Source organism: Brevundimonas kwangchunensis, from assembly GCF_039523815.1.
GTDB classification, from domain to species: Bacteria; Pseudomonadota; Alphaproteobacteria; order Caulobacterales; family Caulobacteraceae; genus Brevundimonas; species Brevundimonas kwangchunensis.
On sequence record NZ_BAAAGA010000001.1, the window covers coordinates 245,517 to 303,187 of the forward strand.

General features: G+C 63.9%; 47 protein-coding genes (2 of these 47 cut by a window edge). 24 read left to right on the plus strand and 23 right to left on the minus strand.

Annotated elements, in window-relative coordinates:
• The 3 genes from metB to ABDZ95_RS01230 all read left to right on the plus strand — a co-directional run.
• A protein-coding gene (gene metB / locus ABDZ95_RS01220; RefSeq protein ID WP_343789124.1) for a cystathionine gamma-synthase crosses the window boundary here: on the plus strand, positions 1 to 126 show its 3' end. The gene continues 1,068 nt to the left of window position 1, outside the view; 126 of the gene's 1,194 nt are visible here — the last part of the coding sequence; the start codon falls outside the window, past its left edge; it ends in the stop codon at positions 124 to 126.
• 11 nt (positions 127 to 137) lie between these two features.
• Positions 138 to 1,400 (plus strand): homoserine dehydrogenase, encoded by a 1,263-nt coding sequence (locus tag ABDZ95_RS01225; protein ID WP_343789127.1) that lies wholly within the window; start codon positions 138 to 140, stop codon positions 1,398 to 1,400.
• Between the two features lie 124 nt (positions 1,401 to 1,524).
• Positions 1,525 to 1,749, plus strand: a complete 225-nt coding sequence (locus tag ABDZ95_RS01230; protein WP_343789130.1) for a hypothetical protein — start codon at positions 1,525 to 1,527, stop codon at positions 1,747 to 1,749.
• A gap of 98 nt (positions 1,750 to 1,847) precedes the next feature.
• Here ABDZ95_RS01230 and ABDZ95_RS01235 read toward each other — a convergent pair whose 3' ends face one another.
• Entirely contained in the window at positions 1,848 to 2,468 is a 621-nt protein-coding gene (locus tag ABDZ95_RS01235; protein WP_343789132.1) for an LbetaH domain-containing protein, read from the minus strand.
• 2 nt (positions 2,469 to 2,470) lie between these two features.
• The gene (locus ABDZ95_RS01240) at positions 2,471 to 3,583 is read right to left on the minus strand and encodes an aromatic ring-hydroxylating oxygenase subunit alpha (protein WP_343789135.1); all 1,113 of its coding nucleotides are present in this window, start codon (positions 3,581 to 3,583) and stop codon (positions 2,471 to 2,473) included.
• 100 nt (positions 3,584 to 3,683) lie between these two features.
• On the opposite strand from ABDZ95_RS01240, the gene ABDZ95_RS01245 reads away from it, so the two are divergent.
• Complete coding sequence (locus tag ABDZ95_RS01245; RefSeq protein WP_343789139.1) at positions 3,684 to 4,337, plus strand: acetyltransferase; 654 nt, start codon at positions 3,684 to 3,686, stop codon at positions 4,335 to 4,337.
• Here ABDZ95_RS01245 and ABDZ95_RS01250 read toward each other — a convergent pair.
• From ABDZ95_RS01250 to ABDZ95_RS01260, 3 genes are read right to left on the minus strand one after another with little or no spacing between them, the layout of a single operon-like run.
• The gene (locus tag ABDZ95_RS01250) at positions 4,322 to 5,074 is read right to left on the minus strand and encodes an SDR family NAD(P)-dependent oxidoreductase (protein ID WP_343789142.1); all 753 of its coding nucleotides are present in this window, start codon (positions 5,072 to 5,074) and stop codon (positions 4,322 to 4,324) included. The two genes, ABDZ95_RS01245 and ABDZ95_RS01250, sit on opposite strands and share 16 nt — an antisense overlap.
• A complete protein-coding gene (locus ABDZ95_RS01255) occupies positions 5,071 to 6,138 on the minus strand; it encodes a 3-oxoacyl-ACP synthase III family protein (RefSeq protein ID WP_343789145.1) in 1,068 nt (355 codons plus the stop codon). Before ABDZ95_RS01255 ends, ABDZ95_RS01250 begins: the two co-directional genes overlap by 4 nt.
• 25 nt (positions 6,139 to 6,163) lie before the next feature.
• On the minus strand, positions 6,164 to 6,550 hold the full coding sequence (locus ABDZ95_RS01260) for a phosphopantetheine-binding protein (protein ID WP_343789146.1): 387 nt from the start codon (positions 6,548 to 6,550) through the stop codon (positions 6,164 to 6,166).
• Between ABDZ95_RS01260 and ABDZ95_RS01265 the strand changes: the two genes are divergently transcribed.
• Positions 6,532 to 7,560: a 3-oxoacyl-ACP synthase III family protein gene (locus ABDZ95_RS01265; RefSeq protein WP_343789149.1), complete on the plus strand. Its 1,029-nt coding sequence runs from the start codon at positions 6,532 to 6,534 to the stop codon at positions 7,558 to 7,560. The two genes, ABDZ95_RS01260 and ABDZ95_RS01265, sit on opposite strands and share 19 nt — an antisense overlap.
• Positions 7,561 to 7,579: 19 nt before the next feature.
• Here ABDZ95_RS01265 and ABDZ95_RS01270 read toward each other — a convergent pair whose 3' ends face one another.
• Genes ABDZ95_RS01270 through ABDZ95_RS01280 form a run of 3 tightly spaced genes read right to left on the minus strand, consistent with a single transcriptional unit; the run spans position 7,580 to position 11,163 of the window.
• On the minus strand, positions 7,580 to 8,746 hold the full coding sequence (locus ABDZ95_RS01270) for a glycosyltransferase family 4 protein (RefSeq protein ID WP_343789152.1): 1,167 nt from the start codon (positions 8,744 to 8,746) through the stop codon (positions 7,580 to 7,582).
• Positions 8,743 to 9,975, minus strand: coding sequence for a hypothetical protein (locus tag ABDZ95_RS01275; protein ID WP_343789155.1), 1,233 nt, complete (start codon positions 9,973 to 9,975; stop codon positions 8,743 to 8,745). Before ABDZ95_RS01275 ends, ABDZ95_RS01270 begins: the two co-directional genes overlap by 4 nt.
• Positions 9,976 to 9,981: 6 nt before the next feature.
• A complete protein-coding gene (locus ABDZ95_RS01280) occupies positions 9,982 to 11,163 on the minus strand; it encodes a hypothetical protein (protein ID WP_343789159.1) in 1,182 nt (393 codons plus the stop codon).
• Between the two features lie 225 nt (positions 11,164 to 11,388).
• Here ABDZ95_RS01280 and ABDZ95_RS01285 point away from each other — a divergent pair, with 225 nt between their 5' ends.
• From ABDZ95_RS01285 to ABDZ95_RS01320, 8 genes are all read left to right on the plus strand, one after another.
• On the plus strand, positions 11,389 to 12,144 hold the full coding sequence (locus ABDZ95_RS01285; RefSeq protein ID WP_343789162.1) for a sugar transferase: 756 nt from the start codon (positions 11,389 to 11,391) through the stop codon (positions 12,142 to 12,144).
• On the plus strand, positions 12,137 to 13,318 hold the full coding sequence (locus ABDZ95_RS01290) for a DegT/DnrJ/EryC1/StrS family aminotransferase (protein WP_343789165.1): 1,182 nt from the start codon (positions 12,137 to 12,139) through the stop codon (positions 13,316 to 13,318). Before ABDZ95_RS01285 ends, ABDZ95_RS01290 begins: the two co-directional genes overlap by 8 nt.
• A 71-nt stretch (positions 13,319 to 13,389) precedes the next feature.
• Positions 13,390 to 15,291 (plus strand): polysaccharide biosynthesis protein, encoded by a 1,902-nt coding sequence (locus ABDZ95_RS01295; protein WP_343789168.1) that lies wholly within the window; start codon positions 13,390 to 13,392, stop codon positions 15,289 to 15,291.
• Between the two features lie 166 nt (positions 15,292 to 15,457).
• On the plus strand, positions 15,458 to 16,144 hold the full coding sequence (locus ABDZ95_RS01300; protein ID WP_343789171.1) for a polysaccharide biosynthesis/export family protein: 687 nt from the start codon (positions 15,458 to 15,460) through the stop codon (positions 16,142 to 16,144).
• Positions 16,145 to 16,315: 171 nt separating this feature from the next.
• Positions 16,316 to 18,550 (plus strand): GumC family protein, encoded by a 2,235-nt coding sequence (locus tag ABDZ95_RS01305; RefSeq protein WP_343789174.1) that lies wholly within the window; start codon positions 16,316 to 16,318, stop codon positions 18,548 to 18,550.
• A gap of 146 nt (positions 18,551 to 18,696) precedes the next feature.
• Entirely contained in the window at positions 18,697 to 19,800 is a 1,104-nt protein-coding gene (locus ABDZ95_RS01310; RefSeq protein WP_343789177.1) for a tetratricopeptide repeat protein, read from the plus strand.
• 21 nt (positions 19,801 to 19,821) lie between these two features.
• The gene (locus tag ABDZ95_RS01315) at positions 19,822 to 21,210 is read left to right on the plus strand and encodes an O-antigen ligase family protein (protein ID WP_343789180.1); all 1,389 of its coding nucleotides are present in this window, start codon (positions 19,822 to 19,824) and stop codon (positions 21,208 to 21,210) included.
• On the plus strand, positions 21,146 to 22,801 hold the full coding sequence (locus ABDZ95_RS01320; RefSeq protein ID WP_343789184.1) for a hypothetical protein: 1,656 nt from the start codon (positions 21,146 to 21,148) through the stop codon (positions 22,799 to 22,801). Before ABDZ95_RS01315 ends, ABDZ95_RS01320 begins: the two co-directional genes overlap by 65 nt.
• Here the strand turns inward: ABDZ95_RS01320 and ABDZ95_RS01325 are convergent.
• The 5 genes from ABDZ95_RS01325 to ABDZ95_RS01345 all read right to left on the minus strand — a co-directional run bounded on the left by ABDZ95_RS01325 (position 22,798) and on the right by ABDZ95_RS01345 (position 28,099).
• The gene (locus ABDZ95_RS01325) at positions 22,798 to 23,640 is read right to left on the minus strand and encodes a metallophosphoesterase family protein (protein WP_343789187.1); all 843 of its coding nucleotides are present in this window, start codon (positions 23,638 to 23,640) and stop codon (positions 22,798 to 22,800) included. The genes ABDZ95_RS01320 and ABDZ95_RS01325 overlap by 4 nt on opposite strands.
• A 110-nt stretch (positions 23,641 to 23,750) precedes the next feature.
• Positions 23,751 to 24,803, minus strand: coding sequence for a nucleotidyltransferase family protein (locus ABDZ95_RS01330; RefSeq protein ID WP_343789190.1), 1,053 nt, complete (start codon positions 24,801 to 24,803; stop codon positions 23,751 to 23,753).
• Positions 24,800 to 25,897, minus strand: coding sequence for an N-acetylneuraminate synthase (gene neuB / locus ABDZ95_RS01335; RefSeq protein WP_343789193.1), 1,098 nt, complete (start codon positions 25,895 to 25,897; stop codon positions 24,800 to 24,802). Before neuB ends, ABDZ95_RS01330 begins: the two co-directional genes overlap by 4 nt.
• A complete protein-coding gene (gene neuC, locus ABDZ95_RS01340) occupies positions 25,890 to 27,056 on the minus strand; it encodes a UDP-N-acetylglucosamine 2-epimerase (RefSeq protein ID WP_343789196.1) in 1,167 nt (388 codons plus the stop codon). The genes neuB and neuC overlap by 8 nt, the downstream gene beginning before the upstream one ends.
• Positions 27,053 to 28,099, minus strand: coding sequence for an NAD-dependent 4,6-dehydratase LegB (locus ABDZ95_RS01345; protein WP_343789199.1), 1,047 nt, complete (start codon positions 28,097 to 28,099; stop codon positions 27,053 to 27,055). Before ABDZ95_RS01345 ends, neuC begins: the two co-directional genes overlap by 4 nt.
• Before the next feature lie 335 nt (positions 28,100 to 28,434).
• Between ABDZ95_RS01345 and ABDZ95_RS01350 the strand changes: the two genes are divergently transcribed.
• On the plus strand, positions 28,435 to 29,454 hold the full coding sequence (locus ABDZ95_RS01350) for a M48 family metalloprotease (protein WP_343789203.1): 1,020 nt from the start codon (positions 28,435 to 28,437) through the stop codon (positions 29,452 to 29,454).
• Here ABDZ95_RS01350 and ABDZ95_RS01355 read toward each other — a convergent pair.
• From ABDZ95_RS01355 to ABDZ95_RS01380, 6 genes are all read right to left on the minus strand, one after another.
• Complete coding sequence (locus ABDZ95_RS01355; protein WP_343789206.1) at positions 29,451 to 30,125, minus strand: acylneuraminate cytidylyltransferase family protein; 675 nt, start codon at positions 30,123 to 30,125, stop codon at positions 29,451 to 29,453. The two genes, ABDZ95_RS01350 and ABDZ95_RS01355, sit on opposite strands and share 4 nt — an antisense overlap.
• Positions 30,125 to 32,308 (minus strand): AGE family epimerase/isomerase, encoded by a 2,184-nt coding sequence (locus ABDZ95_RS01360; RefSeq protein WP_343789209.1) that lies wholly within the window; start codon positions 32,306 to 32,308, stop codon positions 30,125 to 30,127. The genes ABDZ95_RS01355 and ABDZ95_RS01360 overlap by 1 nt, the downstream gene beginning before the upstream one ends.
• A gap of 70 nt (positions 32,309 to 32,378) precedes the next feature.
• Positions 32,379 to 34,442 carry a S8 family peptidase gene (locus ABDZ95_RS01365; RefSeq protein WP_343791203.1) on the minus strand — a complete coding sequence of 688 codons (2,064 nt, stop codon included), beginning with the start codon at positions 34,440 to 34,442 and terminating at the stop codon, positions 32,379 to 32,381.
• A 333-nt stretch (positions 34,443 to 34,775) separates the two neighbouring features.
• Positions 34,776 to 35,372 (minus strand): hypothetical protein, encoded by a 597-nt coding sequence (locus tag ABDZ95_RS01370; protein ID WP_343789213.1) that lies wholly within the window; start codon positions 35,370 to 35,372, stop codon positions 34,776 to 34,778.
• Positions 35,373 to 35,471: 99 nt separating this feature from the next.
• Positions 35,472 to 36,986: an MFS transporter gene (locus ABDZ95_RS01375; RefSeq protein ID WP_343789216.1), complete on the minus strand. Its 1,515-nt coding sequence runs from the start codon at positions 36,984 to 36,986 to the stop codon at positions 35,472 to 35,474.
• 194 nt (positions 36,987 to 37,180) lie between these two features.
• A complete protein-coding gene (locus ABDZ95_RS01380) occupies positions 37,181 to 39,979 on the minus strand; it encodes a TonB-dependent receptor (protein ID WP_343789219.1) in 2,799 nt (932 codons plus the stop codon).
• Positions 39,980 to 40,266: 287 nt separating this feature from the next.
• Here ABDZ95_RS01380 and ABDZ95_RS01385 point away from each other — a divergent pair, with 287 nt between their 5' ends.
• Positions 40,267 to 42,060, plus strand: coding sequence for an alpha-amylase family glycosyl hydrolase (locus tag ABDZ95_RS01385; protein ID WP_343789222.1), 1,794 nt, complete (start codon positions 40,267 to 40,269; stop codon positions 42,058 to 42,060).
• Positions 42,057 to 43,688 (plus strand): alpha-glucosidase, encoded by a 1,632-nt coding sequence (locus ABDZ95_RS01390; RefSeq protein ID WP_343789225.1) that lies wholly within the window; start codon positions 42,057 to 42,059, stop codon positions 43,686 to 43,688. Before ABDZ95_RS01385 ends, ABDZ95_RS01390 begins: the two co-directional genes overlap by 4 nt.
• A 2-nt stretch (positions 43,689 to 43,690) precedes the next feature.
• On the opposite strand, the gene ABDZ95_RS01395 is transcribed toward ABDZ95_RS01390, so the two are convergent.
• Entirely contained in the window at positions 43,691 to 44,701 is a 1,011-nt protein-coding gene (locus ABDZ95_RS01395; protein ID WP_343789228.1) for a LacI family DNA-binding transcriptional regulator, read from the minus strand.
• A 108-nt stretch (positions 44,702 to 44,809) separates the two neighbouring features.
• On the opposite strand from ABDZ95_RS01395, the gene ABDZ95_RS01400 reads away from it, so the two are divergent.
• The 7 genes from ABDZ95_RS01400 to ABDZ95_RS01430 all read left to right on the plus strand — a co-directional run bounded on the left by ABDZ95_RS01400 (position 44,810) and on the right by ABDZ95_RS01430 (position 55,290).
• Entirely contained in the window at positions 44,810 to 46,888 is a 2,079-nt protein-coding gene (locus ABDZ95_RS01400) for a glycoside hydrolase family 97 protein (protein WP_343789231.1), read from the plus strand.
• Complete coding sequence (locus ABDZ95_RS01405; RefSeq protein ID WP_343789234.1) at positions 46,885 to 48,378, plus strand: MFS transporter; 1,494 nt, start codon at positions 46,885 to 46,887, stop codon at positions 48,376 to 48,378. The genes ABDZ95_RS01400 and ABDZ95_RS01405 overlap by 4 nt, the downstream gene beginning before the upstream one ends.
• Positions 48,375 to 50,777 (plus strand): glucan 1,4-alpha-glucosidase, encoded by a 2,403-nt coding sequence (locus ABDZ95_RS01410; RefSeq protein WP_425542926.1) that lies wholly within the window; start codon positions 48,375 to 48,377, stop codon positions 50,775 to 50,777. Before ABDZ95_RS01405 ends, ABDZ95_RS01410 begins: the two co-directional genes overlap by 4 nt.
• A 38-nt stretch (positions 50,778 to 50,815) precedes the next feature.
• The gene (locus tag ABDZ95_RS01415) at positions 50,816 to 51,835 is read left to right on the plus strand and encodes an NAD-dependent epimerase/dehydratase family protein (RefSeq protein ID WP_343789237.1); all 1,020 of its coding nucleotides are present in this window, start codon (positions 50,816 to 50,818) and stop codon (positions 51,833 to 51,835) included.
• 191 nt (positions 51,836 to 52,026) lie between these two features.
• Positions 52,027 to 53,346 (plus strand): ammonium transporter, encoded by a 1,320-nt coding sequence (locus ABDZ95_RS01420; RefSeq protein ID WP_343789240.1) that lies wholly within the window; start codon positions 52,027 to 52,029, stop codon positions 53,344 to 53,346.
• A 61-nt stretch (positions 53,347 to 53,407) separates the two neighbouring features.
• Positions 53,408 to 54,424, plus strand: a complete 1,017-nt coding sequence (locus tag ABDZ95_RS01425; RefSeq protein ID WP_343789242.1) for a UbiA family prenyltransferase — start codon at positions 53,408 to 53,410, stop codon at positions 54,422 to 54,424.
• 11 nt (positions 54,425 to 54,435) lie between these two features.
• Positions 54,436 to 55,290, plus strand: coding sequence for a DUF3298 and DUF4163 domain-containing protein (locus tag ABDZ95_RS01430; protein WP_343789245.1), 855 nt, complete (start codon positions 54,436 to 54,438; stop codon positions 55,288 to 55,290).
• Here the strand turns inward: ABDZ95_RS01430 and ABDZ95_RS01435 are convergent.
• The 3 genes from ABDZ95_RS01435 to ABDZ95_RS01445 are packed head-to-tail and all read right to left on the minus strand — an operon-like array spanning position 55,287 to position 56,881.
• Positions 55,287 to 56,246, minus strand: a complete 960-nt coding sequence (locus ABDZ95_RS01435; RefSeq protein ID WP_343789248.1) for an alpha/beta fold hydrolase — start codon at positions 56,244 to 56,246, stop codon at positions 55,287 to 55,289. The genes ABDZ95_RS01430 and ABDZ95_RS01435 overlap by 4 nt on opposite strands.
• 30 nt (positions 56,247 to 56,276) lie before the next feature.
• The gene (locus tag ABDZ95_RS01440; protein ID WP_343789251.1) at positions 56,277 to 56,474 is read right to left on the minus strand and encodes a helix-turn-helix transcriptional regulator; all 198 of its coding nucleotides are present in this window, start codon (positions 56,472 to 56,474) and stop codon (positions 56,277 to 56,279) included.
• Positions 56,474 to 56,881 carry a hypothetical protein gene (locus ABDZ95_RS01445; RefSeq protein WP_343789254.1) on the minus strand — a complete coding sequence of 136 codons (408 nt, stop codon included), beginning with the start codon at positions 56,879 to 56,881 and terminating at the stop codon, positions 56,474 to 56,476. The genes ABDZ95_RS01440 and ABDZ95_RS01445 overlap by 1 nt, the downstream gene beginning before the upstream one ends.
• 133 nt (positions 56,882 to 57,014) lie before the next feature.
• Between ABDZ95_RS01445 and ABDZ95_RS01450 the strand changes: the two genes are divergently transcribed.
• Positions 57,015 to 57,671, plus strand: the 5' portion of a protein-coding gene (locus ABDZ95_RS01450) for a fatty acid desaturase family protein (RefSeq protein WP_343789257.1). It continues 288 nt past the right edge of the window; the window shows 657 of its 945 coding nt (coding positions 1-657); its start codon is at positions 57,015 to 57,017; its stop codon lies beyond the right edge, outside the window.

Here is a 57,671-nt window from a genome sequence, read left to right on the forward strand (position 1 = left end):
GGCATCACCGACGGCCTGCTGCGCCTGTCGGTCGGGCTGGAGCATCCGGAGGATCTGATCGCAGACCTGACTGTCGCCCTCGACGCCGCGCTGGCGACGGCCGAACCGGCCGCCCAGGCCGCCTGAGGAGAGACGACGTGACCGCCCTCCTTTCCCTTCCCCGCACACCCGCGTCTCTCCCCGAGACCGCCGTCCGCGCCGACGAGCCCGTGGCCCTGCTGCAACTCGACGCGACCGATGCGATCGAGGCCGCCTCGGCGGTCTATCGCGAGGTCCGGCGCGGACGGCGAGTGGTGGCCGTCGCCTCGGGCGACGCCGACGCCCCTGCCCGCCTGATCGCCGCGCTGGACGCCATCGGCGTGGACGCCGTCAGCCCGTCGCAGGGCGAGGCCCTGCTGACCGCGGCCGTCTCGGTTGTTCCTGGCCCGGCCACGGCGCCCCGTGAAACGCCGCGACCGGAGAAGGTCCTGCGCGTCGCGCTCGCCGGCTGCGGCGTGGTCGGCGGCGGCGTGCTGGAGCGCCTGCTCAGGGACGCCCGGTTCGAGGTCGTCGGCGTTCTCGTCCGCAACCCTGATCGCGCGCGCCAGACGGCCATCCCGGCCGGTCTCGCCCTGACCGATCCTGCCGCCCTGCTGGCGCGCGAGCCCGACGTTCTGGTCGAGGCGATCTCGGACGCTTCCACCGGTCTGGCCCTGATCCGCGCCGCCCTGACCCGCGGCGTGGACGTGGTCAGCGCCAACAAGCAGGCCGTCGGCGGCGACCTTCCCGCCCTGACTGCGCTTGCCGCCTCGACCGGCGCTCGCCTGCTGTATTCCGCCAGCGTCGGCGGGGGCGCGCCGCTGATCGAAACCGTGCGCCGTGCCAAAGCGCACGGACCCGTGGTGCGGATCGAGGCGGTGCTGAACGGCACCTGCAACTTCATCCTGAACCGGCTGGCCGACGGCGTCGCGTTCGACGAGGCGCTCAACGCGGCGCAGAAAGCCGGGTTCGCCGAAGAAGATCCCACCGCCGACCTCAGCGGGCAGGACGCCGCCGCCAAGCTGGCCATCCTCGCACACGAGGCGCTGGACGGCGGCCTGTCGCCGGACCGGATCGGGCGAGACATCCTGTCTGCGGTCACAATCCCCGATGGCAAACGGGTGCGGCAGGTGTCCAGTCTGGATGTTCGCTCCGGCCATGTCGGCGTGGCGTTTCTCGACGCCGATGGAGACCCCCTGTTCGCCAATCTCGCCGATGAATGGAATGCCCTCAGGGTTACGACCGAAGACGGACGAAACTTCATCGCCAAAGGACGCGGAGCCGGGCGCCTGCCGACAACAACGAGCGTGTGGGCCGACCTGTCCGAACTCGTCACAATCACGGACTGCGCCGGTGCGGCAAGGCGCCGCACTTCAGCTTGACCGTGAGGATTCAGCGCAACGCCTTAACCTGTTTTTCGCGAACCCGTTGGATCATGGATGGAATTCCAGGGCGCATCATGCAACCTTCGGATTCATTAGCGTTCACACTCGTGAGGAGCATCACATGAAAAAAGCCATTGCCGCAGTCGCCCTGGGCGTCCTGCTCGTCGCGGGTCAAGCCGCCGCCGCCAACAACACCGCCGCTGTCCGCGTCGGCGACCGCGTCGGCGCTGCCGCCGGTGAGTCGAGCGAATTCGCCGCCGTGCCGCTGCCGGTCCTGCTGATCGGCGCCGCCGTTCTGGTCGGCGCCGTTGTTGTCGCCACCGACGACGACAGCGAAAGCGACTGATACGACCTTCGGGATCAATCCCGGAAAACAGAGCCCCCGTCGCGAGAGCGGCGGGGGTTTTTTCCACTCTGCGGCTCAATCTCTGCCACTGCTCGCTCTTACCGGGCTTGGTCGAAGCGCGGCCAGATTGTCTGCCCCGCAGACAAATCTCGCAATGCCAGACACCCCACCCCGACAAGAGTGTCCTCCCCGAGCGTGATTCCCTGCAGCACCTTTGAAAGCGGTCCAATCAGACTGTTTTGGCCAACCGAGACGTTGCCACCCAGAAACGCCCCGGGAGCCACGACGACATTTGAGCCGACTCTTGCATCATGCCCGATCATGCTCCCGGAGTTACATACCGAGAACGCATCGATCCGGCTGTCTACGCCGAGAATCGCGCCATGGGCGACGACCACGCCCGGACCAAGAACAACGCCCTCCGCACAAACCGCAGATGGCGAAACGACCGCCGGGCAAGCGAACCGGTTCTCAAGCAGCCAATCCACCAATCCCCGCCTGATTGAAAGTGACCGGCGATCAGTGGCGCCGATACCGAGCACGACAGCCTCGAACTGATTCCGATCCCGCTGCATCTCGGCGAGATAGCCGCGGTGGAGTGTCTCGAACGCGCCGGCGGCAACCGAATAGCAGGACACCACTTGGTGGCCGTTGAGCCTTGCCAGTTCCGCGACCTCCTTGGCGAAGCCGCCGCTGCCCAGTATCGCGACGTTGGCCACGATCAGGTCCGCCCCGTCTTAAGGGCAGCCTCGGCGCAGAAGACAGCCATCGTTTCCTGGAAATGGCGGATGCGTTGCTCATACTTACCAGTGACCACTCGGCCGCTACCCTCTGCGATGCCGAGTTGCATTAGTTCGCAGACTTCCTTGTCTTCGGAGAAGACTTGCCGGTTAAACGTCGCCGCCGAGTCGCCGAGTACGGCCTTTACCTGCGCCGAGCTCACACCTTCGGTCAGAAACAGCCGGCTTGTGAAACGAGTCCGTGTCGGCGTCAGGGGCGTAAACGCCTGAATGCTGAAAGTTGCACCGAAGGTTGATGCGAACGTCGTGAGCGGAAAGGCGATCACATGCTGATAATTTTCGTTGGCGATCGGCCGATCGCCGATCATGCGGTCAATTTTTCTCCACCGGGCCAAGGCCTCGTCCGTGGCGCGCGTTACAACACCGGAATGCCGTCCGGCATACTCGTACTGGAATCCGGAGCTGAGGAGATTTCGGAAGGTGGTCGGGTGAACGAAGTTTGCGTGATACTCATCGAGTGTATTCTCGATGCAAATCTTCCAATTGGCGTCGAACTCCCAAGTGTCGGACGCCACCTCTTCTCCAATCGCATTTGACATTTGCTCCAGAGGGGCGAAGAAATCCGAAAGATAATCTCTAAGATTTCCCCCTCCATTTCGGCGCTTTGCAAAAACAAAACGCCCGCACAGCTCCACCCTCCATGCATTCAGGGAGAACTGGGAGCGATTATCATCGTTAATACCAAAGCATTCGTCATTGTTAGGGATAGCAATGGGAGCGCCATCAGAACCGAATGTCCAGCTATGATAGGGGCAACGAATAGGACCGCTACCTTTGGGCTCCGAACGTATTCGGCATGCGCGATGCCCGCACACATTGTCGAATACCTTGATGCCGTCAGCAAAATTCTGCACGATCACGGATCGTCTGGCGACACTAACCGTCAGGAAACTATTTCGGGCGGGAAGATCCGACACGAGGCCAAGATAATTCCAGGCATCGTCCTCGATCGCCTGGCACTCGCCGCGATAAATTTCGGGGTCCGTGTAGATGGCAGGGTCGACCCTCGATTGCCGCATCTCCGACTGTGACATTGCGCGCGCTCCAAGCTATAGCGGTCCGTCCGACCCTTCAGGATCGAGGCTCCCAATAGCTTGGGGAAGTAGTTTATTTTCGGCGATTGCGATACGGAAGATGCCTGTGAAAACACTATGGATTGTCGGCGCGGGCGGCTTTGGAAGGGAAGTTCTCGGCTTTGCTCGCGACGCCGTCGCTGCGGGAAAGACGGATTTCCTGATCGGCGGTTTCATCGACGACCATGCTGCGAGCCTAGATAACTTCGACGTCGGGGTCAGCGTTCGTTGCGCTGTCGAGAATCTCGCCCCCGGCGCCGACGATGTGTTCTGCATTGCCTTAGGCTCGCCTGCGGGCCGACTGGCAATTGCAGAAAGGCTGGACGCCAAAGGCGCTGCCTATGCGTCGGTGATCCACCCGTCTGCGGTGATCTCCGAGCGCGCCGTACTGGGTTCGGGCTGCGTGGTCGGCCCGGGCGCGTTTGTGTCTGTTGACGCCAAGGTCGGACTACACGTCGCCATCGGCTTCAACGCGGCGGTCGGTCATGATGCGATTGTAGGAGCAGGCTCAGTCATCACTGGCTGCTGCATCGTGAACGGTGGCGCGTCCCTTGGAAGAGGCGTCTTCCTCGGTTCTCATTCTGTCGTGCTGCCTCGTGTCGAGGTAGGAGACGGTGTAGCGTCAAACGCAGGGTCGATCATCATGAGGTCGGCGCCGGCGGGAGCAAAAGTCGGCGGCAACCCGGCAAGGCAGTTACCTCAGCTGGCCGTATAGCCTCCATCGACCGGGAATGTGGCGCCAGTCACCCAGCGCGCCTCTTCGGAGAGCAGGAAGCAGGCCATCGACCCCACATCAGCCGGTTCTCCGAGGCCGGAGGGGTGTTCGGCTAGAATAGCCTTCATAGTCTCGCCAGAGTTCGCCTTGGACATCTCGTCAAAAAGCGCCGTCCGCACCATGGCCGGCGCGATTGTGTTGACGCGCATCCCGTCCCGGACGACTTCCAGAGCCATGGCACGAACCATCGCGATCAACGCGCCTTTGGTCGCAGCATAGGCGACTTGGCCAGGCCGTCCTTTGAGCCCCGCAACTGACGAGATCAGAACGACGCTGCATCCCTGCCTATGATTTGCAGGTTTCCTGAGCGCCTTGCACATCAAAATTGCAGATGAAACGTTCAAGCGCCAAAGACGATCAAGCTCCTCGGCTCGCGTAAGCTTGAGCGGCTCAATGCGACCATAGCCGGCGGAATGAACCAGGCCATCAATCGGCCCCATCTGCTTAACGACGGACTCGACGAGTTCTTCCGGCTTGGCCGAGGGATCAGCGAGATCGAACGAAAACTTCTCGTGCCCTTCTCCCGGCAAACTGCCCAGAAGCGCATCAAGCTTGCCCGCGTCTCGCCCGTGCGCCGCGATCCGGGCGCCACGGGCCGCTGCCATCGAGGCCACTCCGGCGCCGATGCCAGACGATGCGCCGGTGATCAGGATTATCTTGTTGTCCAGAGGGGTCACGCTGTCTGGAACTCCACTTCCCTGATCGTTGGCTTCGGAATTGGGCCGACCTCGATTGCGCAACTGGCCCACGACCACCCCACGCCGAATCCGGAGAGAAGCAACTTCATCGACCCTTCCGCCAAGCGGTCGGCGAAAGCATAAGCCAGGGTCAGCGGAATCGTCGCCGAACTGGTGTTGCCGTACTCGCCGATAGAGAAGCCCATCGCCTCGGGCGGGACCCCGGAACGCTTCGCCAAGTAGTCAAGCATGATCTTGTTGGCTTGGTGGAAGACGAAAGCATCCACGTCGGACATCGCCCATCCCGCCTCAGCGACCGTGGACTTCACGCTTTTTGGAATCTCTCGAAGGGTGAAGTTAAGAACCTGGGGCCCGTCCATAAAAAGCTCAACCGCAGACCTACGGTTTCCGTCACGACCCGCCTGACGTTCAAGATCAGACATTCTTGTTCGATGCCTGAATCCACCCGCCTCGACGATCAGGTTTTTCGCGCCCCCCCCGTCAGACCCAAGGTCGAAGAAGATGTCCGGCGCGTCCGGGGAGACTTCCACCAGGGTAGCGGTCCCCGCATCACCAAACAACGCCAACGCAGACTTGTCCTCGTCCGAAACGATCCGGCTAATCGTGTCGCCGACCAACAGAAGAGCATAGCGAGCCCCGGTGCTGGGAAGCAGCGCTCCGACCTGCCACAGTCCGTAAGTGTATCCCGAGCAGCCGAGATTGACGTCGAACGCAGCACAACTGGTCTTGAGGCCTAACCGATTGACCAGGACTATCGAGGTAGCGGGCAGAACATAGTCAGGTGTTTGACTGACAAATACGAGGAGGCCAATCTCGTCGGGCGACACACCAGCCGCAGACATGACGTCGCGAGCAGCCTCCAAGCAAAGGTCAGAGGTACATACGTCGCCATCCACAACGCGGCGCCGGGCGATCCCGGTAGTGTTGATCAACTTGACCCGTTCTTCTTCACCGAACTGGGAGAGTTGATCATTTTCGACAACATGTCGGGGCGTTACCGCAGATATACCCGCGATACGCACACCCTTAATACGAGCACCCAACTTCGCGCCTCCAAGGCGACCAGTATTATCCGACGGCGAGATTGTAGAGGTCACCCACAGTCTCGGCATTCTTGACGCTATCAGGATCGACCTGACGTCCCGCCTTCTCGTCCACCATCATCATGTAACCAAGCACATTGATCGAATCCCAGATCGAAAGATCCGACAGCTTGGTTTCAAGGCTGATTTCGCTGACCTCGATCTCGAGAATCTCAGAAAATTCTTGAAGGAAGGTCTCAGGAGACATAAGCGATCCATGTAGGGTAGATAACAGCGAGATTCCCGGGACACTTAATGATCGCAGCCTCAATTGCAAGGCTGCGGCGAGCGCCCAGTCCGCAGATAATGCGGCGCTGAGCCGGGAACCACGGTCGAAGAATCCGGAGCACAGGCATGGCGCAAAATTGGTCATACATCAGCGCGATCAGCACGTATCTTCCCGCTCGCTCGGAGACAAACGCTGACCTTGCGGCATTTGCGCCGACCTGGAATATGGACAAGGTGGCGGAAAAAACGGGGATTCTTTCTCGTCGCAAATCGGATGAGTCCGAGACGGCGCTGGACATGGCATGTCGGGCTGCTGAAGAACTGTTCACAGAACAGCCCGAGTATCGTGAATCTATAGACTTTCTTATCTTCTGCACGCAGACGCCGGATTACATACTACCCACGAGCGCATGCATTATTCAGGATCGCCTTGGAATTCCGTCGTCCGCAGGCACTCTCGACATTAATCTGGGCTGCTCGGGTTATGTGTATTGCCTTGGCCTTGCGAAAGCACTGATCGAGTCCGGACAAAGATCAACCATTCTGATCCTGACCGCGGACACCTACACGAAGCTGATCCACCCGCTGGATCGAAGCGTTCGCAGCGTATTCGGCGACGGCGCGGCCGCGACGATCGTCCGGTCGGGAAGCGACAGAACTTCGATCTACTCACCCGATCTCGGCAGCGATGGGAGCGGCGCTCACAACCTGATCGTACCGGCAGGCGGTTTCAGGCAAAGAGACGCGACCCATGAGGAAAGCACGGACGAATCCGGCAACGTTCGGACCGACGCCAACCTTTTCATGAATGGCCGTGAGATCCTCATGTTCACCCTCAAGCGCATACCGGGCTCGGTTGCGAAGGCGTTGGCGAACGCCAACTGGAGTGTGGATGAGTTGGACCTTCTGGTTCTTCATCAGGCCAGCAAACTTGTTATCGACACCCTGACCCAGCGCCTGAAGGTCCCCGCAGACCGTAGTTGGAACGGGATGTCCGAGATCGGCAACACAGTCTCCGCTACTATCCCTATCGCCCTTCGCCAAGCCATTGATGCCGGCGTACTGAAGCCGGGAAGCAAGGTCATGCTGTCCGGCTTCGGTGTGGGATATTCGTGGGGCAGTTTGGCCGTGGAATGGTCGCCCGACATCTCCTGACCGGTCAGGCCTGGGCCTATCAGAAACCACTCCAGGGGTGTACGGCGCGATCGCGTATCAATCCCTCGTAGTGAGAGATCAGAACATCCCCTGTAGCTCTGATCGTGAGGTTTCTGCTCACAAGCCCCCCGCCCGCTCTTGCCTGCTCGCGGGCGAGCACAGGTTCTCTGAGCACCGCTTCGATTTGATCCGCGAGGCTTGCAGGGTTCTTTGGAGCAGCGAGGCGCCCTGTAAGTCCCGGTCGCACGATATCGGGAAAACCTCCTACTGAGGTCGCGACGGTGGGAACTCCAAGGAACAAGGAATCTGCCGCCCCGCCAAGGTTCTCCGAGTGAGAAGGGTGCACTGCGACATCCAGCGATGCGTAGATGTCCCGCACATCCGACCGGGTCCCAAGGAAATGCGCACGATCGCCGAGCACCTTGGTGCCGTAGTCCCGCACTTCGCTGTAGTATTGCGCTGCATCGCCCCAAGGCCCTCCGGCAAAGACGCCGTGCACATCCCAGCCTCTTCCTCGAAGAAGCGCGAGTGCATCGATCAGGTCCTCATGTCCCTTGATCCCTCGACGCTGCCCGAGCCACTTCTTGGGTGGATACACGTACGCGACCATGCCGATTTTGACGGCTGCCGAGCGACCGTCCAGCTCACCAAGATCCACCGCAGGATCCGGGTCTCCCTCCAGCCGCTCCCAATCCCCCCCATAATAGCAAAGACCGACCCGGCCGGCAGGGACGCCCGCATCTCTATAGTACTGGACCGTCCGCCTGCATGCCCCCAGCCAGTTGTCCGAGGGACCGGCGGTGAGGATTTCCGCTGATCGGATGGCGGCTGTCTCGAGATGAAGAGGTCCGGGGACCTGAAACACTCTGGGAACCGGATGCGCGCGCCCGAGAACCAGCCTCATAAACAAGGTTGTCGAGACGAAATGGGAATGAATGATGTCCGGAGACGTCTCGGCGACCAGCCTACGAAAAGCGCGACGGGTTTCCAGAGAAGCCACACGAGCCAGGCTGATCGGCAGGACATGGACCGTTGCGCCGATCCCTTCATAGGCATCGGCAAATCCGCTGCGGGAAGGCAGGACTATATGAACGTCGATTCCCCTCCGCCGAAGATCTCGCACCTGGGCGAAAGCCCACCCCCCGCCTTCGGACGTCTTGCTGAGATGCAGGATGCGCATACTCATGGCCTTTCTAACCCCTGTTGGTCTCGCAAGGCTCGGAGCAGAGACGCAAGGACAAGCGAAACATAGAGCGTGGCGGCGACCAAAAGCGCAGTCAGGATGCCTACGGATGGCTCGAACCCGTCTGGAAGCCACTCCCGCGAACCGGCATAAACGGCCACAAGCACCAGGTTTGCAGCCACAAGACACGCCAGCGGGCGAGCGCCGCCTCGCGTTAGTTCAAGCCATTTGTGGGCAATCGGCATGAATTGTAGCGCCGTGACAACCAGCCAGATCATCGCCAGAAACACAGGTTCGGGAGAGACGTTCCAGATCGGAGCGCCGATGACGGTCGCCCCCGCGACCACAAGTCCGGCAGCGACGGACAGACCAATATGAACCCCGGTCGCCGCGACCAGCGTTGCGCGGAACTCAAGCCCGTCGCCAGTCCGCGCAGCCGCAGCGAAAGGCGTCAGGAAATTGGTGATTGCGATGGCGCCGGTCAGGCCGATAATACGCGCTACGATATCGAGCTGGTAGGTAAAGCTGGCGAACGCCGCCACCGTCAGGTCCGGCCGAACCATCCATTTTGCAATCAGGTAGATCGAGCTTCCCAACAGAAGCCACGCCGCTATCAGCACCCCCAACGAAGCCATGCGGACAAACTCTCCGGCATGTGTGGGTCCGGGCCACTTCAACCGCTTCGACAGCAGGCCCATCTGAACTCCATAGCCGCCTGCCAACAAGAGGAATGCCACGACAGAGTCCAGTGACGTTCCCGCCAACACCACCAGACCGATGAGAACGAGCGTTAGCAGCCCGCGCGCCAGTTCAAGAACCGCAGGGCGTACAGCACCCCGTTCAACCTGGACAATGGTTAGGAGCCCCACCGAAACGACTTGCAGCCCTACGAAAGCGGACGCGGCTACGGACACGGCAAGCGACGCCTGGGAGATCATGAACAGAAGCGTGACCATTGCAGCGGCCAGGCCGCAAAGGACGCTGAAGGCTTCAAACTTGGAAGCATCTTCCGACGGGTCGTAGCCTCGCAAAGCCGCCTGCATCGGAAGGGCGCTGAAAAACGCACTGAAAGCCAAGGCGGAACCGTACTCTATCGAGAAGTCACCGTAGGCAGCAGCCCCGCTCATACCGATCAGCGGAATAATCAGAAGCCCAGCCAAGGAGGCGATGCAACGGGCGGCCAACACCAGAACAAGGCTGATGGCCACGCCTTGACGAGACAGCAGCCTCATAGGTCTCTATCTCCCGGTCGGGCCGACCAGTGTGCGCCGCGGCGGAGGAAAACGTCCAGATCTCGCCGCCCGCATCGTCGCTGTCGCTACAAGCAGCAAGTAAAGACTGGGCATCAACATCATCTTCTGACGCGCAGCGATGCCCAGATTGCTGGTGGTTTGCGAAAATAGTCCCAGCGCCAGAACAAAGAAAGCCAGATTGAAAAGCATCTCAGGCCGGACCATCAACTTCACGAACTCCGGCCATCCTCGCGCCAGGATAAGAACCACCAGCGAGAGGAGAACGAGATTTTCCGCCGACAGGATCAGTCCAAGCGCCCCCGAAGCGTCGATGAACAACGGCCGGAACATATAGGTGAAAACGCGGAATAACGGGTTGTAGTTACTAATATCGACCCCGCCAGCCCCTTCTATATTGTATCCTTGCCGCTCACTGACGTAGTTGGAGATCGTGGTGGGATCGAGCGATTCAACCCCCGCAACCCTCATGACCACTGGCGCCAGGACCACGGCCGCGACTGCCAAAGCCATCAAGCTGATGACCTTCACCTGCACGGACAACCGCTTGTCCAATGCAAACGGCGCAACGGCAGCGGCGCCAGCCAAGATACCAACGTGAGGCCTGATGATAAATATCAAGGCCATTCCAAGCAAAAATGAAACCAGCCTTCCCCGGATATTCAAGGATCCGCGCACCATGAGCGCGATCCCAAGAAAAATCATGGAATCCTTTCCCAAGGCGGATGTCCAGAAACTGACACCGGGCAAGAACATAAACAGGATCACCAGCTCCCATTGAGGCCTTGGAGACTCCCTCACAACATCAAACAGCATCCCGGAAAGCACGAGACATCCAGCATATCCGAAAACATTGAACATAAGAAAATATTCAAAGTAGCTGGGCGGATGAGATATACTATCAAAAACCCTGTAAATCGCAGAAACAAACCAATACACGAAATCAGTAGCGATGCCCAAAGGCATGTTGTATCTTGCCAAGCTGAAGTATTTTAGAGAATCCGGATCCGGATCACTCAGGCTGAAATACCAGCCGATAATGCAGGCGATCAGATGCCAGCCGAAGAATATGATCGGAAAATGCCGCACTCCGCGAAACGCTTTTAGTCGAGACGCGAGAAGCGCAACCACCAAGCCCGCCAAAATGCTCAGTATGCCGATGTAGCTCATATTACTTTGGCACCTTGGCTCACGGGGAGGTCGGCGCGGCCTGCACATCGCTCCAATGCGCCGCGACTAACACGTCCCAAAGCACGCTTCCAGAGCCAGCGTTTGCCGGTTGACCGCAACCGCTACGGCCATTAGGTCGTCGCATCAGCTTGGTGAGCTGTCGAGGGTTAGCATGCTTCGGCGCACCAGCCCGTAACCTGTAACTGGAAGTCCGAGCGAGGATCAATGCCGTCCAGCCTTGATCAGGGCGGCAGCGGCCGTCGTAGAGGCTTCGCCTCGCGAGGCTTGAAAAGAGCGTTCGATTTCGCCGTCGCACTTTCGGCCGCGATTGTCCTTTCACCGGCTCTTCTTTTCCTGGCGGGTATCGTTGCGATCCGGCTTGGCCGCCCCGTCCTGTTTCGGCAAGAGCGTCCCGGCCTCAACGGCAAACCCTTCAAGATTCTCAAATTTCGCACTATGACCGACGACAGGGATGTCAATGGAGCCCTGTTGCCGGACATTGACCGGTTGTCCGGCTTCGGCAGATGGCTACGCTCGACAAGCCTCGACGAACTCCCCGCGCTCCTGAACGTGCTCGCTGGAGACATGAGTCTTGTTGGCCCGCGCCCTCTGCTTATGCAGTACCTTCCTCTATATTCTCCAGCTCAGGCGCGACGGCACGAAGTTCGCCCGGGGGTTACCGGCCTGGCTCAACTGAAGGGGCGGAACGCGATCAGCTGGGAAGAGAAATTCGCCTACGACGTCTGGTACGTCGACAATCGCACGTTCCGGATGGATCTTGAGATTCTCTTTGGAACCGTAGCAAAAGTGCTGAGGAGAGAAGGCGTGTCGGCGGAGGGTCACGCTACGTATCCCGCGTTCCGGGGTAGCGCCGCCATCGAACCGTCATGCAGGCAGTCCACAGAGAAGCTCGCCTCCCTTGACCGGCCCGCTCCCCCGCAGTCCAAGCCAACCTCGTCAGACAAAGAACCCGATGCTTAACACGCCTTTTTCTCCCTGGCCCTCGTTCACCGACGAAGAAGGCGACGTCGCGCGCAGGGTGCTGATGTCCAATCGCGTGAATTACTGGACCGGCGAGGAAGGTCGCTTGTTCGAGAACGAGTTCGCCGCCTGGTGTGGATCAACGCACGGGATCGCGGTTGCAAACGGCACTGTCGCGATAGACCTTGCGTGGCTTGCCCTGGGGATCGGGCCAGGAGACGAAGTCGTCGTCACTCCGAGAACATTTCTGGCATCAGTGTCGAGCATTATTCTCTCGGGCGCCACGCCCGTCTTCGCCGACGTCGATCCGGACAGCCAGAACATCACGCCGGAAACGGTCGCTCGCGTTTTGACACCAAAGACCCGAGCGATCCTGCTCGTCCACCTCGCGGGCTGGCCCTGCGACATGGATGGCTTCAGGTCATTGGCGGACGCCCATGACCTGTTTCTCGTGGAAGATTGCGCCCAAGCTCATGGCGCCTTTTACAAGGGTCGGTCCGTGGGCTCACTCGGCGACATCGGCTGCTGGTCATTTTGTCAGGACAAGATCATGACTACCGCAGGCGAAGGCGGCATGATCACAACCGACAATCCGGATTGGTGGACCCGAATGTGGTCCTTCAAAGATCACGGTAAATCGTTCGATGCAGTTTACAGGAAAGCGCACCCTGCCGGCTTCCGATGGGTGCATGAGACCTTCGGGACCAACTGGAGACTAACCGAAGTGCAATCCGCAATCGGACTGGTTCAACTCGGGCGAATGAAGGATTGGCGGACGACCAGGGCCAGCAATGCGCAGGCGATCATGGACGCCGCCCGTCAAATGCCGGCGCTTCGCGTTCCGGACATCCCGGACTCCATAGACCATGCCTGGTATAAGGCTTATGCATTTGTTCGCCCCGAAGCTCTGAAGGATGGCTGGACAAGAGATCGGATAATCGGCGAGATCAACGCCGACGGCGTGCCCTGTTACTCAGGCTCGTGTTCCGAGGTCTACCTTGAGAAGGCTTTTGACGGCACACCTTGGCGACCCGCCTCCCGTCTTCCCGTTGCCCGGAACCTTGGCGAGACGAGCCTCATGTTCCTGGTTCACCCCACACTTACGCCAGCCGAGATCGACAAGACATGCGAAACGATAAAATCGGTTGTCTCGCGCGCACAGCGACCCGCGTAAAACCAGACCAAGGATAAATCTGATTTGGCGTCCTGATCAAAGATCAGTTCGCCTTGACGAGCTTCGAAACGATGAAGATCTACAAAATCCTGACACGAGCGGCTGTGCGTTTCGCCGCCGTAGTGATTGCATATTCTCTTGCGACACATAGGGATATTAACCTCGAGTCTCTAATCGACTCTGTTTCACAATCCGGTCTCTACGCGCTGTTCTTTGTTGGCCTAGGCGCGATCTACGACGTCGTGATGCGGCTTGACCGCGCGCCATGGCGTTACGCCTCGATCCAGAACGTCCTGACCAATCTGCGGACATCGACCCTCACAGTCCTGCTGTTCCTGATCGTCGCTTTCGTCATCGACAGGGCCGATACCCTGCCTCGCTCAATGTTCGCTCTGACCTGGATGCTCGACGTCGTGTTCTTCTCGGGAGCGCTACTCATTCGACGGGCCATGCACGAGCAAGCTTTCGGTCGAGCCTTCGCTCCCTTTCTTGGAAAAGGGGACGATCAGAACCAGGAAGACCTGATCATCATTGGCGAGCTCGATTCAGCAGAGGCATTCTTGCGCGATCGGGCGCGTGGCCAGTTGCGTCAGTACAGGCCGCTGGGCTTGATAACATCTGACAAGGGTGACGAAGGTCGGGAACTGCACGGGGTTCAGGTCCTCGCTTCATTCCCGTCCGCGGGAAAGGCCCTGGATGACTATTCAAGACAGGAAAGCAAGCGGGCCATCCTGTTTGCAGACGACAGCATCGCTCCGGCCGATATCGACCCCGAGGTTCTCGGACGGCTGCGGGCCAGCGGTGTGCGCATGCTCCGCCACTCCGTTGTCGCCGATCTCAACGAGAGCGGCCCCAAGACCAGTCTAAGGGAGCTGGATCTCGAAGACCTGTTGTCCCGTCCGCCGGTAGCGCTCGACTTTGGCGAAATTCGAAAGATGATCTCGGGCAGACGAGTGCTCGTGACGGGCGCGGGCGGCAGCATCGGGTCGGAAATTTGCAGACAGGTCGCCGCCTTGGGATGCGCGCACCTCAGCCTTCTCGATAACTCGGAGTTCGGTCTATTCAAGATCAGCATTGAGGTAAGCGACCGTTTTCCCACAATGTCGCGCAACGATATCATCTGCGACATCCGTGACGCGGATAGAATTCGACACTGGGTCGCTCAAGAGCAACCTGACATCATCTTCCATGCCGCGGCCCTCAAGCACGTCCCGCTCATGGAGCACCATCCCTGTGAAAGTGTCCTGACGAACGTGGTGGGAACATCGAACGTCGCAGCGGCAGCATTGGTCAACCATGTTGATCAGATGGTCTTCATTTCGACCGACAAGGCGGTCGACCCCGGAAATGTCATGGGCGCAACCAAGCGCCTCGCCGAGTCGGTGGTTCGGCGCCACCGAACACTTGGCGGCGCCACCAGCTTCAGTGTGGTTCGGTTCGGAAACGTCCTCGGCTCCGCGGGCTCAGTTGTTCCAACCTTCCTTGACCAAATCCGCCGCGGAGGCCCCGTCACGGTTACGCATGCCGAGGTCGAACGCTACTTCATGACGATCCCGGAAGCAGTTCAGCTGGTTTTGCACGCTACCGCCTCCGTAAGCATGCGCGCCTCTGATCAATCCGGTTTGTTCGTCCTCGACATGGGACCGCCGGTGAAGATCATGGACCTCGCCCGACGATTGATCGGGCTGAGCGACATGCCGGAGGCGCGCAAGATCGAGATCCGAATCACAGGATTGCGCCCCGGCGAAAAACTCACGGAGGAGCTGGTCGACAGCACCGAAGTGGCAGTGCGATGCGACCAAGGCGTTTTCGAAGTCTCAGATCGTGGTGACACTGGTGTCATCGGCGACACTGAGCTCGCATTGTTGAAAGAGCAGGCGCAACTGGGCGACTCGGCGGCCACGAAGGTTCTTCTGTTCAGGATGCTCGACCAGGTCCGCAACGGCGCCAGCGACCACGGCGCGACGAGTTGACGCTGATTTCAAGGGTGCCGCTTGCTGGCGGATTCGGGAGTTGGGAGTGGCGGACGAGGGTGTCCTAGTGCTAGTGATCCAAGTCATCTCCAAGGCCGGGAGCACGACAAGGCTTGTCACCCCTTGGGCGATCTAACTCATATACGCCACTCGTTGGAATCCGGACATGCGCGTTTTCTTTGTTTCTCTGGCTGTAGCCGGTCTTGCTGGCTGCTCGTCAACCGGCGCGAGACAGGACGAAGCCGCCGGTAGAGCTCTCGACATCGCGCGCTTTGCAAGCGCTTCCCAAACGCCTTCGGCAGGTTATGTCATCGGTGCTGCGGACAAGTTGAAGATCACCGTGTTCCAGGTTGCTGATCTGTCGTTCGACGAGATCATCGTCGATCCCGCCGGAAATCTTCAGCTGCCCTTGGTCGGCTCGGTCCACGCCGCCGGCCTGACGCCACTTCAACTGTCTGTAGAGCTGGAGAGGCTGCTAGCTGAGCGATACATTCGTCAGCCTAGGGTAAATATTGCACTCGTCGAGGCCGCCAGCCAGAAAATCACAGTCGACGGCGCGGTAACCAAGCCGGGTGTATACGAGATGCGCGGCTCCACGAGTTTGCTGCAGGCCGTCGCAATGGCTGAAGGACCAACGCGTACGGCAGCGCTCGACAGCGTCGCTGTCTTCCGGCAAGGCGAGCAGGGAAGAATGGTGGCCATGTTCGATCTGGGCGCAATCCGTTCAGGCACCGCTACCGATCCAATCCTTCAGGGGGACGACATCGTAATCGTGGACACGTCGAGGCTGAACGCGACGCTTCGCGAGGTTCTCGCCGCGCTGCCGGGTCTCGCCTTCTTTACCTATTTCTGATCGTGGTACTGGAGCCGGGTTTCAGCTTTTGCCCGAGCAAGCGTGGTGGAGTGGGTCCGGGTTCTGTGCGGAATGCTGTTGAGGTCGCGAGTAAGCCGAATGTGTCTCCGCGACCTCGCGTGTGCAGGTCGAAGGTAACCGGGCTTGCGCTGTTATTGAATGGTTCGAGAAATGTTTGGTGAAGGCTACGCGGTGAAACAAGGCGAACAGCGCTACGGGAGCGAGTCCCCGGCCGGGCAGGCGCCAAATGGTTCTCGCTGGGACAACGACGCCCCGAGTTTTGACGTTGCAGAATACTGGCGCCTCGCGCTCAAGCACCGGTTCATCATTCTCGGTACCCTGATCACCGCGATCGTGCTGGGCGTGATCGCCACGCTTCTGATGACGCCCATCTACACTGCGACAACGACGGTTCAGATCGACCGTGAGGCGGCCAGGATTCTCGACGTCGATGATGGAGCGCCGCGCGAATCCATGGTTCAGGGAGAGGAATTCTTCCAGACCCAGTACGGGCTTCTCCGCAGCCGCACGCTGGCTGAGCGGGTCGTAGACGATCTTGGCTTGGCCACGTCCCCAGAGTTTCTGGAGCAGTTCGGCGTTGAAGTGACGCCGCGCGGCGGTGAAACGACAGCGGCCACCACAGCTCGCCGCAGGGAGGCCGTTCTTGAAATCATAAAGAAGAACCTCGGCGTCGCTCCCGTCCGGGGCTCTCGCCTCGTCACCGTCAGCTTCAATAGCCCCGCGCCCGAATTGTCATCGCGTGTGGCCAATGCGTTTGCCGAAAACTTCATCCAGGCCAACCTCGACCGGAAGTATGAGTCTTCTGCATATGCACGTCGTTTCCTCGAGGAACGAATTGCCCAGACGAAGCTCAAGCTTGAAGAGGCTGAGCGGGGCTTGGTCGGCTACGCGACACAACAGCAGATCGTTAACGTACAGGAGGCGAACTCGTCGGAAGGACAAACCCTGTCTCTCGCCGCGAGTAATCTTTCGACACTAAGTTCCTCCCTCGCCGACGCGCGGGCGCGTCGGGTAGCTGCGCAGGAGCGTTGGCAGGTCGCCCGGTCAGGATCGATCATGACCATTCCCGACGTTGTGCAGAATCCATCAATCCAGCGCCTGTCGGAAGAGCGCGCAAAATTTGTCGCCGAGTATCAGCAGAAGCTCAACCTGTACCAGCCTGAATACCCGGAAATGGTGCAGCTGAAGTCGCGAATCGATGAGCTCTCGGCACAGATCAACACCGTTGCTGTAGGCATTCGCGCATCAATCCAGAGCCAATATTCCGCTGCAGCGAATGAAGAAACGTCGCTTCAACGCCAAGTGAACGGCTTGGTTGGCGAGGTACTCGACCTGAGGGGCCGTAGCGTTCAGTACAATATTCTTCAACGCGAAGTGGATACCAGCCGCACACTGTATGACGGATTGCTGCAACGGTACAAGGAAGTCGGGATCACCGGCGGCGTAACGTCGAACAACATCTCCATCGTCGATGCCGCGATGCCGCCAGCAAAGCCTTCAAAACCTCAGCTAATCCTCAACCTCGCAATTGCGGCAGTCCTCGGTCTTGGCCTCGGCCTGGCGGCAGCGCTAATCATTGAGGCGCTTGATGAAACGCTCGCAACCCCGGATGACGTGGAGAGCAAGCTGGGTCTTTCGGTACTTGGCGTGGCTCCCCTGCTTGAAAAGGGTCAGAATCCTCGCGCCGCGCTCGATGATCCCAGGTCCGGTTTCTCGGAAGCCTATTACTCGCTGCGCACCGCTCTTCAGTTCTCCACGCCCAATGGCAGCCCTGCAACGATGCTGGTTACCAGCACCCGCCCTGCCGAAGGTAAATCGACAACGGCGTATGCGGTCGCGCTCAATCTGTCCCGGACAGGGAAGCGCGTTCTGCTGATCGACGGAGATCTGCGTAACCCCTCAATGCACCGCGTTATTGGACGGGAGAACGAGTTTGGCATGAGCAACATCCTGTCGGGATCGATGGAACTGGCCGCCGCCGCGGTCGCCACTGATCATCAGGGGTTGGACTTCATTGCCTGCGGCCCACTGCCGCCCAACCCCGCAGAGCTGTGGGCGAGCGATCGCCTGACCCGCGTCCTGGCCGACGCCCAGGCAATCTATGATCATGTCGTGATCGATGGTCCCCCCGTTCTTGGCTTCGCGGACGCGCCGGTTCTTGCGTCGGCTGTATCCGCAACCGTGTTTGTGCTGGAGTCGAGAGGAACCCGAAGAGCTCAGGCTCGAGGGGCCATCCGCCGCCTACAGGTTGGACGAGCCCGTCTGCTTGGCGCCGTATTGACGAAGTTCAATACCAAGACGCTGCAGTATGGAGGCTATGATTACGCCTACGATTACACTTACGGGACACGGGACGACGCCTCAAATACCAAGAAAAAGCGCTGACCGACGCTGTGGGCAACGCTAACGTTTCAAAGGGGACACAGGCTCTGCGAGTCTGGGTTCCCTATGCCGTTACAGCCGTAGCGGTTTTGCTTGCCTGGGAGGTGGTCAAGACCCCCGTCGCGATGCGAGCGCCACCAGAATTCGGGTTGCGCCTCTCCCCCGGCTCGCCAGAGATACTCGCAAAAGCGGCAGAAGCCCTGTTAGTGACAGGCGATGTGGATGGCTCGATAACGCTCTCGGACGCGGCGCTCGCCAAAGCGCCTTTTAATGTCCGCGCTCTGCGTGTCCGTGGTTTGGCCGCTTCGAGCAATGGCCAAGTCAATCAGGCGGATGAGATCTTGACGCTGGCGGGCAACTGGAGCCTGCGCGATGATCCAAGCCATACTTGGTTGATCCAGCAGAGGCTTCGGCAGGGGAACTATGCGTCAGCTTTCGCTCACGCTGAAACACTCGTCCGTCGACGGCCTGACCTGTATGACCGCACGTTCCGCCTGTTCACGACCGCAGCGAAGCTTGACACACGGGCGGCGCCCATCTTGGCGAACCTGCTGGCTACACGACCACCTTGGCGAGCCTCCTACCTCCAATCGCTCTACAACGACGAGGGAATGCCGGTTCTGATCAGCCTCGGCATCCTGCTTCAAAACACAGAAGCGCCGCTGACCGACGCAGAGCTCCGGGACATCTACCAAGTCCTTCTCCGCCAAAGCCGTCTTCCGGCTCTGCGTTATCTGAGAGCGCATCTCCGGCGGCCAGCGCTTCAGCCTTTCGTCGATAACGGACGCTTCGCCGCCCCCTTGAGCACTGCACTGCAGCCATTTGGATGGAGCCTTGCGACCGGACCCGGAATCGAGTTGCTGGTCTCGGAAGACGAAGTCTCAGACGACAATCTCGCGCTTCGCGCCTCTTATCGGGCTCTCGCACCTGCGACCATGGTTTCGCAGTTGATGACGCTATCCTCCGGAGCTTACCTGTTTAGCCTGCGGGAAAGAGTGCCTGCCGCCGCCGAGGGAGCTCGTTTCGAGTGGCGCGTCGTCTGTTTGGAGAGCAATCGCGAAATCCTCCGTCACACGACAGATTTGGGCAACAGCAGCCAGGATACCTGGCGAAGCGCCTCCATCGCGATGAGCGTCCCGTCCGAGGACTGCCAGACGCAACAACTTCTGCTCGATGCGCGTCCCGCCGATTTTCGGACATCAATGTCAGCTTGGTATGACGATATCGAGATTATCGGCGCGCCTGGCGCCTGAGTGGAAGATTCATTTCGCCTGATGATCCAGAAGAACCATTTCAGTCTGAAAGACTGGATCCCCGCCAGCCTGGCGACCATCATTCTTTTGGTTGTCGCCTTCGTTTTCGGAGGCGCAAGCCGGCAACATGAATTGAGACTGGCGCTCGTCGAACTCGTCGCGCTGCCGACGCTCACGTTGGCGATCTTTGCACTAACCCGGTCGAGCGCGCCAAACCGGGGCAATACACTCGCGTTTTCTGTTCTTGCAGCGGTGGTCTTGCTGCCGATTGTACAACTGGCACCGCTACCCCCACAAATCTGGACGATCCTGCCGGGACGTCAGGAAATGGTTTTGGCTCAGGAACTCGCGGGAGTACCCCCCGGATGGAGTACGCTCAGCCTTACGCCTGACAGGACTTGGCGCTCGGCGCTTGCCCTGCTTCCGCCAGTCGCGATGTTCCTCGCCGTCCTTTCTGCGGATAGGAGAACACGTCATACGCTGGCCTTGCTGCTCCTCGGCGTGACCGCAGTCTCGATCCTGCTTGGAGCCGCCCAGCTCGCCAGCGGAGGCAACCGTCTCTACCCTTGGAGAACGACCGACGCTGGCCACGTCGTCGGCTTCTTCGCGAACAGAAATCATCTAGCGACTCTGTGTCTCGCCTCAATTCCATTCGCCTTCGTTCTTGGCGCACGCGCCAGCAGGAATCGACAGGCCAACAGTCGGATCTGGCTGTGGATATTTGGCCTTGCTATCGGCTTGGCCATCGTCGCGCTTGGGGTTATCCGGTCGCGAGCGGGGATCATTCTGGCCGGCCCGGTTATCGGCGCCGGTCTACTTGCTGCATGGGTCGCAACAGACCGTGGACGACCCAAACCGGTTGTGCTGGTGATGACAGGCGCATCAGTGATCGCCGTAGTCCTGATCTCTATTTTCGCCTTGGCTCCCCTGCTTGAGCGCTTCGATACGGGCGGAGCCGGCGAAGCCCGATTCGATAACTGGCCAATCGTGCTTGCCGCCAGCGACACCTTCCTTCCTCTTGGATCAGGTCTGGGCTCTTTCGACAGCGTTTTCAGGTCCGTCGAACCTATGGCGACCCTCGATGGAACCTTCTTCAACCAAGCCCATAACGATTATCTCGAGACATGGCTGGAAGCAGGATGGCTCGGCGCGGGTATCATCGTCCTCTTTCTGATCTGGTACGCCAGACGGTCGTGGACGGCATGGCGTTCGGGGGCAGGTCTTGATCGAGACCTTCAACGAGCCTCCAGCATTGCGATCGGTGTGATCCTTGTGCACTCCCTCGCAGATTACCCTCTCCGTACTGTCGCGATCTCAACGCTGTTCGCGATGGCCGCTGCATTGCTTGAGCTGGCTCGCACATCCGGAGGGCAGCAACCGGCGCATCGCACGCGCCGACAGCGAACGTGAAACTGAGGAGCTCTATAAGGTATCGATAGAAATGAAGCGCAGGACCTTTCTGTATTCGGGGCTGGCGTTAGGGTTGGGCGAGACCGTGTCTCCGGCCTCCTGCTCACAGTCGGCGATACTCACTCCGGAGATGTTTGGTGCCCGCGCCAACGGCGATGACGATTACGATGCCCTTTTGGCCTTGGCCAAATTCTGTTCGGGCCGCCGACACATTCGCGTTCGTTTTGCCCGCGATGCCCACTACAGGATCAATCGATTCAAGATCGAAGGTGGTCCCCGTGCAAACGGTGTCACCGACATCCTGTTTGACGGTCTCCAGGATTTTGAAATCGATCTGAACGGCTCGACGGTCGAAGTCGAGGGAAGGTTCTTCCGAAATCGGGACTTCGAGGGCTTTCCCTATAGTTGGACCAATTCCGTCACTCCCTTTGCATTCAGGAACTGCGCTCGGGGTGCTGTAAGAAATGGCCGATGCATCGGCAATGTGCGCCACACGTCGAGAGAACTCAAACCTAACGGATCAGGGATTGACAGCAATTGTTATGGATTCTCCATACTGGGTTGTGAAGATTTTCTCGTTGAAGATGTGGAGTCTTCCGCCTTTCCGGGCGACGGCTTTTTTATAAGCGCGACCACGGCAACATCCGGGACATCTACAGTATCCAAGAACGTGTCACTGCAGAGCTGCGTCGCCGAGTTCAACGCAAGACAAGGCCTGACAATCACGGCAGCTCGCAATGTCGACGTCATCGGTGGCAGATACAGTTACACCGGGTACATCGAAATGAACTCCTCAGGAGGACCCGTCGCAGGCCCGTACGGAGCACAATCGCCGTCTGCCGGCGTCGATATCGAACCGGATGCTCCCAATCCCGACGCCAAGACTGGCGACATACGCTTCCGCGATGTCACTTTTGAGGAGAATGCGGGCTTTCAATTCGTTTGCAGTACAATCTCTGACGGAGCCGAAGGGACCGGGCACGTATCGCTGATCAACTGCAGATTCAGAAGACGGGACCTCGCCGGCTCAGTCTCGTTCGGAGCCGATCGGGTGGATATCGTGGACAGTGAGTTTGAGAACGTCGGGATATGGCCACTCCACGGCGGCGCAAACCTTGACTTTAATCGGATGACCGGAAGCATTCGGGGAAACCGCCTGACTTCCAACATACCCGATGTCCGACTTCTGGCGATAGGTGATAATGGGGGGTCGGGAAGCCCACATCTTGATGTCGTCAACAACGTCTTTGAAATCTACGGGGGATTAGGTCCAGCAAATTACATCCCCATCCGAGTAGATCTCGCGCCGAACATCTCGTTCACCGACAATCTGATCCGCGTCAATGCGAGCGCCAACTCCGCAGCGCATTCCCCCCGTTCCAGGTTCGTCGTCGCCCGGGTGGGATCCGGGGTGTCTTCGAATGCGTGGAAAAGCGATGCCGCAAACAACGCATTGGTCATCGAGTTTCGAACTGCTCGACATGGCGGATTGCGGAGAGCTGACGAAAGATTGTCACCCGCGTTCGCGGCGATCGACCTCGCCTCAGGGCACAGACACGACACGCGAGGCCGGTACATTCTGAGAAACTAGACCAGACCCTTTTCCTCATGTCGCATCACGACAACCGAACGCAGCGCTTCCGCTTCGGTTGGTGCGAAGCGCGCGGTCAGGACGGTGCGTCGGCAGCCGGACAGGGAAATCGCGCTAAGCTCGCCACTGGCATACGCCTTTGTGTCTACGCCAATCCTGCGATGATCCGAATAGACGGACGTTGTTGGCGTATGGCCATGCACCACCACCTTTTCGAATGGCGTCTCGTCGTCCAGAAAGCGTCCCCTGATCCACATCAGATCCCGCTCAGACTGCCGATCGAGTGCGACGCCCGGTCGGGCGCCAGCGTGAGCGAAGAAATAATCGCCGATCGAAACACTATACTCGAGCGAGTTCAGGAAATCGCGCTCAGCGGTCGTGACCTTGTGGTCGAGATCTGCAGAAACCCGCGCCCAGGCCTCCACCCGGTGTCTGATCTCAGGCGGCTTCAGACCATAGGACGCCAGCGCTGCATCTCCGCCATATTCACACCAGTTCGGGCCGAATGACGGATCATCGAGGAACTTCAACATGGCTTCCTCGTGATTTCCTTTCAGAAACCGCCATTCGATGCCGATATCTCGAGGCAGCTTGAGCAGGTATTCAAGCACGCCACGCGAATCCGGCCCTCTGTCGATGTAGTCGCCTAGGAAAATGACCACCTTCCGTTCCGCCGTCGTGGCGGCTGCATCGACCATGATCTGGTCGACGAGGCCTTTCAGGAGGTCCAGGCAACCATGGATGTCACCCACCGCCCAAACGACAATGCCGTCCGGAAGTTGCGGAACTACCGGCGAGACTGGGGCCTTGGGCTTGCGCTTGAACAGGGTCGAGATCATCGATCTTCGCGACCATGGTGTCGGCCGCTGTCTATCTTTCTGGTCAGGTCAGGGAATGGACCGCCGCCGTCTAGGCGGTGCGTGCGTCCGTATCAGGGCGGAATTGCAGCTCAGGCCTCGAAAACGGCTCCGAAATCAGCGTTCGCCTGCGCATAGTCCGGCGGGCGTCCAATGTCCATCCAGTAGCCCTCTGCGCGTTGTTGTCGCACAGGAATTCCCTTGGCGATCATATCCGCAACCAAAGACGGCATATCATAGTAGGTGTCGGCTGGTATCAGACCAAGCGCCAAGGGCGAGAGGACATAGGAACCAGCGCTTATTGTGTAACTCTGCGTCGGCTTCTCATCGATCCGCAGTATCCTGCCATCTTCGGCGTTCACCACACCGAACGGAACTTGCATCTGGTAGTCCCGCACCACCACTGTAGCGGTGGTCCCCGCTTCCAGATGTGAATCGAGCACATGCCCGTAATCGACCTGGGTCAGGACATCGCCGTTGGTGACGACGAGCGGTTCCGATTGCGGCGGCAACAGCGATAGAGCTCCACAGGTGCCCAACGGCTTGTCCTCGCGGAGGTAGCCTATTCTCAGGCCCAGGTGGGACCCGTCACCGAAATGCCGCTCGATCTGGTCGGCCTTGTAGTTCACGGCTAGCCAGAAATGGCGAAAACCCTGCGCAGCCAGACTGCCGACGATGGTGTCCAGGATCGGTCGTGGTCCCACCTTCAGCATCGGTTTGGGAGTGTTGCGCGTGAGTTCCGCCAGTCGTTCCCCTTTCCCGCCGGCCATGATGACAACCGGATTGGTGCGAACGGGGATGTTCAGGAAGTCCGAGATGGTCGTCAGGCCAACGACACGACGATCCTCATCCAGCACCGGCAACTGTCGCAAACTGTGAGCGCGAAGCAGCGTAAGGGTGGCGGCGCGATCCTGGTGCTGGTCGATGCAGACCGGTTCGCGATTGGCTCCCTCTATGGCGCGATCCTCCAGACCGGCGCCCCGGATCAATGCACGTCGCAAGTCCCCATCTGACAGCACGCCCAGCAAACGCCTGTCATCGTCGACAATCAGCGCCATGCCCTTGCCGGTCGCGTCGATCGCCTTGAGCGCATCCCGGTAGTTAGCCCCTGGCCCGATTAGCGCTTGCTCCCACGGCCGCATCATGACGCCTCCGCCGCATCGCCTGATGGGGGGTCAAAGGCGTCGTCAAATGCATAGTCGCGTTCGGCGATCGTACCGATCAGACGCCACTCCTCCATTGGGGAAAGGCCGTCTGCAGGTCGTTTGGCCGTAACCGCATCTGCGGTTATCGTCTCACCGCGACGAACTGCCCGGGTCGCGACGAGAGCGCGGCGAGCGATCGGGATATTGCCGATTTCGGCCGGCGCGGGCCGCTTTTGGACGCTGCCCAAAGCGCTTTCGACTTCGCGAATGGAACGAATCATCGCCGCGAGTTCGTCGGGCTCGGCCGATGCGAGATGGTCAGGCCCTTGCCTGCGCCGATCCAGGGTAAAATGCTTCTCTATTACCGAAGCGCCGCGTGCGACGGCCGCCACAGCGACCGTCTGTCCCAGACTATGATCGGAATAGCCCACCGGCAGGTCGAAAGCGTCGGCCAGAGTGGCCATGGCGCGCAGGTTTATGGCCGCCAGCGGGGCAGGGTATTCCGTCGTGCAATGCAAGAGAGTGACTCTCTCCCGCAGCGCCGCTTGGCCATCCTGAAATGCGCGTTGAAGGTCGTGTTTTCCCGCCGGCACGCCCTCACGAGTCAGGCCAAAGGCGATAACAGCAAGGGCATCCTCAACCTCCTCAAGGGTGGCCATGCCGGTTGATACGATCAACGGGAGTCCGACACGCGAGGCTTCGAGCAGCATGGAGCCCCAAGTCAGGTCTCCCGACGGCACCTTGACCGCCGGCATACGGAGGCCGGCAAGGAAATGAAGGCTTTCGATATCGAAGGCCGTGGACATGAAACGAACGCCCCGCTTCTCACAGCGGTCCGCGAGGCCACAGTGTTCCTCGCGGCTCAGAACAAGGGATGCGACCATCTCCAGCTGAGTGCCTGACGATCCCGTATTGTGTTCCTGGTATGCGGCCTTGATCGCGCGCTGCGTCATGACATTCCGTGGGTTCCCCGACTGGAATTTGACGATATCGGCCCCGGCCTCTGCGGCCACATCGATCAGACGGCAAGCGTCGTCGAACGATCCGTCATGGTTCACACCGGCCTCTGCGATCACAAGCACCCGGTCAGCCATGCTGCGAATCACCATCGAAGAACCGCTTGCGGAGAAGAATATCCTGTGGGGGCGCCGTTCGCAGCACCTGCACAATACGCGCCGAACTGTGGCCGTCCCCATAGGGATTATCGAAACCCGGAACATCTCCTGCCAGCGCTCGATAGAGCGCTGGCTCTATCTGATCGGGCCTGGCTGCACATTGAATGACGGAAGGTCCCGCCAACCGGCCTTGCTGCCGAAAGCCGATATCAACCGTGGGGGTGCGGACCGACGGAGCCTCTCCCAAGCCGCTGGAAGAGTTCCCGACGACCGCGTCGCAAGCGGCCAGCAGAGGCAGGTACAATGGCCCGAGAGCGTCGTGGAGCGATGTGTTTGCACGTTCACGAACGAAGCGTTCCAGCCGTTCGTTCATCGTCACCCCGCCCGGATCGGCGTTGGCGCGCGTAAACCAGAGATGGATGTCCTCCGGTAGGGTCGAAAGACTTTCCAGCAAGGCTGAGAGTTCGCAAAGACCCAGGTCCGGCAACGTTGTAACGGGATGGAAGGTGACGAGCAGATTTCTGCTGGCCAGCGACCTGCCCAGACGGCGCTCCAGCACGTTCCGCTCGAGCGGCTTTATCCTGCGAAGATTGTCCAGAGCCGGGCTTCCGACGATGTGAACCCGGTCTGGCGACTCGCCCATCTGAACGATCCGGCCGGCCGCGCCTCGATGGGTTGCGAGATGAATGTGAGCCAGCTTGGTTATCGCATGCCGGATACCTTCATCGATCGCGCCCTCCGTCACATCTCCCCCGCCAATATGAGCGACCGGTGTCCGGGTGAGCATCGCCGCCTGCACGATGGCGAGAGTTTCGTACCGATCTCCGAGAACCAGGAGAATATCGGGCTGAAGAGCCGCAAGCGCTTCCGCAGTTCCAACGACGCAATGTGCGCTGGCCCGTGCCAGGGTGACAGGGTCATCGGCGGTGAGCGCCATGGGAACCGATGCGGTCACAGGCAGGCCATCAGCCAGAATCTGATCCACCGTCCGGCCGAAACGCTCCTCGAGATGAGAACCGGTGACAAGCACCTGCAGATCCAGGTCAGACGCCGCCGCGATATCCCTCATGGGCCAGAGCAACAGGCCATAGTCGGCACGGCCGCTCGTCGCGACGCAGATCCGCTTGTTACGGCTCACAACGCGTATCGCTCTGTTCTGTATCTCGCCAGATTGGCCGGGTCGCTGAACCAGTCGATGGTTTCACGCAGACCGCGTCGGAAGCCGTCGTCGCGACCGTACTCCGGAGCCCAGCCAGTGAGACTGTTCATCAACCCACTGTCGGCCCACAAGCGTTCAACCTCACTGGCATCGGGGCGCAGCCTTTGATCATCAGTGACGATGGCGACATCACGCCCCATAAGTCCGAAGATGGTCCGCGCCGTGTCGCCGATCGAAATTTCGAAGCCGCTGCCGACATTAACGGTTTGGCCGACCGCAGCATCGCATTCCGCGAGCGCCTCAAAGGCCCGCGCCGTATCGGTTACGAACGTGAAGTCGCGGGTGGGATGGACAGCGCCCAGTTTGATCTTCTCCGCACCGGCAGCGACCTGAGTGATGATTGTCGGAATGACCGCTCGGGCAGACTGCCGTGGCCCGTAAGTATTGAAGGGGCGGATCACCGTAACCGGCGTGCCAAACGCTGCATGGAAGCTGAGCGCAATCTGGTCCGCGCCGATCTTGGATGCCGAATAGGGTGACTGTCCTTGCAAGGGGTGAGCCTCGGTGATCGGAACGAACCGAGCCGTGCCGTAGACCTCGCTGGTCGAGGTATGCACGACCCGTTCGATGCCCAGATCTCGCGCCGCCTGCACAACGTTCAGCGTGCCGAGGACATTCGTCTCAACGTAGGTCTGAGGAGAATGGTAGCTGTAAGGAATTGCGATCAGGGCAGCGAGATGCAGGACTACGTCACAGTTTCTCGCCGCCGCCCGGACGCCATGAGGATCCCTGATATCTCCGGCGAAAACATCTAGGTCGCGGCGGATATCGAGCGGGCTCTCGTCCAACCACCCCCAGCTGCCAAGGCTGTTGTACTGGACGAAAGCCCGCACATTGCAACCGCGACGGATCAGCCGTTCTGTCAGATGCGAGCCGATAAAACCGTCTGCTCCAGTGACGAGAATCCGTTTGCCGTCGAGGTTCATTTCACGCCTCCGTCGCTTCCCGGCGATCAATGCCATGCCCGGCGTTCCGGATCGATATCCCCGTATAGCTTGAAGGAACCTTTCCAACCCTTCGACCCAGCCTGCGACACATCTCGCGAAAGGACACAGGATGGGGCAGAGCCTCGCCGCCGCCACCGCCTTTTTGCTTCCGACCGTCGGAGCTCGCGCCATTCCGTTTCCGGTTCTACTGATCGGCGCCGATGTTATCTTGCGGCATCGTGGGCGTGGCCGCCGACAGCAGCCCGGAAAGCGACTAGGATTTTCACTCCGGTTGACGATCCGCTAGTCGACGGACTTCGGGCCAGCCGTGGACGGCCAGCCCCTCTCGTTTTTCATCCAGGGTTTCACCAATGCCCCTGCTCAGAACCGCCTACAGCCTTTTGTTCGCCCTCACGATGGTCGCGTTGAGCGCCTGCGAATCTCCGCAGATGGGGCTGCGTCCGGCAGCAAGCGGTTTCGATCATGATGGGCCGGAACAACGTCTCACCAACCTGACAGCCCTGGATCAGCGTGTGGCTCGCGTGGCCTGGCGCCTGTCGACTGCGAACACTGACCTTTGTCCTGTCGTTCGCCAATCCGCTGGTTGGGCGCTGCATTCTGCCGGTCAGTATAGTGCCGAAATGCGGTCTTACGCCGAGAGTCGTTTCTCACTGGACGGCGATTTGCCCGGTGTCCTGTCGGCGCCCTCCGGATCTCCTGCCGCGCTGGCTGCACTGGAAACCGGGGATGTCATCGTCTCGGTGAATGGGGAACGCATGACACCTGGCGCGAGCGGCCGGGCGGCGCAGTTCGAGGGGCTGGCGGCCAACATCGCCAGGCTGGATGCAGCATTCGCCCGCGGCCCCGCCGAACTCTCCGTGCGCAGACGCGGCCAACTGATCTCGACACGCATACAGCCCGTGAGCGCATGCGGCTACGAGGTCCAGTTGAACCCGTCCGACGAACTGAACGCGCGCGCAGACGGTCGGCGCCTTTTCATAAGCACGGCCTTGGCCAGCTTCGCGCAAACAGACGACGATCTCGCCCTGATCCTCGGTCACGAACTGGCGCACAACGTGCTGCGTCATCGCAGTTGGTCCGAGACCGGCGGTGAGGGACGCACGGTCGTCGCCGCCGACTGCGATCCGCGCCTGTGCGCCGATGGCAACCACGAACGACAGGCCGACCGTGTCGGCCTCTATCTGATGGCCCGGGCGGGTTACGATCCCGCGATCGCCGCGCCGTTCTGGCGTCGTTTCGCCGAGTCGAACTGGCGGGTACGCTATCCCTCGCTCGCGCATGCCTCGGCGGGTGTGCGAGCGACGCGTCTGGAAGCGGTGCAAGCGGAGATCGAAGCAAAGCGCGCCTCGGGAGAACCGCTTTTACCCTAGATGACTTCGGCCGCTTTCAGATCCGCGAGCGTATCAATGTCCGCCGACCTGCCGGCCGGCATAATCCATGCCGCAGTCTGTCCCGGTTGCAAGAAGGTGCGCTCGCGTTTCAGCCATTCAATTTCGGCTGCATACACGGCGCCATTCAGACTCCAGGCTGACGGAAGATCCTGTCGTCGCAGACTGGCTCCTGCCGGAGGCTCGACAAAGGCTGACAGTTTTCCGTCTTCGTCGGCGTGATAGGTCAACCAAGGATGAACCTCGGCCGCGGTTACGGAAACCACCGCTGGCGCCTGGTGGAGCAACATCAGGGCGCCATCAATGTCTGACGTGGCACGTAAGGGCGAAGTCGGCTGTAACAGCACCGCAATATCGTGGTCCGGAGAGCGTTCGATCGCGTCGAGCAGGACACTCATCGAAGTGGCTTCGTCAGTCGACAGAACAGCATCCCGCACGAACGGCGCCTCGCAGCCGAACGAACGTGCTGCCGAAATAATGTCTGCGTCGTCCGAGCTCAGGATTAGTGTGTCAATGTGCGCAGAGGCCTGTGCCGCCGCTATCGTCCATGCGATTAACGGGCGTCCCCGGAACGGAATGAGATTTTTGCCGGGAAGTCCCTTCGAACCGCCTCTCGCGGTGATGACAGCAATGACGCGGCGATCACCCAGCATCACGCGCCCCATTCCGGCAGTCGCTGCTCGACCGCCCGCAACTGCTCGCTGGCGACCATGATGTGATAGAGCGAGCTGGCCGGGGCCGGCTCCTGGACGAACTCCCCGTCCGGCTTCAGCTTGTCGCGCCACAGGCCGCTAGGCTCCAGATAGCGCATCAGGCCCTTCAGGGCCGAATGGGCATCGCGGACGTAGCGGGCGCGGTCGCCCTCCCCCGCACCCTCGGCCAGGATCAGCGCCGCCTTGAGCCGTTCCGTCTGCGGCCAGAGGCGGGCTTGGGCCGAGCGGACGGTCAGGTCGTCGTTGAGGGCGTCCATGGCGATGCCGGTGCGGACGTCCACGCCGCGCGCGCCGATCCGATACAGAGCCTCCGCCGCCGAAAGCGCCCAGGCGTCACCGCGCAGATGCCCCCAGCGGGCCAGCAGCCAAGCCCATTCGAACTGGTGTCCGGGCTCGACCAGCCGACCGTCCTCGCCTGACGCGGGCTTCCAGTCGGCGTCGAAGAACTCGCGCAGGAAGCCGCCTTCGGCGTCGATGAAGTGCGCTCTGGCCATGCCGACGATCGCGTCGGCGTGACGGGTCCAGTCGCCGCCGGGCTCCAGCTCTTCCCACGCGAGACAGGCCTCGAGCAGGTGCATGTGGGCGTTGGCCTGGAAGGGATGATCGCCAGCCTCGCGCCAGCCGCCGGCGGAATGGCGAAGCGGACCGAGCGCCTCGAACAGGCGATGAGCTCGTGCGGCGTTGGCAGCCGGCTCGATACCCGCCGAAGCCGCGGCGGCGAGCGCGAACAGGACGAAGGCCTGATCGTAGAGCCAGGGCGTGTCATCCAGAACCGCACCGTCGCGACCGACGCGCGTGCGATAGAGGCCGTCGGAGCGCAGATTGCTGGTCTCGAAGGCCGCGAGCCCCTCGGCGACCAGCCGCTTCCACGGCCCGGACCAGCCGGCCTTACCCGCAGCCGCGTAGACATAGGCCTGACGGCCCTGCACTCGCGCCCGGCGGAAGTCGCCGACCGCCTTGCCTCGCGCGTCGAGCGCCTCGGCGAATGCCCCGTCGTCCTCGACACCCAGCGTGCCCCACAGCGGCAGGGCGGCCAGATCCATCCAGTCGAAGAACCGCGAAGCCGTGGCGGCGAAGCTCTCCTGCGCGCCCGGCGTGAGGTGGCCCGGCGACATCTCGCGCAGGCGCTCGACCAGGCTCTTCACCTCCTGCGAACGGCTGAGGTGGCAGACCAGGACGGCGTCCGGCTCGGCGATGATCGCCAGGTCGGACACGCCGGCGGTGGCGACCACCATGCCTTCGGCCGCACGCACCAGATTGGCGCCGTCGCCATTGCCCCCGATCCACAATCCTCTGCCGCCGGTGTCAGTGGCCGCGACGGCGTCCCAGGCGCCCAGATCGGACCAGCCGAAACCGACCGGCAGCACCCAAACCTTCCGGCTGCGCTCCAGCACCGCATAGTCCATGGAGATCCGCGGTGCGGCTTCGAACTCCGCCTTCAGCTCCATCACGCCGGACGCGCCGCCGGGCATGGCCGACGCGACCGCGGCGCCCACGTCCGGCGCGAAGCTGCGCACCTCGTCCAGCAAGGTGCGGGCGGCGACGACCAGATTGCCGCTGTTCCAGAGATAGCCCTGAGCGACATAGCCGGTCGCCGTCTCGCGATCCGGCTTCTCGACGAAGGATCGCACCGGCGACAGGCCCGGCTGCTCGGGATGGATGTAGCCATAGGCCGAGGACGGCTCTGTCGGGTGCACCCCAAACACGACAATCCGGCCCTTGTGCGCGGACTCCACGCCTTCCAGAACCGAGGCGCGGAACGCTGCGTCATCGGGAATGTGATGATCAGAGGCGACAAAGACCGCGACGCCCTCGGGGTCCTGAGCGGCGATCCATTCCGCGGCCGCGGTCATTGCGGCGGCGGAGTCGCGCCCGGTCGGCTCCAGCAGAACCGCGGCCTCGACCTCGCCGAGCTGTTCCTCGACGAAGCCGCGATGCTCCTTGCCGGCGACGACGACGACGCGCCCGCCGTCCCGCGCCAGAGGCTCGACGCGCCGCACGGTCTCCTGAAACAGCGACAGGGGGCTGGTCAGGTCCAGGAACTGTTTCGGCTTCTCGGGGCGCGACGCCGGCCACAGCCGCGTACCCGCCCCGCCGCACAGGATCACCGGAAAGATCGCCATGTCGCGGTTGCCCCTCAATCTGCAGTCGGACGGCGACGATGTCCGCCGTCCGACCCGGATCGGGCAGCCGTCAGAACGTCGCGCGCCAGTTCCCCATTAGCGCATAAGCTGGCGGCGCGTCACGGACGTGGCGGTCATCGCGCGTGACCACTGCGCGCAGGGCCAGCTGGGAGCCGTTCGGAAGGGCGTGGACGCTGCCCAGCGACATATCGACCTGACGACCCGTCGGCGAGGCCGAGAAGCGGCGTTCCGAGAAGGTCAGCGGATCGAAGTATCGCAGCGGGGCGTCCGCCAGCACGGCAGTGAACTCGCCGCTCTCCACGCGCAGCGGTTGGGAGATCGACCAGGTCAGGGACTGACAACCGAACCCGAGCTGCTTGCAGAAGGTGGTCAGGCCCACGCGCCAGCTGGAGCTGACCGCCTGTTCCGACAGCGTCATGAACTGCCCGTCCATTCCGGTCCGCGCCCAACCCATCTCGGCGTCCAGCCACAGGCCGGAACCGAGATCCGTCCTGCCCGATACGCCGGCGAAGGTCGTCTGGCTGGGCATCTCCATGCCCGAACCGAACGGCACGAAGGATCCCAGCGGCCCCATGCGCTCGTCCAGTCCGCCGGCCGCGAACCTGACGTTGGTGCCGGGCGCGGCCTCCCAGTTCATCGCGAACCGCGAGTAGCGAGAGACATCGTCCTCGGCCGCCTTGAACGGCATGGCGCGATCGCCCACGCCGGCGTCGGCGGTGAAGGTCAGCTGGCCCAGTCGGATCGCCCCCATCCAGGCCCGATCGACCTGGGCGAGCGAAGCGAAGCCATCGCCGGCGCCGAGCTCGAACGGCGAGCGGGCGCCATTGCGGCCCTGCCACATCGCGATCACGCCGTTGCCCGTCGAAAACTCGACCATCATGTCCTGGCGTTTGCGCTCGTCCAGCCAGGGGGTGATTGAGGCTGATGCGGCGGCCGGGTCGTAGATGCTGTCGTCGTGCGTCGTGCTGCTGGTCAGCGCCAGCTGGCCGCCGAACGGCGCGTCGACCCGCAAGGTTGCGGCCTCACGGCGAAGCTCGGGCATTCGGGCGCGGTCGCCTCGCGGCGCGCCGCTGAACGAGTCCGCCAGATTGACCCGGAACATGCGGTTGTACTCGTCGTGTCCGACGGTCTCGAGCGCACCACTGTTGCGCAGCGCGTCGCCCAGCGCCGCGCCGGTATAGGCGAACCGCTGGGAGGTCACCGCGACCGCGCCGCCGCTGGCGGTCGCGACCGAGGTCGAGCCGACCGGCTGGAAAGCCTGGGCGATGTCCAGCAGACCGCGGCCGTAAACGGTGTCGGTGCCGGTGGCCCCCGCATCGCGCGCCGTCCGCAGGAGGATGGCCACGGCGTCCTTGCCCGTCAGGTTCGGGAAGGCGTCGAGCAGAAGGGCGAGGGCGCCCGCAACGGCCGGTGCGGAAAAGGACGTTCCGCTGATCCGCCAGCAGATGGTGCCGTCGCAGCTGGTCAGGACCCCGGCCCCGGCGGCGCTGATATAGGCCTCGCGTGACAATCCGGCCCGATTGGAGAAGCTGGCGATCTGATTGGCGCTGTCGTGGGCGCCGACGACGATGATGTTCCCCGCGAACCGGGCGTCGGTAGCGTAGCGGCCCGGCCATTCAGGGTCCACGCCGCCCTCGTTGCCGGCCGAGATGGTGAAGACGATACCAGCGGCGACCGCCCGCGAGAGCGCGGCCTCGAACGAAGCCCCCAGCGCGCTTTCGCCGCCGAGGGACATGTTCACCACCGGAATGCGATGCAGGATCGCATAGTCGATCGCCCGCACCAGATCAGCCGACTTGAAGCAGACCTGGTCCTCGTCCTTGCAGCCTTCGCTGACATCGGTCCGGATGGACACGATAGTGGACTCGTAGGCGACGCCGATCGTTCCGGTGTTGTTGAAGTTCGATGCGATGATGCCCGCGACGTTCGTGCCGTGGGCCGGCTGCCCCTCCGGACCGATGATCCCGCTCGGATTACCGCGACCGACGACCACGTCGGTCGACAAGGCGACAGAGATCCGTCCCTGCAGATCGGCCTGTGCGAAGTTGATGCCGGAGTCGATGACGCCGATGGAGATGCCGGCGCCCGTCGCTCCCCTGTCCCACGCCGCGATCGCGCCCGTGTTCCCGACGCCGTAGTTCCGCGTGTACTCGGTCGAGGTCGGAAGCGGCGGCGGGGGTGGCGGTGGAGGAGGTGGTGGTGGTGGCGGTGGAGGAGGTGGTGGTGGCGGAGGCGGGGGGGGAGGAGGCGGAGGAGGGATGGGCGTCACGACACTGCCGCCGCCGCCACCACCGCCACCCCCGCATGCCGCCGTCAGAGGCAGCACGGCTGCGAGGGTCACTACCGGCAATAGAGCCTTGACTATCCGCAGCTTGCGCATCGCATTACCCCAATCTCCACCCCTTTCAGAACTGTATGAGACTCCCTTTCGCGTCTGGCAATCCACTCAATTACGTTCGGGCAACTCCGGTTCGATGAATGGCCCACTCAGTGTCTCGTTCGCTACGGCTTGACCATTCAGGGCCGCAGCGGGGTTCAACGCGGCTGTGGCTTCGAGAAACGTGCCCGGCTTCATCGACGGTTCCTGCGCCGTCTGAAGCCCGGCGACACGCGCCAGGTCGGCGATGAAGGTGATGCAGTTGCGCCGACGCAGATCGTAGGTCGAGCCCTCCGGGCTGTTCCACCAGTCCGAGCGGGCGCGCACGGCGTCGAAGACCTGATCGGTGACCGTGACCCGCAGATAACCCCTGCCCTCGCCGATGTAGCGCTGCTCCGGCTCCTGCACGACGCCGCCGGCGCGCCCGAACAGGAGGTGCGGGCCAGGGTTTCTCGCCGTGAAGCCCGCCGCCCAGTTGACCGCCTCGCCGGTGTCTTCCCGCGTCCCGGTCGCGTGGATGTAGGCGTGAGGGAACAGCAGGTCGCCGCCGCGAATGCGGGCCCCCGGATGGGCATAGAAGGTCAGGGTCACCTCCCCCCAGGCCTGACCGGCGACAAGCGCCAACAGAAGGCCGGGGATCAGGGCGCGAAGGCAGGAACGGATCATGGGGCTCTCCGGCTCGCGCCTACCCTAGGCGCCGGAAGCAGAATGCACAAAGGCCGCCGGAGTCGCCCCCGACGGCCTTCGTTTGATCCGTTCGTCGGATCAGTGCGAGGCGGGCGCCGCGACCACGTCGCCACCGCGCGCCGGTGTCCGGGCTGCGGCGATCGCGAAGACGGTCAGGATCACGTAGCCGACCATCGGGATCAGGAAGGCCAGGTTCAGGCCGGCCTGGTCCGCCACCGCCCCGCCGACCAGCGGCAGGATGGCTCCGCCGATGATGGCCATGCACAACAGGCCCGAGGTCGCCGAGGCCGGTGCGGTCGAGCGCTCCAGCGTCAGGGTGAAGATCGCCGGGAACATGATCGAGTTGAACAGGCCCACCGACAGGGCGGCGAAGGCGGCATTGAAGCCGCCGGTCTGCGATACCACCAGGCACAGGATGGCGGCCACCGCGGTGCAGACCGCCAGCAGCAGGCCGGCCGGGATACGCGTCAGGAAGGCGCTGCCCGCGAAGCGCCCCATCAGGGCGCCGGCCCAGTACAGGGCGACCAGACGGCCGGCGTCGTGGATCGGCAGGCCCAGCACGCCCTCCGAGTGCAGCAGGTTGGTCATCAGGCTGCCGATGGTCACTTCGGCGCCGACGTAGAAGAAGATGCCGATGGCGCCGAACACGGCCCAGCGCGACGACAGGGCTTTCAGCGGCGAGCCCGGCAGGTCGGCCGAGGCATTGGCGCTGGCGGCGGTCAGCTTGCCGCGCACACTCCAGATGAAGGCGCCCAGCAGGGCGAAGAAGACGGCCAGACCGATGAAGATGGTGTCGATGTTGCGCAGGGTCGCGGCGCGGGCGGCGGCCGGGTCGGTCACCACTTCGACAGCCTCGGCGACGGGAATGGTCGGTTGGGCTGCGATGCCGCCGATGTAGTTGTGCAGGAAGATTACCCAGCCGACGATCAGGCCTGCGGCGGCGCCGACGACCAGCCAACCCTTGATGTCGCGACGCAGGGCGCCGATCAGCACGCCGGCCACAAGGCCGAGACCGACGCCCAGCAGGATCAGGACGAGGGCGGTCGGCGAAACCAGGGCGCTGACGCCGCCGACGGCGAAGATGCCGCCCGACAGCATGACGGTTGCGCCCAGCAGAGGACCGACGACCGTACCCAGGGAGTTGAACGCCTGGGAGAAGACCAGACGGAAGTGAGAGCCCTTCGGGGTGCCCAGCGACGCCGCCAGCGGGTTGGCCGCCACTTGCAGCAGGGTCACCCCCGCCGCGATGACGAACAGGGCCACCAGCACGCCGGGGTAGAAGTCGAAGATCGTCGCCAGCGGCACGATCAGGGCGCCCAGCACCATGACCGCGAGGGCGCCGACCACCGACTTCGCATAGCCCAGCTTCGACAGCACGGCGGCGGCCGGGAGGGACACGATACCGTAGGCGGTGAACCAGGCGAACTGGGTCAGCAGGGCCTCGGTGAAGTTCAGATCGAACACGCCCTTCACCGCTGCGATCAGCGGATCGATCAGAGAGGTGGCGAAGCCCCAGGCGAAGAACAGGGTGGTCACATAGGCGAAGGCGAGGCCTGTTCCCGGACGCGCCGCCGGTTGCGTGTTGTCGGTCATTTCACTTCCCATGTGCCGTTCGCATCCCTCATGCGCGGCCTTGTTGTCGCCTTGGTTCCATCCGGAAGCCCCTGCGTCCAGCGGTTTGAGGGAAACAGTAACCAAAAGTGGCCGGTTCCCGAGCGGCCGATACAGCACGGGCCGCCCCGGTTTCCCGAAGCGGCCCGCACCAGACCACTACGCGGTCGGGGGGATCAGAAGCGGTAGTTCACGCCGGCCAGGAAGGTGCGGCCGTACTGCTGATAGTCGATGACCCGACGGGCATCGTTGTTCTCGAAGGTCTTGAACTGCTCGTCGGTCAGGTTGTTGACCTGGAACAGAACCGACAGACCCTCGGCCGGACCGGACTGGAACTCGTAGCCGATCTGGGCGTCGACCACCGACTCGGCGTCGACCATCCGCTGGATGCGGTCGGTGCCGACGCCGGACAGCTCGCCCAGGAACTCCGAGCGATAGCGGTTGCTGATCCGCGCCTGGAAGCCGTTGCGTTCGTAGTAGACCGTCAGGTTTGAGACCGTTTCCGACAGGCCCGGCAGCGGCTGGGACGGGTTGCCCGGGTTCGAGACGATGTCGCTGTCGGTGTACGAAGCGCTAAACGTCATGCCGAAGCCTTCCAGAGGCTCCCAGAACAGATCGAACGGCAGGGACAGGGCGAACTCGGCGCCCTGGATCATGCCGCCCTCGCCGTTCTGCGGCTTGGACAGGAAGCCCTGACGGAGGGTCGGAGGGGTCGGACCGGTGTACGGGAAGCCCGTGAAGTCGGTCAGGGTCTGCTCGTCGTAAACGTAGCTCTCCAGATCCTTGTAGAAGAGCGCCAGCGAGACATAGCCCCGGCGACCAAAATACTTCTCGATCGAGATGTCGGCCGCATTGGCGATCCACGGACGCAGGTTCGGGTTGCCGCCGCTGCCGCCCCAGGGCGAGTTGTTCACGTCCGTGCTGGTGGCGCGACCTTCATTGAAGTCGACGTTCACCGAGGCGCGCATCTGGTCCATGCGGGGACGCGCCATCTCGCGAGCAAGGCCGAAACGGACATAGAGATCGTCGCGGACCTGGAAGTTCAGGTTCAGGCTCGGCAGCACCTCGTTGTAGCTGTCGCCGCCCGAGATCGGGACCGGGGTCGCCGGGTTGCCGGCGGCCACACGACCGTCCGAGCTCTGCTCGGTGTGCACGAACTGGACGCCGGCATTACCGGTGACGGGCATTCCGAACAGTTCGGTGTCGATGTCGCCCATGACGTAGGTCGTGGTGACCGTCTCCTGCACCGCCCAGCCGAAGGCCAGCAGGTTGTCGTCCTGCGGAGCCAGCAGCTCGTAGATGCCGCTGGCGACGAGGGCGAACGGATCATAGCTGATGACCGGGCCGATCCCGAGGAAGTCGAGGTTGGTCGGCGCGAGCAGGAAGCGGGCCGGGACCGGAACGCTGGTATTGTGCAGCGGATCGGCGCGGTTCGCGGCGAGCGACAGATAATAGCGCTCGAGCGTCAGCTCCTTCTCGCGATCGGTGATGTTCATGCCGAACTCGATACGGCTGAACGGACCGGCCTGGACGTCACCGCCGACGTCCAGACGAACCGAGGTCAGTTCGTCCATCGTCGACGGGCTGTTGATGAAGCCGTCCTGACCGCCCTCGATGCCCGCCGGGTAAACACCGCCACCCCAGCCCTGCGCGCTGGTCAGCAGGATCAGCGTCGGATCGGCATAGTTCAGCAGCGAGCTGAAGGTCGTGCCTTCCGGCGTGGTACGGAAGGTCAGGCTGTCCAAGGCGCCGGTGACGTTGCGCCCGGTGCCCGCGTTGGTTTCCAGAACCGTATCGGTCCGGTCGGCCTTCGAGTAGCTGAGGTCCAGGGTCGCCGACCAGATGTCGTCGATCATGAACTCGTTGTTCCAGCCCACCGCGGTCAGTTCGGCCGTGCGGCGGTTGCCGTCGTTACGAACGACGCCCTTCACATTGTCGAAGGTGCCCGCGACGACCATACCGTCCTCGACGGTGAAGCCGGGCCGCAGGGTGGGCGCCGGACGGCAGACGGCGATCGGACCCGGGCATGCGCCGGACGAACCACCCCACGCCAGCGGGAACTCCACGCCGCGCAGGATCTGGGTGTTGTCGAACTCTGAGTAGAAGGCGTCGAAGGTCGAGTGCCAACGGTCGTTCGGGCGATATTCGACCGTGGCCATGTAGCCGTCGCGGACCAGTTCGCTGGACTGGACGTAGGGCTTGGCGCCGCCGATCACGAGGTTGGGGCCTGCGACCGCGTTATCGCCCGGATAACCCCAGGCATTGAAGCGCTCGGCCTGGTACGGCGTTGACATGTGGGCGTAGCCCAGAACGACGCCGAGGGTGTCGTCCATGAACTGGTCAATGAAGCTGATGCTGAAGCGCTGACCCGTGTCCTCGGTGCCCGAGTTGAGCGCGCCGTAGTCGTTCCACTCATAGCGAGCGTTCAGCGCGATGGCCTGACGACCGTACTCCAGCGGACGAATGGTGCGCAGGTCGGCGGTGCCGGCCAGACCCTGCCCGATCAGGGCGGCGTCCGGGGTCTTGTAGACCATCACGCTGCCGAGCAGTTCCGACGGATACTGGTCGAACTCGACGCCGCGGTTGTCGCCGGCGGAGACCTGCTCGCGACCGTTCAGCAGGGCGGTGGTGAAGTCCGGAGCCAGCCCCCTGATCGAGATCACCTGACCCCGACCGTCCAGACGCTGGGCCGTCAGACCCGGCAGACGGGCGAGCGACTCGGCGATGGAGACGTCGGGCAGCTTGCCGATATCCTCGGCGGTGACGACCTCGACGATCGAGGTTTCGGTCCGCTTCGAGGCGATCGAGCTTTCGATCGACGAGCGGATGCCGGTGACGACGACCTCGCCGATGTCGGTGGGTTCGTCCTGCGGCGCCGTCTGGGCCGAGACGGTTCCGGCAATGGCCAGAAGGGCGACAGCGCCGAAGGCGGAGCCGGCAAGAAGGCGCGCACGCCGGGTGACCTGAAGTCTCATCTCTAATCCTCCCTGTCCGGCGTCTTCTGACGAAACGTCCGGCATCTGATCGCAAAGTTATGCAAACTTCTGGCAAGCTTGCAAGATGCGCGGCGAAATCCGGCGCAGCGGTGAGGCCGGAATGTGGCAAACAGCCTGAATGGTCACGCTTTGCCAGCTTGAATCATGCAGAGATCTCAGGGATTCGCGTTTGAAAACATGACAAGATTGACAGGCGTCGATAGCACTGCAAAATATTGCAAACGATCTGTCGGCCACGATGTCGACGGACAGTCTGGAGGGACGCGATGAGGAGGACACGGTCGTCGCTGGCCTGCGCGCTTGCGCTTTCCGCATCCATGCTGGCTGTGATCCCCGCCTTGGCGCAGGACCCGGTCGCCGCGATGCGTGATCGTCCGGCCGAGGACGAGGTCATCTACTTCCTGCTGCCCGACCGCTTCGCCAACGGCGACGCATCGAACGATCGCGGCGGCCTGTCCGGCGATCGGCTGGTCACCGGCTACGACCCGACCGATCCGGGCTTCTACCACGGCGGCGATCTGCGTGGCCTGACGGGGCGACTGGACTATCTGCAGGGTCTTGGCGTTACGGCGCTATGGATCGCGCCGATCTTCGCCAACAAGACCGTGCAGGGCCCGGCGGGGCACGAGAGCGCCGCCTATCACGGCTACTGGATCACCGACTTCACCCGCGTGGACCCGCATTTCGGGACCAATGACGACTTCCGGGCGCTGGTCGCGGCGGCCCACGGGCGGGGGATGAAGGTCTACCTGGATATCGTCATCAACCATACGGCCGACGTGATCCGGTATCGCGAATGCCCCGCCAACGACTGTGGCTACCGCTGGAAGGGCGACTATCCGTACCAGCGCCGCGGCGGTCTGGAAGGCGAAGCGATAAACACCGGGTTCGACGGCTCGAACTTCGACGCCCTGACGCGGCCGGACTATGCGTACACGCCCTACGCCCCGGCCGGAGAAGACGACATCAAGGTCCCCGCCTGGCTGAACGACGTCAGCCTCTATCACAACCGCGGCAACAGCGTTTGGTACGGCGAGAGCGCGCTGGACGGCGACTTCGCCGGTCTGGACGACCTGTTCACCGAGCACCCCCGCGTGGTCGAGGGGATGATCGACATCTATGGCGACTGGATCGAGCAGTACGGCATCGACGGCTTCCGCATCGACACCGCGCGCCATGTGAACCCGGAGTTCTGGCAGGCCTTCGTTCCGGCCATGCTGGAGCGCGCGCGCGCCAAGGGCATTCCGAACTTCCACATCTTCGGCGAGACCTACGACTTTGTGGTCGCCGACGCCGCCAGACACACCGTCGTCGACGGTCTGCCGTCGGTGCTGGACTTCGCCTCGCAGCGGGCGATCCAGGAGGCAGCGACCGGCACAGCCGGACCGATCAATCTGGCGCAGGTGCTGCGCGCCGATCCGATCTATGCCGGAGGAGCTGAGACCGCCCGCCGCCTGCCGACCTTCACCGGCAACCACGACCTGGGCCGGATCGGGCACCTGATCCTGAAAGCCCTGCCGAATGTCGGCGACGCCGAACTGCTCGACCGCTCTGCACTCGCCCACGCCATGGTCCTGCTGGGGCGCGGCGTGCCGGTGATCTACTACGGCGACGAGCAGGGCTTCACCGGCGACGGTGACGACCGCCGCGCCCGACAGGACATGTTCGAGACGCAGGTCCCGACCTACGCCGACGACCGGCGTGTGGGCTTGGCCTCCGGCCCGTTCGACACATCCGCCGACATGTACCGCCGCATCGCGGAGATGACCCGCGTGCGCGCCGCCGACGGCCGCCTGCGTCGCGGGCGCGTCGCCATCCGCATCGCCGACCAGACGCCGGGCGTGCTCGCGATCTCGCGACTCGACGACACCGGCGAGACCGTGGTGGTGTTCAACACCTCGACCGAGGCGCGCGATGTGAACGTGCCGGTCGAGGCCGGCTCCCCGTCCTGGCGTGCGTCGCTTGGCGTCTGCCCTGCCCGCGCCGCAGCGCCGGGTGTCCTGTCCATTTCCGTGCCCGCCCTGGGCTACCTTGTCTGCGTTTCCGAAGGCCCCGCGTGACCGTCCAGATTCTCGAAGCGACCGAACCCCATGCCGACGCCGCAGACTGGTGGCGCGGGGCGGTCATCTATCAGGTCTATCCGCGCAGCTTCGCCGACACGAACGGCGACGGCATCGGGGACCTGAAAGGCATCGCCGACCATCTGGAACACATCGCCTCGCTGGGCGTGGACGCGGTCTGGATCAGCCCCTTCTTCACCTCGCCGATGAAGGACTTCGGCTACGACGTGGCCGACTACTGCGACGTCGATCCGATCTTCGGCACGCTGGCGGACTTCGACGCCCTGCTGGAGAAGGCGCATCGCCTCGGCCTGCGGATCATCATCGATCTGGTCTTCTCGCATACCTCGGATCAGCACCCGTGGTTCGCCGAGAGCCGACGCTCGCGCGACAACGCGAAGGCGGACTGGTTTGTCTGGGCCGACGCCAAGGCGGACGGTTCGCCGCCCTCGAACTGGCAGTCGGTGTTCGGCGGTCCGGCATGGACCTGGGACGCGCGGCGCGGCCAGTACTTCATGCACAACTTCCTGCCGGAGCAGCCGCAGCTGAACGTGCACAATCCGGAGGTCCAGGACGCGCTGCTGGCCGCCGCGAAATTCTGGCTGGACCGGGGCGTCGACGGCTTCCGCTTCGACGCCATCAACTTCTCGATGCACGACCCGAAGCTGACCGACAATCCGCCGCTGCCGAAGGGCGGCAAGCGGACCCGGCCGTTCGACTTCCAGGACAAGATCAACAACCAGAGCCAGCCGGAGATCGTCGATTTCCTGAAGCGCATCCGCGCCCTGACCGACAGCTACGGCGGCCGGTTCAGCGTGGCCGAGGTCGGGGGCGATCATGCCGAGCGCGAGATGCAGGCCTTCACCGCCGGCGACGACCGGCTGAACAGCGCCTACGGCTTCCTCTACCTCTACGCTCCGGCCCTCGAGGGCGCGATGGTGGCGGCCGCCAACGACATCTGGGACGGACGGCAGGGGCAGGGCTGGCCGTCGTGGACCTTCTCCAACCACGACGCCCCGCGCGCCATCTCCCGCTGGGCCGAGGGCCGCGATCCGGACGCCGTGGCGCGCATGGCGATGCTGCTGCTGATGTGCCTGCGCGGGAACGTCTTCATCTACTACGGCGAGGAGCTGGGCCTGCCGCAGGGCGAGGTGCCCTTCGAGCGGCTGGTGGATCCCGAGGCCATCGCCAACTGGCCGCAGACACTGGGCCGCGACGGCGCGCGCACGCCGATGCCGTGGCAGGCCGACCGCCCCTTCGCCGGCTTCTCCAGCGTCGAGCCGTGGCTGCCGCTGGATGCCCGCCACGTTCCCCTGTCGGTCGACCGGCAGGAGGGCGATCCCAACGCCATGCTCCACGTCACCCGACGGCTGGTCGAACTGCGCAAGTCCCACCCGGCCCTGTCGCGGGGCGAGATGCGGATGCTGGACGCCGATGGCGATGTGGTCGCCTTCGAGCGCCGCCTGGGCGCCGAGCGACTGATGTGCGTGTTCAATCTCGGCCACGCGGAAGCGAAATGGACCGCGCTCGAGGGCTGGCGTCTGGTCGAGTGGGTCAACCTCGGCGCGGGGTCGGCGGGCGTACTGCCGCCGCTGGCTGGACTGGTGCTCGCAGGCGAGCCCGGATGACTTCAGCCGCCGCAGCTCTCGCGCACGATCAGGTCGGTCGGGATTCGCTCGGAGCGGCCGACGGCGTCGCCGGGGTTGTCAATCAGTTTGGACACCAGCAGGCGGCCGGCCTTCATCGTGTCCTGCGCGATGGTGCTGAGCGCAGGGCGCGCGTAGCGGCTGAAGGGCACATTGTCGAAGCCGATGACCGAGACGTCCTCGGGCACCCGCAGACCGGCGTGCAGCAGGGAGCGGACGGCGCCCAAGGCGATCTGGTCCGAGGCGCAGACGATGCCGTCGAACTTCACCCCGCGACGGATCAGGCCGTCGACGGAGGCCTCGGCGGACTCGACCTCGAAATGGGCTTCCATGATCAGGTCGGGATCGACGCCCAGCCCGGTCTCTTCCAGCGCCTCGAGGTAGCCGCGGTGCCGCTGCATCGCCTCGGGCGGATCGAGATCGCCGAGGAAGACGATGCGCTTGCGGCCCAGCCGGGCGAGGTGACGCGTGGCGCGGCGGCCGCCGGCGTGGTTGTCCGAGCCGACCGAGCAGTACAACTGGTCCGGCATCTCGGCGCCCCAGACCACGAAGCGACCGTCGGTCTCGGCCAGCCGGTTCAGGCTCTGGTGCAGGAAGGACTGGCCCAGGAAGATCACGCCGTCGGCGCGGGTGTTCATCGCCGCGGACAGGTCGTCGTACGAGGTCGGGGCGAAGTGGCTCATGATGACGTCGCAGCCGCGCTCCCGCGCCGCCTCGCCGACCCCCGCCAGAAGCTCAAGGAAGAAGGGATCGCTCAGCCGGCCCTCGCGCCCCTGCGGACGCGGCGTCACCAGGGCGATCACGCCCTCGGCGCCGACCGGGCCGGACGGCATGTAGCGGCGGAACGGATAGTCGTGCTCGCGCGCCAGCTTCCAGATCAGTTGTTTGGTGCGGGCGTTGACCGCCGGGCTGTCGTTCAGCGCGCGCGAGGCGGTCGAGATCGAGACCCCGGCCATCTGCGCCAGATCCTCGAGACGGGTGTTGCGACGGCTCACGCGCGGTGTCCTGTGACGATCTCGTCTGCAAAATTTGCTGCAAACCTTGCTTGTTCTGCGCCGCTGCGGTCGCGCTTGGCAAGTCCTGTTCTTCGGAGTGCGTGACCCATGCTGACCCGTCGTTTTCTTGTGTCCTCCGCGGCGCTTCTGGCCGCCCTGCCCGGCTCCGCGATTGCAAAGGACGTCCTCCAGGCGCCAGCCGGATCGGTCGGTGTGGCGCGCGCCTCATCCCCCAACGGCGTGCTGACGGTCGAGGTCGGCGTCACTGGCGAAGGCCGACCCGAGTATACCATCACCCGACTGGGCCGGCCGGTCATCGCCGCCTCGCGACTGGGCTTCATCCTGACCGATGCGCCCAAGCTGGAGCGCAACTTCGCCGTCACCGCCGAGGCGCCGACGCAGCATGACGACACCTGGGAGCAGCCGTGGGGCGAGCGCCGGTTCGTGCGCAATCGCTACACCGAGTTCCGTGTCCATCTGACCGAGAAGTTCGGCCTGCAGCGTCGCGTCGACGTGGTGTTCCGCCTGTACGACGACGGCCTGGGCTTCCGTTACGAGTTCCCTGAACAGCCCAACCTGACCGCGCTGAACATCGGCGAGGAGCTGACCGAGTTCGCGGTCGCCGATCCGGGCACGGCCTGGTGGATCCCGGCCTTCGAGTGGAACCGCGAGGAATACCTCTACAACCGCACCGCCATTGATCAGGTCGGCGTGGCCCAGACCCCGCTGACGGTGCGCACCAACGACGGCCTGCATGTGTCGATCCACGAGGCGGCGCTGGTCGACTATTCCGGCATGAACCTCCGCCGGGTCGAGCACGGGCGGTTCAAGGCGGCGCTGACGCCGGGTCTGTCGAACGCGGTGGTCGAGCTGGCCGTCCCCTGCACCACGCCCTGGCGGACGCTGCAGATCTCGGACAGCGCGGCGGGCCTGGTCGACTCCAGCCTGATCCTGAACCTGAACGAGCCGAACAAGCTGGGCGACGTCAGCTGGTTCAAGCCGATGAAGTATGTCGGTATCTGGTGGGAGATGCATCTCGAGCTAAAGACCTGGGGCTCGGGACCGAAGCACGGCGCGACGACCGAGAACGCCATCCGCCACATCGACTTCGCGGCCGAGCATGGCTTCGGCGGGGTTCTGATCGAGGGCTGGAACGTCGGCTGGGACGGCGACTGGTTCGGCAACGGCTGGGACTACAGTTTCACCCAACCCTACCCGGACTTCGACATCGAACGGATCGCCGCCCACGCCCGCAGCAAGGGCGTCGAGATCATTGGCCACCACGAAACCGGCGGGAACGCCTTCCATTACGAACAGCAACTGGATCCTGCCTTCGCCCAGATGCAGCGCTTCGGCTGGCACTCGGTGAAGACCGGCTATGTCGCCGACGCCGGCGGCGCGCGCGTGCGCGGCGCGGACGGCCAGCCGCGGCTGGCCTGGCACGAGGGGCAGGCGATGGCCCAGCATCATCTGCGCGTCGCGCAAACGGCCGCCCGCTATCACGTCGCGGTCAATCCGCACGAGCCGCACAAGGACACCGGCCTGCGCCGGACTTACCCCAATATGATCACCCGCGAGGGCGCGCGCGGCATGGAGTTCAGCGCCTGGGGCCAGCCGGGCAATCCGCCCGAGCACGAGGCCAATCTGGTCTTCACCCGCCTGCTGGCCGGGCCGATGGACTACACGCCCGGCGTCTTCGGCATGGAGACCCGCAGCCCCGACGGCATCGCCACGACCTGGGCGAAACAGCTGGCGCTGTACGTCGTCATCTACAGCCCGATCCAGATGGCCGCCGACCTGCTGGTCAACTACGAGGCCAATCCCGAGCCGTTCCAGTTCATCAAGGACGTGCCGGTCGACTGGGCCGAGAGCCACACCCTGAACGGCGAAATCGGCGACTACGTCACCATCGTCCGCAAGGACCGCAACTCCGATGTCTGGTGTCTGGGCGCCGTGACCGACGAGCATCCGCGCGTGCTGCAGGCCCCGCTGTCCTTCCTCGACGCGGGCCGCCGGTATCGCGCCGAGATCTATCGCGACGGACCGAACGCCGACTGGAAGGGCCGGCGTGAGGACATCGTCATCGAGCAGCGCGAGGTCACCGCCGCCGACACCCTGAGCCTGCAACTGGCGCCCGGCGGCGGTCAGGCCATTCGCTTCGTCCCGGTCGGAAGGGCCCGTCGATGAGCACAGCCGCGGCGAGCCGTCCCCGCCTGAGCGGGCTGGCCATCTGGAACATGTGCGTCGGCTTCTTCGGCATCCAGATCGGCTTCGGCCTGCAGAACGCCAACACCAGCCGGATCTTCCAGACACTGGGTGCCGAGGTGGACTCGCTCGCCATCCTCTGGATCGCCGCGCCCCTGACCGGCCTGCTGGTCCAGCCGATCGTCGGCTGGTTCAGCGACCGGACCTGGGGCCCGCTGGGCCGCCGTCGACCCTACTTCCTCGTCGGCGCGGTGCTGACGACCCTGGCCCTGCTGGTCATGCCGCACAGCCCGTATCTCTGGGTCGCGGCGTCGATGCTCTGGATCATGGACGCCTCGATCAACATCACGATGGAGCCCTTCCGCGCCTTCGTCGGCGACAACCTGCCGGCCGAGCAGCGTCCGACCGGCTATGCGATGCAGAGCTTCTTCATCGGCGCCGGGGCGGTGTTCGCCTCCTGCCTGCCGTGGATGCTGTCGAACTGGTTCGAGGTCGCCTCCACCGCGCCCGAGGGCGCGGTGCCGATGAGCGTGCGCATCTCCTTCTACGTCGGCGCCATCGCCCTGCTGGCGGCCGTCCTCTGGACCGTATTCACGACGAGGGAATACAGCCCCGAACAGCTGGACGCCTTCGAGCCGTCGGCGCCAGCCGACGTCACGACCGGTCGAACGGCCCGCGCTTACGGCTTGGGCACCCTGCCGTGGCTGGTCGTCGGTGCGGCGCTGGCCGCCCTCGTCAATGCGCTGTCGCTGGCCAAGGAGCTCTATGTCCTCGCCGCGCTTCTGGCCGGCTTCGGCGGGCTTCAGGCGATCGTCGCCGCGATGAAGTCGAAGGGGGGCTCGAACGGTCTGACGCAGATCCTCGACGACATCTTCGCCATGCCGAAGACCATGCAGGGCTTGGCCGTGGTCCAGTTCTTCAGCTGGTTCGCCCTGTTCTCGATGTGGATCTACATGACCCCGGCGGTGACCGCGGTTCACTACGGCTCGCCCGACCCGACCACTGCCGGATACGGCCAGGGGGCGGACTGGGTCGGTGTGCTGATGGGCATCTACAACGGCGCCGCGGCGCTGGCGGCCTTCGTCATCCCGGTACTGGCGGCACGCGCCGGACTGCGCGGCGCCCATGCAATCAACCTGCTGCTGGGCGCGGCCGGCTTCATCGGCGTGTTCCTGATCCGCGATCCGGCGCTGCTGTGGCTGCCGATGATCGGCGTCGGCTTCGCCTGGGCCAGCATCGTGTCCCTGCCCTATGCCATCCTGTCGAACGCCGTGCCGGGGCGGAAGATGGGCGTCTACATGGGCATCTTCAACATCTTCATCGTGGTGCCGCAGCTGGTCGCCGCGACCCTGCTGGGCGTGCTGCTGAAGACCTTCTTTGCCGATCAGGCCATCTTCGCCCTGGTCCTCGGCGGCGTCAGCTTCGCCCTCGCTGCGGTCGCCAGCCTGCTGGTGCCGAAAGCTCCCGAATGACCCTTTCCCGTTTCCGCCTGACGAGGTCCTCCATGCGCATCTTCCAGACCCTCCTCGCCGGCGCCGCCGCGGCCGCCCTCGCCCTGCCCGCCGCGGCCCAGTCCGTGGCTCCGGGAGCTCCGGGCGACACGCCGACCTGGGTCAACGCCGCCAAAACCGGCGCCGGCTCGTCCTACGAAGCCTATGTCGACGGCCAGTACCGCGACGGCGGCCCGACCGGCGACGTCAGCCGTGTCTGGTTTTCCATCGCCGACGGCGTCCTGACCGAGACCATGTATGGCCTGATCCATCAGGCGCAGATCAAGCAGATGCGCTTCGCGGTCTTGACCGGAAGCGGTCTTTCCGTCGAGGGAACCGACACCACCAGCCGCACCGAATATCTGCACGTCGATGCGCAGGGCCGGCCGCTGTCGCCGGCCTATCGGGTCGTCACGACGGACCGGCAGGGCCGCTACGAGATCGAGAAGCGTATCTATACCGATCCGGACCGGCAGGCGCTCGTCGTGCGCACCACCATCCGGGCGATGGCCGGCGAGATCACGCCCTACCTGCTTCTGGAACCGCACATCGCCAACACCGGCGTCGGCGATCGCGGCGAGGTCACCGCGCAGGGCCTGTTCGCCTCCGAGGGGGACACCCATCTGGCTCTCACCCCCAGCGCGCCATTCGAAGCGTCGAGCGTCGGTTTCGTCGGCGCCTCCGAGGGCCTGACCGATCTGGCGGATGGGCGTCTGGACCATCGCTACGCGACCACGGGCGACCAGACCGGCAACATCATGCTGACGGGCGCCCTGCCGGCGGTCGGTGCAGGCCAGAGCCTCGCCCGCGATTTCGTCATCGGCTTCGGCGACAGCCGGGCGGATGCGGAGAGCGCCGCGGCCGGCAGCCACGCCACCGGCCTGGACGAGGTCCTCGCCCGCTTCAACGGCGAGGGCGATCGCGTCGGTTGGGAGGACTACATCGCCTCCCTCGACCAGCTGCCGCGTCTGGCCGAACAGGCGACCGACGGCGGGCGGCTGGCCTGGGCCTCGGCCCTGATGCTGAAGGTGCAGGAGGATCGCACCCATGCCGGCGCCCTGATCGCCTCGCTGTCGAACCCATGGGGCGACACGGTGGACGCGACCAACAGCTCGACCGGCTACAAGGCCGTCTGGCCGCGCGACTTCTATCAGGTGGCCATGGCCATGCTGGCGCTCGGCGACACCGAGACCCCGCTGGCTGCCTTCCGCTATCTGCCGCAGGTTCAGGTCAATGCGCAGACGCCGGGCAACAGCGGAGCCACCGGCTGGTTCCTGCAGAAGACCCACGTCGACGGCGAAATCGAATGGGTCGGGGTCCAGCTGGACCAGACCGCCATGCCGATCATGCTGGGCTGGAAGCTGTGGAAGGCCGGGCTGGTCTCCGACGCCGAGATGAGCCGGATGTACAGCCAGATGATCAAACCGGCCGCCGACTTCCTGGTCGACGGCGGCACGGTCGGCCTGCTGTGGAACGACCGCCGGATCACGCCGCCCTGGACCCAGCAGGAACGCTGGGAAGAGCAGGAGGGTCACTCGCCCTCGACCACCGCAGCCGTAATCGCCGGGCTGGTGACCGCCGCCGAAATCGCCCGCGCCTCGGGCGACGAGGCCTCGGCCGGCCGCTACCTCGCCGCTGCCGACGACTATGAAGCGAACGTCGAGGCGCGGATGTTCACGACCATTGGCGAATGGGGCGACGGCCGCTATTTCGTGCGCATCACCCGCAACGACAACCCGAACGACAAGGCCCCTATCGGCGAGAACAACGGCCAGCCGGCCATGCCCGAGGACCGCATCGTCGATGGCGGCTTCCTTGAATTGGTGCGCTACGGCGTCCGCGCGGCGACGGCGGACTCCATCGTCGCCAGCCTGCCGGAGTACGATGACCAGACGCGCGAGGATCGTTTCCGCGTGCGCTACGACGTCAACGGCGTCCCGGCCTTCCGCCGCTACGGCAACGACGGCTATGGCGAGCAGACCGATACCGGTGGCAACTATGGCGTGGGCGGCGAGATGCACGCCGGCCAGCGCGGCCGCCTGTGGCCCTTCTTCACCGGCGAGCGCGGCCACTACGAACTGGCCGCCCTGATGGCCGTGCCGTCGGCCGACGCCGGCTGGATGACCGGCCAGATCGACGGCATTCGCCAGACGTATGTGCGAGGGATGGAGTCCTTCGCCAACGGCGGCCTTCTGCTGCCGGAACAGGCGTGGGACGGCGTCGGCGACGACACCGCCCACGACTACCGGCCCGGTCAGGGCACCAACTCGGCCACGCCCCTGGCCTGGACCCACGCGGAGTATCTGAAGCTGCTGCGTTCGCTGGCCGACCGCGCGGTGTGGGATCGCTACGCGCCGGTCGAGGAACGCTACGCACGCTGACGCTGGCGTCGCGTCGCGGCCGGAGCTAACGAGGACGGATGACTTCCGGACCCGTCCTCGTCACCGGCTCGGCCGGCTTCATCGGCTTCCACACCACGCGCCGGCTGCTGGCGCGCGGCGAAACCGTCATCGGCGTCGACAATCTGAACAGCTACTACGACCCGGCGCTGAAGCAGGCCCGGCTGGACCAGCTGTCGACCGACCCGAACTACATCCATCACACGCTGGATCTGGCCGACCGCGAGGGCATGGCCGCCCTGTTCGCAAAGCATCAGCCGCGCCGCATCGTCCATCTCGGGGCGCAGGCCGGCATCCGCTACAGCGTCGAGAACCCCGAGAGCTATGTCGACAGCAATGTCGTCGGCTTCCTGACCGTGCTGGAGGGTGCGCGGGCGGTGCAGGCCGAGCATCTTGTCTTCGCCTCGACCAGCTCGGTCTTCGGCGCCTCGGCCGCCCTGCCCTTCTCGGTGCAGCAGGGTGTGGCCCACCCGCTGAACGTCTATGCAGCGACCAAGATCGCCAACGAGGCGATGGCTCACTCCTACGCCTACATCTTCGGCATCCCCTCGACCGGCGTGCGGTTCTTCACCGTCTACGGTCCGTGGGGCCGGCCCGACATGGCGCTGTTCAAATTCACCCGCGCCATCCTCGAGGGGCGTCCGATCGACGTCTATGGCGAGGGCCGGATGGAGCGGGACTTCACCTATGTCGACGACATCGTCGACGGGGTGGTCGCGGCGCTGGACGACGTGCCCGGCAAGGATGCGTCATGGCGCGCCGAGGCCCCCGGTCAGGCCACCAGCGGCGTCGCGCCCTGGCGTCTGCTGAACCTCGGCGCCGGCCGTCGCGAGTTGCTGTCGCGCTACATTTCGGTGCTGGAAGACGCCATCGGCAAGAAGGCCATCCTGAACGTCATGCCGACGCAGGAAGGCGAGATGACCCGCACCGAGGCCGACGTCACCGAGACCCGCGCCGCCATCGGCTACGATCCGAAGACGCCCATCGACATCGGCGTGCGCAAGTTCGTCGACTGGTATCGGGACTTCTACAAGGTTTGACGCGGCTGCGAGATCACGCGGCAAGCCCGTGCTGATATCGCTAACCAGCACGACCTTCCGTGCAGCGCCACAGGATTTTATTGCGCCGCACACGAAATGAATTGCCTGCCGCAGCGCGATAGTCTCCTATCCCTGTCCGCGGGTCGAACGCGGGTTCGGGCCGAGTCCTCCTCCCCGGAACCGGTCATCCCATGCGGCGCATTCTCCTTTCTCTCGGCATTCTCGCGGGCGCGCTTCTCGCCGCGCCGGCTCTGGCGGCTGCCCCCGCCGCGCCCCTGCTGGCGCACCAGACGACGCTGGAGCTGAACGAGGCCTCCAGCGCCTGGATCCTGACCTCGACCGCCCTGGTGCTGCTGATGACCCTGCCGGGTCTGGCGCTGTTCTACGGCGGCATGGTTCGCAAGAAGAATGTCATCGCCACCATCGCCCATTCGACGGCGGCGCTGGCGATCGTCACCGTCCTGTGGTTCGCCGTCGGCTACAGCCTGTCGTTCGGGACCAGCGGCGAGGCGACCAACGGCTTCATCGGCGGACTGCAGGCCGCCTTCCTGAACGGCCTGACCCCGACCACGGCGCACCGCCTGACGCCCGGCCTGCCCGAGTTCCTGTGGGTCGCCTACCAGCTGACCTTCGCCATCATCACGCCGGCCCTGATCGCCGGCGCCTTCGCCGAGCGGATCAAATTTTCGGCCTCGATCCTGTTCTTCGCCCTGTGGCACCTGATCGTCTATGTGCCGATCTGCCATCAGGTCTGGGGCGGCGGCTGGATGGGCTCGCATGGCGTGCTGGACTTCGCCGGCGGCGCCGTGGTGCACGTCAATGCGGGCGTCGCCGGTCTGGTGGCCTGTCTGGTTCTGGGCCCGCGTCAGGGCTTTGGCCGGGACAACATGGCCCCGCACAACCTCGCCTTCACCGCCATCGGCACGGGCCTGCTGTTCGTCGGCTGGCTGGGCTTCAACGCCGGATCGGCGTGGGCCGCCGACGGCATCGCCGCCGTGGCCGCGCTGAACACCATCGTCGCCGCGGCGGCGGCCGCCATCGGCTGGACCGCCGTGGAGTGGATCGACCACAAGCGCCCGACCCTGCTGGGCCTGCTGTCGGGCATCGTCGCCGGTCTGGTCGGCGTGACTCCGGCCGCCGGCTTCGTCGATCCCAAGGGCGCCTTCTTCATCGGCCTTCTGTGCGGCCCCGCCTGCTATGCGGGCGCGGTGTGGCTGAAGCGCGCGCTGAAGTATGACGACAGCCTCGACGCCTTCGGCGTGCACGGCGTGGGCGGCATCGTCGGCGCGATTCTGACCGGCGTCTTCGCCACGACCACGATCAACGCGGCGGGCGAGAACGCCAATGTCGTGAACCAGATCGTGGGCCTGCTGGCCGTCATGGCGTGGTCGGCCATCGGCACGTTCGTGATCCTGATGATCTGCAAGTTCACGGTGGGTCTCCGCGTGACGAAGGAATCCGAGATAGAGGGACTGGACTACACCCAGCACGGCGAGACCATTCACCAGTAGGCCTGCCGCAGCGGATCGGCCGAACCTTCACCGGGGCGGCCGAACCGGCTATCTGCACCGGATGAAGTCCGCCCCCCTTCCCGACGCCGGCGCCAACTGGGTCGACCGGCATGCGCCGGAGAGCCTCAAGCCCTGGCTCAAGCTGGGGCGGTTCGACCGGCCGATCGGCATCTGGCTGCTCCTGATACCGGGCTGGCAGGGGATCGCGCTGGCGACGGGCGCGCAGAGGCTGACCCCGGACCTGCGCACCCTCTGGCTGGTCGTCGGGTTCGCCATCGGCGCCTGCCTGATGCGGGCTGCCGGCTGCGCCTTCAACGACATCGTCGACCGCGACATCGACCGGAAGGTGGCCCGCACCGCCGCCCGCCCGGTCGCCTCGGGCCGCATCAGCCGCAAGCAGGCGTTGATCTATGCCGCGGGCTGCAGCCTGATCAGCTTCCTGATCCTGCTGACGCTGGGCCGCACCGCTATCGGGCTGGGCGTCCTTTCGCTGCTGCTGGTGGCCATCTACCCCTTCATGAAGCGGATCACCTGGTGGCCGCAGGCGTGGCTGGGTCTGACCTTCAACTGGGGCGCCCTGATGGGGTTCGCCGCGGCGATCCCGGCGCTCGCCTTGATCACCCTGAACCATCAGATCTCGGTTCAGGGCAACGACGTCGTGGTCGAGACCAGTCAGCTCGGCATGAATGCCGCCTGGCTGCCCGCTCTGCTGCTCTATCTCGGCGGCCTGTTCTGGACCCTCGGCTACGACACAATCTACGCCCTGCAGGACATCGAGGACGACGCCATGGTCGGGGTGAAGTCCTCGGCCCGTCGGCTGGGCGCAAACGTCCGCCTCGGCGTCGGCCTCTTCTACCTGATCGCCATCGCGTTCGCGGCCGGGGCCGGCGTCACCGCCGGTCTGGGTGTCCTGTTCTATGTCGGCCTGACGCTCTATGCCCTGCACCTGTCGTGGCAGACCCGCCGCGTCAGCAAGGACGATGGCGCGCTGGCCCTTCGTCTGTTCAAATCGAACCGTGAGGCGGGTCTGATCCTGCTTCTCGCCATCATTCTCGGCACGGTGCAGCTTCCGCTGTGAAGGAGACCCGCATGAACCCGCAAACCGGCCTGACCCGCGCCCTGCTGATCGCCGCCGCCGTCGGCGCGACGCTCGCCGCCTGCAACCGCGAGCAGGAGAAGGCCGCCCCGGCCGCCGCCGATGCCGGTCAGCCCGCCGCCGCGGTCACCACCGCCGACGCCGCCGCGCCGATGGCCTATGAGACCAAGACGCCCTTCGCCAACGTCAGCCTGACCCTGCCGGTCGCGATCAAGAGCCAGGGCGATCTGCATGCGGCCCTCTATGCCGAGGAAGTCCGCAAGCTACGCCAGTTCGTCGAGGGCGCGCAGGCGGATCGCACCGAGGCTGGCGGCGACGGCGGCATGCCGCCCTTCGAGAACACCGTGACCATCTCCGGCGCGGCCGAGACGGGCAAGCTGCTGAGCCTGAAGCGGGTCGCCTTCGACTTCTCGGGCGGCGCCCACCCCAACACCCTGACCAGTGGCATTCTGTGGGACAAGGCGCTGAAGCGTCGGATCGGCTTCGCCGACCTGTTCAAGCGCGGGGCCGATACCACCATTCTTGACCAGGCCCTGTGCTCGGCCATCAACACCGCCAAGCGCGCCCGCTCGCCGGGCTCGGCCGGTCTGACGCTGGGCGGCGGCGGCGAATGGTCCTGCCCCAAGGCCGCCTCGACCGAGTTCGTGCTGACGCCGGGCGATCAATCGGGCAAGGCCGCCGGCCTCACCTTCCTGATCGGCCCGTATCAGGTCGGCCCGTACGTCGAGGGCGCCTATGAGATCGCCATCCCGGCCTCATCCTTCCGGTCCCTGCTGTCCACGCCCTACATCGGCGAGTTCGGCGGCGCCCTGGCCAAGGCCGGCGACGTGACCCCGACCGCGGGCTAGTCCGCGGCCTGGTCCGCCAGGAACTGGTCGACGATCTCCGCGAACCGCTGCGGCTGGTCAGCCATGATGAAGTGACGGCTGTCGTCGACGCGGATCAGCCGGACGTTCGGCGCCCCGGCGTATTCGCGAGCCCACATGGCGTCCGCCATCGCCGCCGGCGCGCCGCCGTTGGCGTCCGAGGCATAGGGCGCCCAGACCGGCACGCGCAGTCCAGCCAGTCCCGAGCGGGCGTCGGTGGTCATGACCTCGCTGATCGCCGTCGCCATTGCGCGGCGATCGCCGGCCAGGCTCCATTCGACCATCAGGCGCTGCGTCTCCGGATCCCGGGACAGGCCGGGCGCGCCCTGGGCCTGCGAGATGCGGAAAGCGTCCTCGCCGGCGGCGAGCATTCCTGCCGCAGCCTGGGCGGCGAACGGCCGGGCGGCCTCGACGGTGACTTGCGGGCCGAACAGGGCGCTGAAAAAGGGCAAGCTATCGACCGTCATGGCCTTGCCGATCACCTCGGGATGCTGCTGGGCGATCAGCAAGGCGATCAGGCCGCCCATCGAGTGCCCGACCACCGCCGGGGACCGCAGGCGCTGGTCGGCGATATAGCGGACGACCTCGTCCACGGCCGGTTGCAGGACCGGCGCATCGCCATGCGTCCAGGGCTCTCCGGCGAAACCGGCCAACTGGACAAGATGCACCCTGTGGTTCGCCTTCAGCCGCTCGGCCTCGGCGCGCCAGACCTCGCGCGAGGAGGCGAAGCCGGGGATCAGGATGACGTCGGGTCCGTGCCCCACGACCTCGACCGAAAGGCGGCTTGAGGCGAAGGGGGCCGTAGCCTGCACCGGAACCGGTTCGGCCAGAACCTCGGTGGCGAACAGGACGCCTCCGCCGATCGAGGCCGCGGCGGCTGAGGCGAGGAACAGGGCGCGCAGGGTCGAGCGCCCCGCGAGGTGACGGATGTGCAGCATGTCGATGTCCTTGGATTGAGCCTGACGACGTCAGGCGTGAGGATTCTCGAAGACGTCTTCCACGGGTCGTTCGAACAGCACCGCGATGCGGTAGGCGAGGTCGAGGGACGGGTCGTGCTTCTCGGTCTCGAGCGCATTGACCGCCTGTCGGGAGACACCCAGCGCTTGGCCGAGCTGCTCCTGCGTCCAGCCGCGCTCGACGCGCAGCAGCTTCAGTCGATTGCGCATCAGTTCGACGCCTTCACGAACGGCGCAATCACACCGAAGCAGGCCCAGAACAGGGGATAGATCAGCCAGGCAGGGATGTGCGGTGCAGCGGCGAAGGTCTCGGCAAAGCCCCAGAAGGTGGCGAGGGCCAGCGCCATGCCGGCGGCGATGATGAATTGTTTGGCGGTGACCGCCCGGACGAACTCGTCGCTCTCGCGCATCAGGCTGAGCGTGGCCCAGATCTGGCCGATGATCGGGGCCGACACCGCCGCGGCGAGCACCCAGCCGGCAGGCTTGCCGATGATTTCGTCGAAGGCGTCCGTCACCATCATCGAGACACAGACCAGAACGTAGGGGACCATGAAGGCCCAGGTGCGGATCACATAGCGGCGGCCAGCGGGGGTGCCGTTGCTCCAGGTCGACCACATGACAACTTCTCCTGACTTGATGTAAGGTTGACCTTACACGAGCAGAATGTCATGTCAACCTGACATTAAGTCATGATCGCCCGACATGCCGCGCGGCTTTGCCAGACCCCGGCGCCGGGCCTATTCTCGATCCATGCCCGCCGCGCCCCGCGCCCGCCCCGCAGACCTGTTCACGCCCGAAGAGTGGGCGCCGTTCCAGTCGCGCCGCGCCTGGGTCGGGCCTCTGCTGGTGCTGCACTGCTGGACGGTGATCGGGCTGTCGGTCACGGTCGGAGTGCTGTGGCCGGTCCTGATCCCGGCCTGCGTGGCGGTGATCGGCACGCGGCAACTGGGACTGGCGATCCTGATGCACGAGGCGGCGCATGGCGGCCTGTCGACCAATGCGCGCCTGAACGACTTTCTCGGTCACTGGCTGTGCGCCGTGCCGGTCGGGGCCAGCCTGAACAGCTATCGCCCCTATCATCTGGCGCACCACCGCTTTGCCCAGCAGCCCGAGGACCCGGACCTCGCCCTGTCCGCCCCCTTCCCGGTCACGCCGGCGTCGCTGCGCCGCAAGCTGATCCGCGACCTGACCGGCCAGACCTTCCTCAAGCAGCGCGTCCTGCTGCCTCTGGCTGCCCTTCGGGGCCGGACGGCGCAGCGCGCCACCGACGACCACGCCTATGAGGCCATCGTCACTGGCCGCTCGATCGGTCCCTACGTGATCTTCAGTGGGCTGACGCTGGCGGCCTTCGTCGCGACGGGGCTGTGGTGGGCGTGGTTCGCGCTTTGGCTGCTGCCGATGGCGACA

Excerpts from the sequence above, each read along its gene's own strand:
- ABDZ95_RS01440 (WP_343789251.1), bottom strand. The coding sequence starts at position 56,474 with ATGCGCAATCGACTGAAGCTGCTGCGCGTCGAGCGCGGCTGGACGCAG.
- ABDZ95_RS01265 (WP_343789149.1), top strand. The coding sequence starts at position 6,532 with ATGGCGCAAAATTGGTCATACATCAGCGCGATCAGCACGTATCTTCCC.
- ABDZ95_RS01410 (WP_425542926.1), top strand. The coding sequence starts at position 48,375 with ATGACCCTTTCCCGTTTCCGCCTGACGAGGTCCTCCATGCGCATCTTC.
- ABDZ95_RS01380 (WP_343789219.1), bottom strand. The coding sequence starts at position 39,979 with ATGAGACTTCAGGTCACCCGGCGTGCGCGCCTTCTTGCCGGCTCCGCC.
- ABDZ95_RS01370 (WP_343789213.1), bottom strand. The coding sequence starts at position 35,372 with ATGATCCGTTCCTGCCTTCGCGCCCTGATCCCCGGCCTTCTGTTGGCG.
- ABDZ95_RS01355 (WP_343789206.1), bottom strand. The coding sequence starts at position 30,125 with ATGCTGGGTGATCGCCGCGTCATTGCTGTCATCACCGCGAGAGGCGGT.
- ABDZ95_RS01350 (WP_343789203.1), top strand. The coding sequence starts at position 28,435 with ATGCCCCTGCTCAGAACCGCCTACAGCCTTTTGTTCGCCCTCACGATG.
- ABDZ95_RS01290 (WP_343789165.1), top strand. The coding sequence starts at position 12,137 with ATGCTTAACACGCCTTTTTCTCCCTGGCCCTCGTTCACCGACGAAGAA.
- neuB (WP_343789193.1), bottom strand. The coding sequence starts at position 25,897 with ATGGCTGACCGGGTGCTTGTGATCGCAGAGGCCGGTGTGAACCATGAC.
- ABDZ95_RS01445 (WP_343789254.1), bottom strand. The coding sequence starts at position 56,881 with ATGTGGTCGACCTGGAGCAACGGCACCCCCGCTGGCCGCCGCTATGTG.
- ABDZ95_RS01385 (WP_343789222.1), top strand. The coding sequence starts at position 40,267 with ATGAGGAGGACACGGTCGTCGCTGGCCTGCGCGCTTGCGCTTTCCGCA.
- ABDZ95_RS01415 (WP_343789237.1), top strand. The coding sequence starts at position 50,816 with ATGACTTCCGGACCCGTCCTCGTCACCGGCTCGGCCGGCTTCATCGGC.
- ABDZ95_RS01275 (WP_343789155.1), bottom strand. The coding sequence starts at position 9,975 with ATGAGGCTGCTGTCTCGTCAAGGCGTGGCCATCAGCCTTGTTCTGGTG.
- ABDZ95_RS01280 (WP_343789159.1), bottom strand. The coding sequence starts at position 11,163 with ATGAGCTACATCGGCATACTGAGCATTTTGGCGGGCTTGGTGGTTGCG.
- ABDZ95_RS01345 (WP_343789199.1), bottom strand. The coding sequence starts at position 28,099 with ATGGCATTGATCGCCGGGAAGCGACGGAGGCGTGAAATGAACCTCGAC.
- ABDZ95_RS01270 (WP_343789152.1), bottom strand. The coding sequence starts at position 8,746 with ATGAGTATGCGCATCCTGCATCTCAGCAAGACGTCCGAAGGCGGGGGG.
- ABDZ95_RS01435 (WP_343789248.1), bottom strand. The coding sequence starts at position 56,246 with ATGCTGCACATCCGTCACCTCGCGGGGCGCTCGACCCTGCGCGCCCTG.
- ABDZ95_RS01305 (WP_343789174.1), top strand. The coding sequence starts at position 16,316 with ATGTTTGGTGAAGGCTACGCGGTGAAACAAGGCGAACAGCGCTACGGG.
- ABDZ95_RS01295 (WP_343789168.1), top strand. The coding sequence starts at position 13,390 with ATGAAGATCTACAAAATCCTGACACGAGCGGCTGTGCGTTTCGCCGCC.
- ABDZ95_RS01330 (WP_343789190.1), bottom strand. The coding sequence starts at position 24,803 with ATGATGCGGCCGTGGGAGCAAGCGCTAATCGGGCCAGGGGCTAACTAC.
- ABDZ95_RS01285 (WP_343789162.1), top strand. The coding sequence starts at position 11,389 with ATGCCGTCCAGCCTTGATCAGGGCGGCAGCGGCCGTCGTAGAGGCTTC.
- ABDZ95_RS01260 (WP_343789146.1), bottom strand. The coding sequence starts at position 6,550 with ATGACCAATTTTGCGCCATGCCTGTGCTCCGGATTCTTCGACCGTGGT.
- ABDZ95_RS01315 (WP_343789180.1), top strand. The coding sequence starts at position 19,822 with ATGATCCAGAAGAACCATTTCAGTCTGAAAGACTGGATCCCCGCCAGC.
- ABDZ95_RS01375 (WP_343789216.1), bottom strand. The coding sequence starts at position 36,986 with ATGACCGACAACACGCAACCGGCGGCGCGTCCGGGAACAGGCCTCGCC.
- ABDZ95_RS01425 (WP_343789242.1), top strand. The coding sequence starts at position 53,408 with ATGAAGTCCGCCCCCCTTCCCGACGCCGGCGCCAACTGGGTCGACCGG.
- ABDZ95_RS01325 (WP_343789187.1), bottom strand. The coding sequence starts at position 23,640 with ATGATCTCGACCCTGTTCAAGCGCAAGCCCAAGGCCCCAGTCTCGCCG.
- ABDZ95_RS01360 (WP_343789209.1), bottom strand. The coding sequence starts at position 32,308 with ATGGCGATCTTTCCGGTGATCCTGTGCGGCGGGGCGGGTACGCGGCTG.
- ABDZ95_RS01300 (WP_343789171.1), top strand. The coding sequence starts at position 15,458 with ATGCGCGTTTTCTTTGTTTCTCTGGCTGTAGCCGGTCTTGCTGGCTGC.
- ABDZ95_RS01245 (WP_343789139.1), top strand. The coding sequence starts at position 3,684 with ATGCCTGTGAAAACACTATGGATTGTCGGCGCGGGCGGCTTTGGAAGG.
- ABDZ95_RS01400 (WP_343789231.1), top strand. The coding sequence starts at position 44,810 with ATGCTGACCCGTCGTTTTCTTGTGTCCTCCGCGGCGCTTCTGGCCGCC.
- ABDZ95_RS01240 (WP_343789135.1), bottom strand. The coding sequence starts at position 3,583 with ATGTCACAGTCGGAGATGCGGCAATCGAGGGTCGACCCTGCCATCTAC.
- ABDZ95_RS01230 (WP_343789130.1), top strand. The coding sequence starts at position 1,525 with ATGAAAAAAGCCATTGCCGCAGTCGCCCTGGGCGTCCTGCTCGTCGCG.
- ABDZ95_RS01430 (WP_343789245.1), top strand. The coding sequence starts at position 54,436 with ATGAACCCGCAAACCGGCCTGACCCGCGCCCTGCTGATCGCCGCCGCC.
- ABDZ95_RS01405 (WP_343789234.1), top strand. The coding sequence starts at position 46,885 with ATGAGCACAGCCGCGGCGAGCCGTCCCCGCCTGAGCGGGCTGGCCATC.
- ABDZ95_RS01420 (WP_343789240.1), top strand. The coding sequence starts at position 52,027 with ATGCGGCGCATTCTCCTTTCTCTCGGCATTCTCGCGGGCGCGCTTCTC.